Origin of the sequence: Flavobacterium sinopsychrotolerans (genome assembly GCF_900110375.1) — a bacterium.
Classification (GTDB): Bacteria; Bacteroidota; Bacteroidia; order Flavobacteriales; family Flavobacteriaceae; genus Flavobacterium; species Flavobacterium sinopsychrotolerans.
The window spans coordinates 403,700-461,370 of the sequence record NZ_FODN01000001.1; the positions used below are offsets into that span (position 1 = coordinate 403,700).

Annotated in this window: 50 protein-coding genes and 3 tRNA genes (1 of these 53 cut by a window edge); 31 read left to right on the forward strand and 22 right to left on the reverse strand. The window is 34.8% G+C overall.

What is annotated here, in order from left to right; genetic code table 11:
• The first annotated feature begins 66 nt into the window (after positions 1–66).
• From BMX64_RS01790 to pruA, 3 genes are all read left to right on the forward strand, one after another.
• Complete coding sequence (locus BMX64_RS01790; RefSeq protein ID WP_091165430.1) at positions 67–1,323, forward strand: type IX secretion system plug protein; 1,257 nt, start codon at positions 67–69, stop codon at positions 1,321–1,323.
• A gap of 80 nt (positions 1,324–1,403) precedes the next feature.
• A complete protein-coding gene (gene apaG, locus BMX64_RS01795) occupies positions 1,404–1,790 on the forward strand; it encodes a Co2+/Mg2+ efflux protein ApaG (RefSeq protein WP_091165433.1) in 387 nt (128 codons plus the stop codon).
• Positions 1,791–1,897: 107 nt separating this feature from the next.
• Positions 1,898–3,523 (forward strand): L-glutamate gamma-semialdehyde dehydrogenase, encoded by a 1,626-nt coding sequence (pruA, locus tag BMX64_RS01800; protein ID WP_091165438.1) that lies wholly within the window; start codon positions 1,898–1,900, stop codon positions 3,521–3,523.
• A 128-nt stretch (positions 3,524–3,651) separates the two neighbouring features.
• On the opposite strand, the gene rsmG is transcribed toward pruA, so the two are convergent.
• On the reverse strand, positions 3,652–4,281 hold the full coding sequence (rsmG, locus tag BMX64_RS01805) for a 16S rRNA (guanine(527)-N(7))-methyltransferase RsmG (protein WP_091165442.1): 630 nt from the start codon (positions 4,279–4,281) through the stop codon (positions 3,652–3,654).
• Between the two features lie 105 nt (positions 4,282–4,386).
• On the opposite strand from rsmG, the gene BMX64_RS01810 reads away from it, so the two are divergent.
• The 6 genes from BMX64_RS01810 to purT all read left to right on the forward strand — a co-directional run bounded on the left by BMX64_RS01810 (position 4,387) and on the right by purT (position 10,086).
• Positions 4,387–5,481 (forward strand): fatty acid desaturase family protein, encoded by a 1,095-nt coding sequence (locus BMX64_RS01810; protein WP_091165445.1) that lies wholly within the window; start codon positions 4,387–4,389, stop codon positions 5,479–5,481.
• An 88-nt stretch (positions 5,482–5,569) separates the two neighbouring features.
• Entirely contained in the window at positions 5,570–6,757 is a 1,188-nt protein-coding gene (locus tag BMX64_RS01815; protein WP_091165449.1) for a pyridoxal phosphate-dependent aminotransferase, read from the forward strand.
• A gap of 343 nt (positions 6,758–7,100) precedes the next feature.
• Positions 7,101–7,601 (forward strand): DUF6978 family protein, encoded by a 501-nt coding sequence (locus BMX64_RS01820; protein ID WP_091165453.1) that lies wholly within the window; start codon positions 7,101–7,103, stop codon positions 7,599–7,601.
• Positions 7,598–8,380, forward strand: a complete 783-nt coding sequence (locus tag BMX64_RS01825; RefSeq protein WP_091165456.1) for a DUF1828 domain-containing protein — start codon at positions 7,598–7,600, stop codon at positions 8,378–8,380. The genes BMX64_RS01820 and BMX64_RS01825 overlap by 4 nt, the downstream gene beginning before the upstream one ends.
• 126 nt (positions 8,381–8,506) lie before the next feature.
• A complete protein-coding gene (locus tag BMX64_RS01830) occupies positions 8,507–8,863 on the forward strand; it encodes a bleomycin resistance protein (RefSeq protein ID WP_091165459.1) in 357 nt (118 codons plus the stop codon).
• A gap of 62 nt (positions 8,864–8,925) precedes the next feature.
• Positions 8,926–10,086: a formate-dependent phosphoribosylglycinamide formyltransferase gene (purT, locus tag BMX64_RS01835; RefSeq protein ID WP_091165463.1), complete on the forward strand. Its 1,161-nt coding sequence runs from the start codon at positions 8,926–8,928 to the stop codon at positions 10,084–10,086.
• A 105-nt stretch (positions 10,087–10,191) separates the two neighbouring features.
• Here the strand turns inward: purT and BMX64_RS01840 are convergent, their stop codons facing one another.
• Positions 10,192–11,055, reverse strand: coding sequence for an AraC family transcriptional regulator (locus BMX64_RS01840; RefSeq protein ID WP_091165467.1), 864 nt, complete (start codon positions 11,053–11,055; stop codon positions 10,192–10,194).
• A 92-nt stretch (positions 11,056–11,147) separates the two neighbouring features.
• Here BMX64_RS01840 and BMX64_RS01845 point away from each other — a divergent pair, with 92 nt between their 5' ends.
• Together BMX64_RS01845 and BMX64_RS01850 are read left to right on the forward strand one after the other, a co-directional pair.
• Positions 11,148–11,510, forward strand: coding sequence for a DUF983 domain-containing protein (locus BMX64_RS01845; RefSeq protein ID WP_091165471.1), 363 nt, complete (start codon positions 11,148–11,150; stop codon positions 11,508–11,510).
• Positions 11,511–11,549: 39 nt separating this feature from the next.
• Positions 11,550–11,867, forward strand: a complete 318-nt coding sequence (locus BMX64_RS01850; RefSeq protein ID WP_091165475.1) for a DUF6370 family protein — start codon at positions 11,550–11,552, stop codon at positions 11,865–11,867.
• Positions 11,868–11,905: 38 nt separating this feature from the next.
• Here the strand turns inward: BMX64_RS01850 and BMX64_RS01855 are convergent, their stop codons facing one another.
• Positions 11,906–13,549 (reverse strand): hypothetical protein, encoded by a 1,644-nt coding sequence (locus BMX64_RS01855; RefSeq protein ID WP_091166521.1) that lies wholly within the window; start codon positions 13,547–13,549, stop codon positions 11,906–11,908.
• Positions 13,550–13,778: 229 nt separating this feature from the next.
• On the opposite strand from BMX64_RS01855, the gene BMX64_RS01860 reads away from it, so the two are divergent.
• The 6 genes from BMX64_RS01860 (at position 13,779) to BMX64_RS01885 (ending at position 19,075) form a co-directional block, all read left to right on the forward strand.
• Positions 13,779–14,453 (forward strand): response regulator transcription factor, encoded by a 675-nt coding sequence (locus BMX64_RS01860; RefSeq protein ID WP_091165491.1) that lies wholly within the window; start codon positions 13,779–13,781, stop codon positions 14,451–14,453.
• A gap of 3 nt (positions 14,454–14,456) precedes the next feature.
• A complete protein-coding gene (locus BMX64_RS01865) occupies positions 14,457–15,845 on the forward strand; it encodes a HAMP domain-containing sensor histidine kinase (protein ID WP_091165496.1) in 1,389 nt (462 codons plus the stop codon).
• Between the two features lie 76 nt (positions 15,846–15,921).
• Positions 15,922–16,629 carry a hypothetical protein gene (locus BMX64_RS01870; protein WP_091165500.1) on the forward strand — a complete coding sequence of 236 codons (708 nt, stop codon included), beginning with the start codon at positions 15,922–15,924 and terminating at the stop codon, positions 16,627–16,629.
• Between the two features lie 63 nt (positions 16,630–16,692).
• Entirely contained in the window at positions 16,693–17,619 is a 927-nt protein-coding gene (locus BMX64_RS01875) for a bestrophin family protein (RefSeq protein WP_244273202.1), read from the forward strand.
• A gap of 202 nt (positions 17,620–17,821) precedes the next feature.
• Positions 17,822–18,697: an ACP S-malonyltransferase gene (gene fabD / locus BMX64_RS01880; protein ID WP_091165508.1), complete on the forward strand. Its 876-nt coding sequence runs from the start codon at positions 17,822–17,824 to the stop codon at positions 18,695–18,697.
• A 126-nt stretch (positions 18,698–18,823) separates the two neighbouring features.
• On the forward strand, positions 18,824–19,075 hold the full coding sequence (locus BMX64_RS01885) for a hypothetical protein (protein WP_091165510.1): 252 nt from the start codon (positions 18,824–18,826) through the stop codon (positions 19,073–19,075).
• Positions 19,076–19,111: 36 nt separating this feature from the next.
• Here BMX64_RS01885 and galE read toward each other — a convergent pair whose 3' ends face one another.
• Both galE and BMX64_RS01895 read right to left on the reverse strand, forming a co-directional pair.
• On the reverse strand, positions 19,112–20,125 hold the full coding sequence (gene galE, locus BMX64_RS01890; protein WP_091165514.1) for a UDP-glucose 4-epimerase GalE: 1,014 nt from the start codon (positions 20,123–20,125) through the stop codon (positions 19,112–19,114).
• A gap of 84 nt (positions 20,126–20,209) precedes the next feature.
• Positions 20,210–21,340: a DegT/DnrJ/EryC1/StrS family aminotransferase gene (locus BMX64_RS01895; RefSeq protein WP_091165519.1), complete on the reverse strand. Its 1,131-nt coding sequence runs from the start codon at positions 21,338–21,340 to the stop codon at positions 20,210–20,212.
• 227 nt (positions 21,341–21,567) lie between these two features.
• Here BMX64_RS01895 and BMX64_RS01900 point away from each other — a divergent pair, with 227 nt between their 5' ends.
• The 4 genes from BMX64_RS01900 to BMX64_RS01915 all read left to right on the forward strand — a co-directional run bounded on the left by BMX64_RS01900 (position 21,568) and on the right by BMX64_RS01915 (position 25,858).
• Positions 21,568–22,803, forward strand: coding sequence for a 3-deoxy-D-manno-octulosonic acid transferase (locus tag BMX64_RS01900; protein WP_091166522.1), 1,236 nt, complete (start codon positions 21,568–21,570; stop codon positions 22,801–22,803).
• Positions 22,796–23,242 (forward strand): GNAT family N-acetyltransferase, encoded by a 447-nt coding sequence (locus tag BMX64_RS01905; protein WP_091165523.1) that lies wholly within the window; start codon positions 22,796–22,798, stop codon positions 23,240–23,242. The genes BMX64_RS01900 and BMX64_RS01905 overlap by 8 nt, the downstream gene beginning before the upstream one ends.
• Positions 23,243–23,265: 23 nt before the next feature.
• On the forward strand, positions 23,266–25,440 hold the full coding sequence (locus BMX64_RS01910) for a S46 family peptidase (protein WP_091165526.1): 2,175 nt from the start codon (positions 23,266–23,268) through the stop codon (positions 25,438–25,440).
• A 193-nt stretch (positions 25,441–25,633) separates the two neighbouring features.
• Positions 25,634–25,858 (forward strand): PG1828 family lipoprotein, encoded by a 225-nt coding sequence (locus tag BMX64_RS01915; RefSeq protein WP_091165530.1) that lies wholly within the window; start codon positions 25,634–25,636, stop codon positions 25,856–25,858.
• A 165-nt stretch (positions 25,859–26,023) separates the two neighbouring features.
• Here BMX64_RS01915 and BMX64_RS01920 read toward each other — a convergent pair whose 3' ends face one another.
• From BMX64_RS01920 to mutS, 5 genes are all read right to left on the reverse strand, one after another.
• A complete protein-coding gene (locus tag BMX64_RS01920; RefSeq protein ID WP_091165533.1) occupies positions 26,024–26,371 on the reverse strand; it encodes a DUF1508 domain-containing protein in 348 nt (115 codons plus the stop codon).
• Between the two features lie 211 nt (positions 26,372–26,582).
• Positions 26,583–26,810, reverse strand: a complete 228-nt coding sequence (locus tag BMX64_RS15980; RefSeq protein WP_091165536.1) for a GIY-YIG nuclease family protein — start codon at positions 26,808–26,810, stop codon at positions 26,583–26,585.
• Positions 26,811–26,893: 83 nt separating this feature from the next.
• Positions 26,894–26,979 (reverse strand) — tRNA-Leu (locus BMX64_RS01930).
• Positions 26,980–26,994: 15 nt separating this feature from the next.
• Positions 26,995–27,067 (reverse strand) — tRNA-Gly (locus BMX64_RS01935).
• Between the two features lie 148 nt (positions 27,068–27,215).
• Positions 27,216–29,822, reverse strand: a complete 2,607-nt coding sequence (gene mutS / locus BMX64_RS01940) for a DNA mismatch repair protein MutS (RefSeq protein ID WP_167543012.1) — start codon at positions 29,820–29,822, stop codon at positions 27,216–27,218.
• A gap of 156 nt (positions 29,823–29,978) precedes the next feature.
• Between mutS and BMX64_RS01945 the strand changes: the two genes are divergently transcribed.
• The 3 genes from BMX64_RS01945 (at position 29,979) to BMX64_RS01955 (ending at position 34,176) form a co-directional block, all read left to right on the forward strand.
• Positions 29,979–30,422, forward strand: coding sequence for a DUF1573 domain-containing protein (locus tag BMX64_RS01945; RefSeq protein WP_091165539.1), 444 nt, complete (start codon positions 29,979–29,981; stop codon positions 30,420–30,422).
• A gap of 70 nt (positions 30,423–30,492) precedes the next feature.
• A complete protein-coding gene (locus BMX64_RS01950) occupies positions 30,493–31,029 on the forward strand; it encodes an RNA methyltransferase (protein WP_091165542.1) in 537 nt (178 codons plus the stop codon).
• 45 nt (positions 31,030–31,074) lie between these two features.
• Positions 31,075–34,176 (forward strand): Ig-like domain-containing protein, encoded by a 3,102-nt coding sequence (locus BMX64_RS01955; RefSeq protein WP_091165546.1) that lies wholly within the window; start codon positions 31,075–31,077, stop codon positions 34,174–34,176.
• Positions 34,177–34,193: 17 nt separating this feature from the next.
• On the opposite strand, the gene folK is transcribed toward BMX64_RS01955, so the two are convergent.
• On the reverse strand, positions 34,194–35,330 hold the full coding sequence (folK, locus tag BMX64_RS01960; RefSeq protein WP_091165550.1) for a 2-amino-4-hydroxy-6-hydroxymethyldihydropteridine diphosphokinase: 1,137 nt from the start codon (positions 35,328–35,330) through the stop codon (positions 34,194–34,196).
• Between the two features lie 138 nt (positions 35,331–35,468).
• On the opposite strand from folK, the gene sppA reads away from it, so the two are divergent.
• Both sppA and BMX64_RS01970 read left to right on the forward strand, forming a co-directional pair.
• Positions 35,469–37,229 (forward strand): signal peptide peptidase SppA, encoded by a 1,761-nt coding sequence (gene sppA / locus BMX64_RS01965; protein WP_091165553.1) that lies wholly within the window; start codon positions 35,469–35,471, stop codon positions 37,227–37,229.
• Between the two features lie 187 nt (positions 37,230–37,416).
• On the forward strand, positions 37,417–40,053 hold the full coding sequence (locus tag BMX64_RS01970) for an AsmA-like C-terminal region-containing protein (RefSeq protein ID WP_091165557.1): 2,637 nt from the start codon (positions 37,417–37,419) through the stop codon (positions 40,051–40,053).
• 129 nt (positions 40,054–40,182) lie between these two features.
• On the opposite strand, the gene BMX64_RS01975 is transcribed toward BMX64_RS01970, so the two are convergent.
• Positions 40,183–40,977: a DUF2797 domain-containing protein gene (locus tag BMX64_RS01975; RefSeq protein WP_091165560.1), complete on the reverse strand. Its 795-nt coding sequence runs from the start codon at positions 40,975–40,977 to the stop codon at positions 40,183–40,185.
• 94 nt (positions 40,978–41,071) lie between these two features.
• Here BMX64_RS01975 and BMX64_RS01980 point away from each other — a divergent pair, with 94 nt between their 5' ends.
• Both BMX64_RS01980 and BMX64_RS15640 read left to right on the forward strand, forming a co-directional pair.
• Entirely contained in the window at positions 41,072–42,595 is a 1,524-nt protein-coding gene (locus BMX64_RS01980; RefSeq protein WP_091165565.1) for a GH3 auxin-responsive promoter family protein, read from the forward strand.
• Between the two features lie 11 nt (positions 42,596–42,606).
• A complete protein-coding gene (locus tag BMX64_RS15640) occupies positions 42,607–42,756 on the forward strand; it encodes a hypothetical protein (RefSeq protein WP_167543013.1) in 150 nt (49 codons plus the stop codon).
• 206 nt (positions 42,757–42,962) lie between these two features.
• On the opposite strand, the gene serB is transcribed toward BMX64_RS15640, so the two are convergent.
• The 4 genes from serB to BMX64_RS02000 form a co-directional block, all read right to left on the reverse strand.
• Positions 42,963–44,201: a phosphoserine phosphatase SerB gene (gene serB / locus BMX64_RS01985; protein WP_091165569.1), complete on the reverse strand. Its 1,239-nt coding sequence runs from the start codon at positions 44,199–44,201 to the stop codon at positions 42,963–42,965.
• A gap of 162 nt (positions 44,202–44,363) precedes the next feature.
• Complete coding sequence (clpX, locus tag BMX64_RS01990) at positions 44,364–45,596, reverse strand: ATP-dependent Clp protease ATP-binding subunit ClpX (RefSeq protein WP_091165572.1); 1,233 nt, start codon at positions 45,594–45,596, stop codon at positions 44,364–44,366.
• An 86-nt stretch (positions 45,597–45,682) separates the two neighbouring features.
• Positions 45,683–46,357: an ATP-dependent Clp endopeptidase proteolytic subunit ClpP gene (gene clpP / locus BMX64_RS01995; protein WP_073351820.1), complete on the reverse strand. Its 675-nt coding sequence runs from the start codon at positions 46,355–46,357 to the stop codon at positions 45,683–45,685.
• Between the two features lie 397 nt (positions 46,358–46,754).
• Complete coding sequence (locus BMX64_RS02000; RefSeq protein WP_091165575.1) at positions 46,755–48,080, reverse strand: trigger factor; 1,326 nt, start codon at positions 48,078–48,080, stop codon at positions 46,755–46,757.
• A gap of 396 nt (positions 48,081–48,476) precedes the next feature.
• Between BMX64_RS02000 and BMX64_RS02005 the strand changes: the two genes are divergently transcribed.
• Both BMX64_RS02005 and BMX64_RS02010 read left to right on the forward strand, forming a co-directional pair.
• On the forward strand, positions 48,477–49,283 hold the full coding sequence (locus tag BMX64_RS02005; protein WP_091165579.1) for a S1 family peptidase: 807 nt from the start codon (positions 48,477–48,479) through the stop codon (positions 49,281–49,283).
• A 157-nt stretch (positions 49,284–49,440) separates the two neighbouring features.
• The gene (locus tag BMX64_RS02010) at positions 49,441–50,007 is read left to right on the forward strand and encodes a hypothetical protein (RefSeq protein WP_143056044.1); all 567 of its coding nucleotides are present in this window, start codon (positions 49,441–49,443) and stop codon (positions 50,005–50,007) included.
• 215 nt (positions 50,008–50,222) lie between these two features.
• Here the strand turns inward: BMX64_RS02010 and BMX64_RS02015 are convergent.
• Both BMX64_RS02015 and BMX64_RS02020 read right to left on the reverse strand, forming a co-directional pair.
• Positions 50,223–50,294, reverse strand: a tRNA-Glu gene (locus tag BMX64_RS02015).
• Between the two features lie 230 nt (positions 50,295–50,524).
• Positions 50,525–50,881 carry a hypothetical protein gene (locus tag BMX64_RS02020; RefSeq protein ID WP_091165587.1) on the reverse strand — a complete coding sequence of 119 codons (357 nt, stop codon included), beginning with the start codon at positions 50,879–50,881 and terminating at the stop codon, positions 50,525–50,527.
• Between the two features lie 144 nt (positions 50,882–51,025).
• Here BMX64_RS02020 and BMX64_RS02025 point away from each other — a divergent pair, with 144 nt between their 5' ends.
• Positions 51,026–51,205 carry a hypothetical protein gene (locus BMX64_RS02025; RefSeq protein ID WP_091165592.1) on the forward strand — a complete coding sequence of 60 codons (180 nt, stop codon included), beginning with the start codon at positions 51,026–51,028 and terminating at the stop codon, positions 51,203–51,205.
• 120 nt (positions 51,206–51,325) lie between these two features.
• Here BMX64_RS02025 and BMX64_RS02030 read toward each other — a convergent pair whose 3' ends face one another.
• The 4 genes from BMX64_RS02030 to BMX64_RS02045 form a co-directional block, all read right to left on the reverse strand.
• Positions 51,326–51,703, reverse strand: coding sequence for a GreA/GreB family elongation factor (locus tag BMX64_RS02030; RefSeq protein ID WP_091166524.1), 378 nt, complete (start codon positions 51,701–51,703; stop codon positions 51,326–51,328).
• Positions 51,704–52,116: 413 nt separating this feature from the next.
• Positions 52,117–54,747: a multicopper oxidase domain-containing protein gene (locus BMX64_RS02035; RefSeq protein WP_091165596.1), complete on the reverse strand. Its 2,631-nt coding sequence runs from the start codon at positions 54,745–54,747 to the stop codon at positions 52,117–52,119.
• A gap of 8 nt (positions 54,748–54,755) precedes the next feature.
• Positions 54,756–57,290 (reverse strand): heavy metal translocating P-type ATPase, encoded by a 2,535-nt coding sequence (locus BMX64_RS02040; protein ID WP_091165600.1) that lies wholly within the window; start codon positions 57,288–57,290, stop codon positions 54,756–54,758.
• 80 nt (positions 57,291–57,370) lie between these two features.
• Positions 57,371–57,671: the 3' portion of a helix-turn-helix domain-containing protein gene (locus BMX64_RS02045; protein ID WP_091165604.1), read on the reverse strand. It continues 260 nt past the right edge of the window; the window shows 301 of its 561 coding nt (coding positions 261–561); its start codon lies off the right edge, out of view; the stop codon is at positions 57,371–57,373.

Below are 57,671 nucleotides of genomic sequence, written 5' to 3' on the forward strand. Positions count from 1 at the left end.
CTTTTTCAGGAAATAATATTTCATGGCATAATTCGTTATATTTACATCTAAGCAACAATTAACATTATGCCTATTTCCTTTTACCGAAAAATAATACTATTTTTTATTATTACTTCTTCCTCTGCACAAGTAGAAAAAGAAGTAGCTCCGCCGTACCACATTAAGACCATATCATTTGTTCAAAATGACCAAAATATAGTTCCAATTTTAAAATTAGGAGAAGGATTTCAATTGCAATTTGATGATCTTTTTGGTAATGAAGCCAATTATTACTACGAAATTATTCATTGCGATTACAATTGGAATCCTTCGGCAATACCTAAAAATGAATATTTAGAAGGTTTTGACAACCAAAGAATTCAGGATTACACCAATTCATTCAACACTTTACAAATCTACTCACATTACAAATTAGCGATTCCAAATCAGTTTACGCAACAATTAAAGATCAGCGGAAACTACATGATTAAAGTTTTAGATGAAAGTAAAGAAGTGTTATTTTCGAGGAAATTTATTTTATATGAAGATTTGGTTACGGTTCCCATACAAGTCAAACGAGCACGAACAGTAGACAACATTGAAATGAAACACAATTTAGATTTTACCATTAAATCAAATACAATTACTTTTCAAAATCCGTTAAAAAATATTAAAGTGCTTTTACTTCAAAACGGACAATTGAATAGCGGCATAAAAAATATAAGTCCACAATATACCATTGGGAATGATTTGATTTACAAATACGATTCGGAAACCCAGTTTTGGGCGGGAAATGAATTTTTATTTTTCGAAAATAAAGATATCAGATCTGCAAGCAACAATGTTGCACGGATTGACTCAAACACTGCCATTTACGGCTCTTTTTTATACACAAATTCAGCCAGAGCTAACTTCCCCTATTCGTTTACTCAAGATGTAAATGGTGATTTTGTTGTGAAAAATATAAATGCAGCTAACGGAGAAATAGAAGCAGATTATGCCTGGGTTTATTTTAGTCTTTCGGCACCCACTTTTAGAATAAACAAAAATATTTATGTGACGGGAATGTTTAATAATTACAATCTGACTCCTGAGTACAAAATGGATTATAACACAAAAAAGGGCATTTACGAAAAAGCAATTTTGATTAAACAGGGATTTACAAATTTCAAATACATCGTAGCTGACAACAAAGGAGTTATTGATTCAGAAAATACAATAGACGGCAATTTCTATCAAACAGAAAATGATTACACAATAGTGGTTTATTACAGAGAAAACATTGACCGATACGACAGAGTTGTGGGCAAAGGAATAGCAAATTCGATAAATATCATCAACTAAAAAACTTTTGATAAATTTGGTAAAACGACACCATTTTTTTGTAAATTTGTCAATAATAATCACATATTCATCCATTTAACATGGTTTCTCAAATAACAAGAGGCATAAAGATTTCGGTATTAACTAGTTTTGAGGGTACTTACTTCAAAAACTATAAGATTCACTTTGCCTTTAGTTACGTAATCACAATTGAAAATCACAGTAAGGATTCCGTTCAGTTGATTTCTCGTCATTGGGAAATTTTTGATTCCTTAAATGAAATCGAAATTGTTGACGGAGAAGGTGTAATTGGGAAAAAACCAGTTTTAAAACCTGGAGAATTTCACACTTATAGTTCTGGCTGTTTACTTTCTTCCCCTTATGGGGCTATGAAAGGATATTTCAACATGATTAACTTCACCTCTACAAAGAATTTCAAAGTGATTGTACCTACTTTTAGATTGTGTGCTCCGTTTGCTTTGAATTAAATTGCCACTCTTTTATTAGAATTTTAACTTCCAATCAGATTCTCTGATTGATGAATTATTGTTACCTTTACAACTCAATTTTTGATTATAATTAAAATCTATTTAATATGCCAAAAGGAATTTACAACGTCCCAAAAGCGTTTAACGAAACCGTTAAGTCCTACGCTCCAGGAAGCCCGGAAAGAGAAGAAGTTCTAGCCACTTTCAAGAAAATGTATAGTGAAACCGTTGATGTTCCTTTATACATTGGAGGAGAAGAAATCCGCACTGGAAAAACGAAAACTATAAATCCTCCTTTCGACCACAAACATACTGTGGGTCAATACCACGAGGCTGACAAAGAACATATAGAAAAAGCCATTTCAACTGCGCTTGAAGCAAAAAAGAAATGGGCAAATTTAGCTTGGGAACACAGAGCATCAATATTTTTAAAAGCTGCTGAATTGCTTGCAGGACCTTACCGTGCCAAAATAAATGCAGCCACTATGATTGCTCAGGCAAAAACAGTACACCAAGCTGAAATTGACGCAGCTTGTGAATTTATAGACTTTTTGCGTTTCAACGTGCAATTCATGTCTCAAATTTATGCCGAACAACCTACTTCATCAGAAGGTGTTTGGAACAGATTAGAACACAGACCATTGGAAGGATTTGTTTATGCCATCACTCCGTTTAACTTTACAGCAATTGCCGGTAATTTACCAGCTGCTCCAGCATTAATGGGGAATGTTGTGGTTTGGAAACCAAGTGCTACACAAATTTATTCTGCAAATGTAATTGTAGAAGTATTCAAACTAGCAGGTTTACCGGACGGTGTAATCAATGTGGTTTATGGAGACTCAGCGATGATTTCTGAAACATTATTAGGAAGTCGTGATTTCGCAGGAATTCACTTCACCGGTTCAACCCGTGTTTTCAATGACATTTGGGGAAAAATTGGACAAAACATCAGCAACTACAAAACATATCCAAGAATCGTTGGAGAAACTGGAGGTAAAGATTTTGTTGTAGCGCATTCATCCGCTATTCCGGCACAAGTTGCTACAGCACTTTCAAGAGGAGCTTTCGAATACCAAGGACAAAAATGCTCCGCTGCTTCAAGAGCATACGTGCCACAATCAATATGGCCAGAAGTAAAAAAATTACTAGTAGCCGATTTAGCTTCTATGAAAATGGGATCTCCAGGTGATACCAATAATTTTATTTCATCCGTAATTTCAGAAAGTTCATTTGACAAATTAGCCGGTTTTATTGAGCAAGCTAAAAAAGATACAGATGCCGAAATTATTGCAGGAGGAAATTACGACAAGTCTGTTGGTTATTTTATAGAGCCTACCGTTATTGTAACTACAAATCCAAAATACACTACAATGGAAACCGAATTATTCGGACCAGTATTGACAATTTACGTTTACGAAGATGCTAAATGGGAAGAAACACTTGTTCTTGTAGATTCAACTTCTGAATACGCATTGACAGGAGCTGTCTTGAGCCAAGACCGCTATGCCATTGAATATGCGATGAAAGTATTAGAAAATGCAGCAGGTAATTTCTACATCAACGACAAACCAACAGGAGCAGTAGTAGGGCAACAGCCGTTTGGTGGAGCAAGAGGATCAGGAACTAATGACAAAGCAGGTTCAGTATTGAACTTATTGCGTTGGGTTTCTCCAAGAACAATCAAAGAAACTTTTGTTACTCCAGAGAACTACAGATACCCGTTTTTAGGATAATAAATTAGTCGTAAAGTTTGAAAGTCGAAAGTCTTAAAGAACATGCAAATAGTAAAAAGCCGAATCTAAAATTTAGATTCGGCTTTTTTTATATTTTTTCTACTCAGTTCTATCTTTCGACCTTATGACTAAACCGTAAACTTCAACGGCAAATGCACTACTTTCTTAGTTTCAAAGAATTCATCTTCAAAGAAATCAGCTAAATTGTATTCAGTAGCTTTCGGGAAATCCTTCAATTCTTCAGTTAAGTCTCCTCCCTTTAAATAGAGAATTCCGTTTTTCAATTCGTGTTTGTTTTGTTTTTTAATTTTGGTTTTCACCCAAGAAACAAAATCAGGCATATTGGTCACGGCACGACTCACGATAAAGTCGAAATCTCCTTTTACATTTTCGGCACGCATTTGTTCCGCTTTAACATTTTTCAATTCCAATCCTTCGGCAACAGCCTGCACTACTTTTATTTTTTTGGCAATAATATCAATCAAATAAAAACGCGTTTCCGGAAAAAGAATCGCCAATGGAATACCAGGAAAACCTCCACCGGTTCCAACATCCAGCACATAAGTACCCGGTTCAAAATTTATAATTTTGGCAATTCCCAATGAATGCAGAATATGTTTGGTGTACAAAGCATCAATATCTTTTCTCGAAATAACATTGATTTTTTCATTCCAATCATGGTATAAAAAATCCAGTTTTTCGAACTGTTCTTTCTGAATATCAGTTAAATTAGGAAAATACTTAAGAATCTCATCCATCTATTAATTTTTTAACAAAAGTAATACTTTAGAGTTAAAATATTTATCTCAATTTTGTATATCGAAAAATTTATAATAATTACCTTTGAACTTTATTAAAAATATATGAATAATAATGCTCCAACATTTGCTAAGCAAGATAGCCTAAAGTTTTTTAGAACACTTAACTCACGGGTTAACAATTACTTCAAAGAAAACAACATCCAAAAGACCGGCAATTGGAAACTATATTTGAAAACCATAATTCTGTTTTCTGTTTTTCTTGCGCCTTATTTTTTAATTCTGACACTTGGTATGCCTTTTTGGGCGCATCTTCTGTTAACCATCGTCATGGGAATTGGAATGGCCGGAGTAGGAATGAATGTAATGCACGATGGAAACCACGGTTCGTATTCAAATAGAACTTGGGTCAACAAATTCATGGGTGGAACTATTTATGTTTTGGCAGGAAATGTATACAACTGGCAAGTGCAACACAATGTTTTGCATCATACGTATACAAACATTCCGGGTCACGATGAGGATTTAGATGCCGGACGTGTAATTCGTTTCACAAAAGATGCCAAATGGTATAACTTTCACCGTTTTCAACAATATTATTCTGTATTCTTATACGGATTATTAACATTCAACTGGGCTATTACAACTGATTTTAAACAGATGAGAAGCTACTTGAAAAGAAAATTATCTTACGGTGAAGCGAAAAGCCCAAAAATACTTTGGACAACATTAATTATCACAAAAGTAATTTATGTTTCTATCTGGATCGTATTGCCAATCGTTATTGGAATCACATGGTGGAAAGTATTAATTGGTTTCTTCGTGATGCATTACACAGCAGGTTTGATTCTGAGTGTTGTGTTCCAATTGGCACACGTTGTGGAAGAAACAACCAATCCATCTCCAAATGAATTAGGAGAAATGGACAATACTTGGGCGATACACCAATTGTTTACTACAACTAATTTTGCTCCAAAAAACAAAATCGTAAACTGGTACACTGGCGGATTAAATCACCAAATTGAGCACCATATTTTCCCAAATATCAGTCACGTACATTATGGTAAAATTGCCAGTATCGTAAAAGAAACGGCTCAAGAATGCAACTTGCCGTATTACGAATACAAAACAATGCGAAGTGCTGTTATTGCTCATTTCAAACATTTGAAAGAGCTGGGAATGAAACCGGAACTTACATAATTAAACAAAACATGTTGTAGAGATGCACTGCAGTGCATCTCTACATACATCTTTACAATAATAAATATACTAACTACAACCTATTACAATGAATCCATTATCCGATAGAATTAACAATCTAGCAACATCACAAACACTAGCAATGGCTGCTTTGGCCAGAGAATTAAAATCACAAGGAAAAGACATTATCAGTTTAAGTTTAGGCGAACCTGACTTTAATACACCTGACTTCATCAAAGAAGCAGCGAAAAAAGCGATTGATGAAAATTACAGTACTTATTCTCCAGTAGAAGGATATGCTGAATTAAAAGAAGCCATCTGCAGAAAATTTAAAAGAGACAATGATTTAGACTACAAACCGTCTCAAATTGTAGTTTCAACAGGAGCAAAACAATCGTTATACAACATTGCACAAGTAATGCTAAACGATGGTGACGAAGTAATTTTACCAGCTCCTTACTGGGTTTCGTATTTCGAAATTGTAAAATTATCCGGTGGAGTTCCTGTAGAAGTTCCAACTTCTGTAGATACGGATTTCAAAATTACACCAGAACAATTAGAAGCGGCAATCACACCTAAAACAAAAATGATGTGGTTCAGTTCTCCTTGTAATCCAAGCGGATCGGTGTACAACAGAGAAGAATTAACGGCATTAGCCAAAGTCTTGGAGAAATATCCGCATGTATACGTTGTAGCTGATGAAATCTATGAGCACATCAATTTCTCAGGAACTTTTTACAGCATCGCATCTATCCCAGGAATGTTAGAAAGAACAATTACCGTAAATGGAGTTGCTAAAGCTTTCGCCATGACAGGATGGAGAATTGGTTATATTGGCGCACCAGAATTCATCGCTAAAGCATGTACAAAAATTCAAGGTCAAGTAACCTCAGGAGCAAATTCTATCGCACAACGCGCTACCATTACTGCTGTAGATGCTGATCCATCTGTATTAAAACACATGGTTGACGCTTTCCATAGCCGTAGAGATTTAGTGGTAGGATTATTAAAAGAGATTCCAGGAGTAAAAATCAACGTTCCAGAAGGAGCATTTTACGTATTCCCGGACATTTCTTCTTTCTTTGGAAAAACATTGAAAGGAACCGAAATCAAAAATGCAATGGATTTATCAATGTACCTTTTGGCTGAAGCTAACGTAGCAACGGTAACAGGTGACGCTTTTGGAAATCCTGACTGTATCCGTTTCTCTTACGCAACCAGCGACGAGATCTTGAAAGAAGCATTAAAAAGAATCAAAGATGCTTTAGCACTATAGTCAAAACTCATAAAATAAAAAGTTAGAAAGTCAAAAATCCAACTTACAATACCATCAAAGCCTCAAGATTTTCTTGGGGTTTTGTTGTTTTTGGGCGTGACCGCAAGGGTCGGGCTTTCCGCTTCAATCTTTATATTTTTAAAGAAAAAATATAAAGGATTTCCACTGCACTCCCTCACGCAAACCCTGCCAAAATCCTAACTATTCTAATGTAGTACGGAATGTTCATTATTTGCTAAAATATTTATAATCAATCGATAAAATAACAACAATTTACAAATTTGTAATATTAATTTTATATATTAGCTCAAGAAATGAATCATTCTAAATAATGTTTTGAAAAATGTTTACAAACCAAGAAGCTGAATATTTATTAAATCTAGAAAAAGTTTTAGTAAACCCTTATCAAACTATTGATTTAAAAAACAAAAAGAATAGAATTGAATTAATTTCTAATCAAGATTCTGATTACGCCTTTTGGATTGAAATAACTACAAATCAAAAAATAATCCTTAAAACCTCAATTCATCATTTAGAGAGCAATTCACATATTGGTCTTCTTAGAATTGATTTTAAAGGAGGACATCATAATCCTGAAAATATTAAAGATACATTACCAGAATTTTTAAAACCATATGCTGATAAATGGTTTCTACCGAGCGAACCACATATGCATATTTACGTCGAAGGTTATAAACCTCTAGCTTGGGCTATTCCATTGACAGAAATTGATTTTCCAATTAAAGAAATTAATCAATCATCAGATTTGTCGGATTTAATATTTAACTTTGCTAGAAGGATAAATTTAAAATCCATAATAAATATTCAACACGCACTACTTTGAATTGGGTAAACACATCTGTCGACAATTATTATAATTGGTTAAGAGAAAAAACTTTTATCCAAAAAGACCTTAATACGGATTGGTTTTTAATAAATACACCTTTTATTGGTGCGTTTAATGATACAATTGAAATTTATGCTCAAAAAAATGGTTCTCAATTAAAATTGAGTGACAATGGAGAAACACTATCCAATTTAGAAATTCAAGGATTACAAATCCAAGGGTCAAAAAGAAGAAAATCATTATTAGATTCAATATTAATTAATTACGGTGTAAAAATTGATAATGACGAATTGGTAATTGAGACTAATATTGATAAATTTTCACAATCAAAACATAATTTTCTTTCAGCAATAATTGAGATAAACGACTTATACGTTTTATCAAATCATAATGTTGCATCAATATTTAAAGAAGATGTTCGAAATTATTTAGATTCCCAAGATATTATATTTACACCTGATTTTATTTCGAAAGGTTCAACTGGGTTAGAATTTAATTTTGATTTTCAAATTGCACAAAGAGATAAAGAAATAGTTATTAAATCTTTCAACACTATTAACAAATCCAACTTGCCTACATTTTTATTTTCATGGGATGATATTAAACCTGTTCGAGAAAAAATTACAAAAAAAAATGTAACTGCTATTGCTATAATCAATGATATTGACAAAGAAGTTAAAACAGAATTTTTAGAAGCTCTTAAATCTAAAAATGCTAGCTACATACTTTGGTCCGAAAAAGATTCTGTTGAAAATAAAAAATTACTTGTTGCATAATAAGGTTTCGCATTCTAAATCCCTACAGGCAAGAAATCCTTCTCATGCCTTCAAACAACGGCAATCAAACAAGTATTAAAACTATATTCAAACTATATTCATAATATTAATCAAACCCAAACCCTCATGCTCACCGCCATCAACCCAAAGTTACCCATGCGTAACAAAGCAATTACACGGAATTTCTATATCAACCAATTGGGTTTTCAGGAATGGGGTAGCGCGGATTTTGATGGGTATTTGATGGTACAAAAAGACAGCATTGAAATTCATTTTTTTGAGTTTGCTACCCTTGATTCTGTTGAGAATTACTCAGGAGTTTACATTCGGGTGCAGGATATCGAAACCGTATATAAAAACTTCTTGAACAACGGCGTTGCCATACATCCCAATGGTCCTCTGGAAATTAAACCTTGGGGACAAAAAGAATTTTCGATATTGGACCCAGATTACAATCTGCTGACTTTCGGGCAAAGTTTGTAGTGAATGGGCAGTCATAAAAAAGCAATTTAGTATTTTTACATTCTAATTAAGACTTCAAAAAAATGAAAATACTATTGCTAGGCTCAGGCGAATTAGGAAAAGAATTTACAATCGCTGCACAACGCATCGGGCAAATCGTAATCGCTGTGGACAGTTACGAAAATGCTCCAGCAATGCAAGTTGCCCATGATTTTGAAGTCGTCAACATGCTAGACGGAGATGCGTTAGACAAAATCGTTGCCAAACACCAACCAGATTTCATCGTTCCTGAAATAGAAGCCATTAGAACCGAGCGTTTTTATGATTACGAGAAACAAGGAATCACCGTAGTTCCTTCTGCGAAAGCGGCAAACTTCACGATGAATAGGAAAGCAATTCGGGATTTAGCATCCAAAGAATTAGGTTTAAAAACCGCCAAGTATCGCTACGCCACCACTGCCGAGGAATTGCAAAAAGGAGTTGAAGCCGTTGGAATGCCCTGCGTGGTAAAACCCTTGATGTCTTCGTCCGGAAAAGGACAATCCACCATTAAAACCGAAGCGGATATCGAAAAAGCATGGAATTATGCCGTAGAAGGTTCCCGTGGCGATGTGGTAGAAGTAATTGTAGAAGCATTTGTCAAATTCAATTCGGAGATTACTTTATTAACCGTTGTCCAAAATAATAATCCAACACTTTTTTGTGCCCCAATTGGTCACCGCCAAGAACGTGGCGATTATCAGGAAAGCTGGCAACCGGCAAGGATTTCCGACAAGGATTTATACGAAGCGCAAGACATGGCCGAAAAAGTAACCGAAGCTTTGGGCGGCGCAGGACTTTTTGGAGTGGAATTTTTCTTGACTGATGATGGTGTTTATTTCTCGGAATTATCGCCTCGACCTCATGATACCGGAATGGTGACATTAGCTGGAACGCAAAACTTCAACGAATTCGAATTGCATTTACGGGCAATTTTAAGTCTGCCTATTTTCGAAATTACATTAGAAAAAGCGGGAGCAAGTGCCGTAATTTTAGCTTCGGAAAACTCAGAAAATCCAACTTACTCCGGAATAGAAAATATTGCTTCCTTACCAAAAACGGATTTCAGAATCTTTGGCAAACCAACTTCAAGACCGTATAGAAGAATGGCTGTAGCTTTAGTCAATGATACTTTAGAAACTCCAATTGAAGAAGTGGTAGAAAAAGCGAAGGAAGCAGCCAGTTTGGTTACCGTGCATTCGTAATTTACTATCGATAGTATTGTCAAGTCGAGCGCAGTCGAGACTAAGCGTTGAGTCTCGACTGCGCTCGACTTGACACACGTATTAAGGAAACGACATCGATCCCCATTACTTTTTAGAAATACGAAAATCTGTTGGAGTCATTCCAGCATATTTCTTAAACAATCGGGTGAAATACGAATAATCATCAAAGCCTAATTCCGTTGCAACTTCATTGACGGTAAACTTTTTATCCATCAGCATGCGTTTCGCTTCAAGGATAATTCTAGCTGTAATTACTTCGGTTGTGGTTTTTTGCAACATTTCATTGCAAATCCTGTTCAAGTGTTTCAAAGTAATATTGAGCTGTGAAGCATAGAAAAAAGGTGACTTTTCTGTTTTAAAGTTTTGCTCCAAAAGCACTTCAAAATTTTTAATCTTGACATTATACGAATGTGCTTCGTGCAAATGTGTTTCACTATATTTTCTGGCAATTTCAATGTGAATAATATCCAACAAATTCATTATTTTATCTTGCTTCAAAAGCTGATTCGATTGTGTTTCTATAATCAGACTTTCAAAATAAGGCAGAATCGCTTTCAATTCAGATACTTCAAAAACCATTTCGGGCTTATTGTCCACCGAAGAATAAAATGGATAGTCGGCGATTGTTTTTTGTCCAAAATAAAGATTATACATTTCCTGCGAATAGAAAATTACAAATCCTTCCACGTCATCGGATAAATTCCAATGGTGCATTTGACCTGGTTGCAGAAAAAACATACTTCCTGGCTGAATCGCAAACACATCAAAATCGATTTCATGTGTCCCCGAACCTTTGGTAAAAAAGACCAAAACATACGAATTATGCCTATGCGGTTCCTCAACAAAACTATGGTCGATTAGGTGATTTTTAAAGGTATTAATATACAAATCACTATTCACTGAATTACAGTTAAACCGCTGAATGTTATAAATAGGATATTTTTTCATTTTACTCTAAATGTCTTTATTGTGCTATAATTAGCGAATATAGAAAACATCCATGACATGGATAAGAAATACCTTTGATAAAAATAATTACGATGTCAAATTCTATTGTACACATCTTGAATAATGATTGCCCTCATTGTCTTAAAGGCAAAGTTTTCAATGAAAAAAGTATCTTTTTCAATTTCGGATTTCCTAAAATGAACCAATATTGTTCTCATTGCAATTATAAATTCGAAAAAGAACCTGGTTACTTTTTTGGAGCCATGTATGTAAATTATGGTTTAACAGTTGCGCAAGGAATTGCAACCTATGTTATTGCCCAATTCTTCTTTACCGAAACTTTCGATTTACGAATCATTCCAATCATTGCCGTGGTGATTATCGCAATGGCTTCCATCAATATTCGTCTTTCGAGATTATTGTGGATTTACATGTTTAAAAATTATTCGATGTAAAAAAACCTGTATCTTAGCTAAAGTAAAATTTAATCATTTATGAAAAAGATACTGTACTTAGCTATTTTGTTCTCTGCAACACTTGCTAGCGCTCAGGATAAAAAAGAAGAACCAAAACCTCAAATTGTTGAAGCTTCGTGCGGACAATGTCAGTTTGGGATGGAAGGACATGGTTGTGAATTAGCCGTTCGCATTGACGGAAAGTCTTATTTTGTTGACGGAAGTTCCATCGACTCCCATGGAGATGCACATGCCAGTGATGGTTTTTGTGCTGCTATAAGAAAAGCGGAAGTGGTTGGTAAAGTGGTTGACAATAAATTCAAAGTCACCTCATTCAAATTACTGCCAAAAAAATAAAAAAAGGGCTTAAAGAAAAATCTTTAAGCCCTTTGTCATTAATTCGATTTCATACTCAATTTGAGATTACTATTCTCAAAACTCGAGATATCAATTACTTCTTCTAAGTCCACATCAAAAGAAATTGTGACACTATCACCCACCATTGTAACAGGTAATTGATTGGATATTTGGGATGAACCCACAAAAATATTAGGATAATCTTTGACTTTAAAATAATAGAAACTATTCCCGTTTTTTACATCATTTTGAATTCGGGTCACCACTGATTGCAACGATTTTTTATTAGAAACACTATTCGGGTTTATTTTATTATCCGCCATATTATAAACGTTTTTAAACGAAGTCAACGTTTCTCGCATGGTATTGCCCACGCCCACAATCGTGTAATCTGAAATGGCAACCATCGCAAACATTTTAACCAATCCGCCATCATCTTTCAGCGTCATCACATAGGTCGGAATGTTATTAATATTATACGGAATAGGCAATGAAGCCTTATACCCTTTTTCCTGAACTTTCCCTTGTGCAGAGCTTTGAGCAGCAAATTCTGTTGCGCCTCCTTGTTTATAAAAAGTAGTTTCTTTAGTTCTGGTATCTACTAGTACAAAACCTACCGCAGATTCTTCTTTCCCCACCGAAGTCAATCCGGTGTACCAATACGATTTATTATCTTTCCCGTAAACCAATGTCAATCCTTCTGTAGTTTGAAGTTTATCCTGATTAGAAAAATTCCAATACCCGTGAACATATTCACCCCAATCGTTCAATTGATCTTCTATGAAATCCAAAGGCTGAATTCGATCCACCCATTTTGGAGTTTTAGCAATTGAATATTCATTTATAATTCCAGATTGCGCATCAACAACAATAACTCCTGTCGCTTCTTTTCCTGAGAAACCAATTTTTTTTCCATATTTCGTAACAATCCAAAACGGATTTCCAGCATCATCAATCTCAAAACTAAAATCAGCCAGACCAACCGTAGCATTTCCGTTAAAATATACGTGTCGGTGAATATCGCTTTGAAAATAGGCGCCTTGTTGGTATTTAATTTTAATGTCCTTCCCTCCTATATTCTGAACTAATTTTACATCGCGTTCATTGGTTGCAGAAACCATAACATATCCCGCAGTTCCTTCTTGGTTGTTAAACCATTTTAAAAAACCCGAATGCAATAAAGGTGCAACCCAATATAAATTGTTATTTACTTTTTGGATACAAAAATCACCTAATTCTACCTGACTTCCCAAGGCTGGCTGTGAACCTAAAATTTTCTCTCCTAAAAGATGCGCTAGTTCCTCATCGACCACACGGATTTTATCAATTGAAATTGGAGCAATATGATTGGTGATTTTTTGACCATTTTTAACCTCGCCTATTAATTTTTGATACGAATCGCTTCGGAACATTTTTAAGCTTGTTACAAAAGGAAGGGCAATACAATACACTAAAAGTATTCCTGCCAAAGCATACAAAATCTTGTTAGGCTTAGAAACAATCTTGACTTGCTTGGTTTGCTGTGAGACTGTGAGCCCAAGAGAAAATAATGTCCCAAGAATAACTAACAATAATAAAATTATAGCAAAACCCGTAAATCCATAACTAATAACCGGTAGGTTGATATAAAAAAGTAAAAACCCAAAAAGGAGTAAGAAAACAATGGAGAATATTTTTTTCATAAAGCTGTTCATTTTTATACTCAATTAGTAACCAAGAAACAAAAAACGTTACAAAACAAAACCGTAATAAATTAATAATGAAGCCTAAAAACAATTCTACGATTTAGATATAAAAACACTAAATGAAACTTTCAACAAATTATAAGGTTTTGTTAATATTAGTTTAGCACGGGTATTTTGGAAAAAAAATAAAAGTTTAAACATTAGATTTGTAGAAATAGTAATGTTAATGAAGTTATTAATCGTTGAAGATGAGCCTAATCTTTCATCAATCATCCGCAAAGGGTTTTCAGAAAAAAATCATGAAGTAAGTGTTGCACTTGATGGTACCACTGCGTTAGATTTACTCTCTAATCATAATTTTGATGTGGTAATTCTAGACGTAATGCTACCTGACATCAATGGTATTGAAATTTGCAGACGCTTGAGAGCTGCTAAAAACTTTGTTCCCATTTTGTTATTAACCGCTTTAGGAAGTACCGAAAACATAATAAACGGATTAAATTCCGGAGCTGATGATTATTTATTAAAACCCTTTAAATTCCTGGAACTTGATGCAAGAGTTAACGCACTTTCCAGAAGAGCTGGTCAAGTACAAAAACCGAATGAGATCATCACTATAGCAGATCTTCAAATTAATTCGAAAACAAAATCGGTAACCAGAAATGGAGATACCATTGTATTAACAGCCAAAGAATTTAAACTTTTATATTATCTGGCCATAAACTCTGGGAATATTTTATCCCGTGAACAACTTCTAGACAATGTTTGGGATATTAATTTCGACATGAATACCAATGTAATTGATGTCTACATTAACTATTTGAGAAAAAAAATTGACAAACCATACGACACTAAACTAATTCATACCATGAAAGGTTTAGGCTATGTACTGAAACTATAAAAAATGCAGATTAAGAAAAAAATTACCTTTACCTATATTGCGCTTTCAACCCTCAGCACACTTTTATTGAGTTTGGTGGTTTTCTTTTTGTTCAAACAAAATAACCAATATCATTTTTTGAAAAGGCTACAGGATCGGGCCAAAATAGTAGCATCGATTCATTATCAAAATGATCCTGTAAAAACCCGTTATTTTAAAGAATTCAAAGCCAACGGACTGGAAGAACTGATTGATGAACAAGACTTTGTTCTTAAAGTCAACGGAAAAAATACATTTGAATACAACACCAATCTTAATTTACCGGCTGATTTCTATACAAAAGTGATGGCCGTTGGTTCTAATTGGCTGGAGGATGACAACCGTTATTTTTATGCTCAGACTTTTACTGAATCCAATCAAAAATATATTGTAATCATTACTGCAATAGACCGCAGGGGAAATGTGAGTAGTACTTATATCATCCAAATTCTCTTTTTTGGAGGATTGGCTTTTATACTATTGGCTTATTTTCTTGGTAGATTTCTAGCGAGAAGAGTGATAAATCCAGTGGCTAGAATTACGGACCAGGTAAAAATAATAAGCGCATCAAACTTACACAACAGACTACCCGAGACCAACAGCACTGATGAAATTGGCGATTTGACAAAGACCTTTAACAACATGCTGGACCGACTGGAAACCTCATTTGAAATCCAGGCAAATTTCATCAACAACGCCTCTCATGAGCTAAAAACACCCGTAACAACCATAATTGCCGAAGCAGAAATCATGCTTTTGAAAGAAAGAAATGTTGCGGATTACATCTCCTCTTTAGAAAACATTCACAGCCAGGCATCTCGTCTGGGTGATCTTACTGAAAGTCTTTTGAAACTAACTCAAACCGGTTATGACGGAAAAAAACAATTATTAGACATTGTCCGGATTGATGAACTCCTAATGGAAGTAAAATCAGATATTGATAAAATTTATCCCAATAACAGAGTCACGATAAAGTTCATGAAATTTCCAAGTGACCCGGCTTTATTGGAAATTCCTTGTAACAAATCCTTATTAGAACTTTCGTTGAATAATATCATTGCCAATGGTGTAAAATATTCGGATAACCAAACCGTCTTTGTTACTTTATCCGTCAACAATTCAATCATCAAAATTTCTATTACTGACATTGGAATTGGTATTCCTGCAGAAGACATTCCGCATCTTTACGAACCTTTCTTTCGAGGCAAGAAAGCATCAAAATACAATGGATATGGATTAGGGCTTCCTCTTGCCATGAAAATAATCAGGATGCACAATGGAGAACTTCAAATACAATCTGAACCCGACAAAGGCACTATTGTAAATATTACTTTTAATACCCCCAACATTAGAAATTCTAATGTGAATTCTTAGAATATTCTAATTTTAATTTAAGGTTGCTATAAACTGGGTACTGTTATTTTGTATGTATAAATAAAATTTAATACATATGAAAAATATCCTAATACCTACGACATTACAAAGCGACACATTCAATGCGGTAAAAACTGCTATAAAATCATCAAATGGCACTCCGTCTCAGCTCATATTGATGCTGCTTGCAGATATTCCTGATACTTTTTCTTCTGCCAGTTTACTAAGAAACATTAATCAAGGTTTAAGCGCTACGCAAGAAAATGTTTTGGAGATGTGTCGAAAAATCACTTTAGAATCTGAAAATTGCAGCTTAAAAATTCACCATCAATATGGTATTTCTTCTCCCGTTTTTAAAAATCTAATGGAGCATTTTGCAATCGGACTAACAATTATTACTCCTTCTTTTAAATCTTCAAAAAAGAAAATCAACACGTATTGTGTTCAAATTATTTCTAACAGTAAATGTCCAATTCTACATACAAACACAAACTTCGACCAAGACATATTCAGGCAAGCATTGTATATTAAAAATTCAGATTCAAGCCTTCATGCAGAAGATTTACAAGCTTATGTTAATACACTTTTTTCTTTGAAAATTGTAAGTGAAAGCAAAACGAACGAAAGTGAACCTTTTTTGAGCGATACGATTTCTAAAAACAACATCAACATCTTAATTGAAACCAGAAAACCAAAGAAATTAAAACTGTTAAAGAAAGAAAAAGCAGCACTCAACGAGTTGTTAGGCTTACCAGTTCTTTCGTTATACGAAGAGATTTCCTAAGAAAACCAACTGATTGTTTCAAATTTTAATCCAAAGTATATGTTACTAAATAAAAAAATTCCCATGAAATATGTACTGGGTAAAATAAGAACCGAATTGACATTAGTCATTCTGTTTTGTATTTCCTTTCAAATATTTCATTACTTCTTCGAGACTATATCAATCAATATTCCTATTGCGATTCCTACAATAATTGGAACCATTATTTCATTATTACTGGCATTCAAATCGAACCAAGCTTACGACCGCTGGTGGGAAGCAAGAATAATTTGGGGTTCTATTGTCAACGATTCCAGAACACTATTACGCCAAATTATTGTTTTTTATAATGACCCCGATTTTTCAGTTCAGGCAAACGATTTTAAAGAACAATTTGCAAAGAGACAAGCTGCATGGTGCTACAGTCTTGGACAATCACTCCGAGAAAAAGATCCTTTAAAACCAATAAAAGATTTACTGGATGAAGATGAATTTCGGTTTGTAAAAAAACACAAACATGTTCCCAACGCTATTTTATTGTTACATGCCAAAGATTTAAAAAAAGCGCTCAATACGAATAAAATTAACGTTTACCAACAGGTAGAAATCGACAATACATTATCCCGATTGTGTGATTCGATGGGTAAATGTGAGCGTATAAAAAATACCATTTTCCCAACAACTTACAGCATGTATATTAGATTTGCTCTGTGTTTGTTTATAATTCTATTGCCTTTTGGCTTGATAAATAATATTGGTTGGCTTCAAATTCCATTGGTGACAACCATTGCCGTTGCTTTTTTCCTGATCGAAAAAATGGCCATTCATTTGCAGGATCCATTTGAAAACAGACCTACAGATACTCCTGTAAGTGCTATTTCGAATACAATTGAAAAAAACCTTATGCAAATGGTTAACGAATATCGAGATGAATTTGATGAAAAAGTGCCTGTTTATGAATCAAAAGCACATCATATACAACCTTTAAACAATGCTTATTTCGTTCTTTAGTTTTTGATTTTGGTGAAAATCCACTCATTAATTTGAGTGGATTTTTTTTGGATTGAATGTAGTATTTTATAAATGAATCATCCTTTCAATAGCAAAAGGAAGCCAAACAGATAGTTTCAAATACCGCAAAAAATAGTATTTTTGCAGTCCGATTGAAATTCATTTTTCAATCTTTACATTTTTCACTCTTTAAAATAAACACATGAAAGCATACGTATTTCCAGGTCAAGGCGCACAATTCACAGGAATGGGTAAAGACTTATATGAAAATTCTGTTCTTGCAAAAGAATTATTCGAAAAATCCAATGAAATTTTAGGTTTCCGCATTACAGACATCATGTTTGAAGGAACAGCCGAGGAATTGAAAGAAACCAAAGTGACGCAACCAGCCGTTTTCTTGCATTCGGTGATTTTGGCAAAAACATTAGGTGAGGATTTCAAACCAGAAATGGTAGCGGGACATTCATTGGGTGAATTTTCAGCTTTAGTAGCTAATGGTGCTTTGTCTTTTGAAGATGGATTAAAATTAGTTTCACAAAGAGCTTTGGCAATGCAAAAAGCTTGCGAAATAAAACCATCTACAATGGCAGCCGTTTTAGGATTGGCTGACAATATTGTGGAGGAAGTTTGTGCTTCGATTGACGGAATTGTAGTGGCTGCAAATTATAACTGCCCGGGACAATTAGTAATTTCAGGGGAAACATCAGCAGTAGAAAAAGCGTGTGAAGCGATGAAAGCCGCTGGTGCAAAACGTGCATTATTATTACCTGTTGGTGGTGCTTTTCACTCACCAATGATGGAGCCGGCTCGTGAAGAACTGGCGGCAGCTATTGAAGCAACTACTTTCTCTACTCCTATTTGTCCGGTGTACCAAAATGTAACAGCAAGTGCAGTTTCAGATCCAAGCGAAATCAAGAAAAATTTAATTATCCAATTGACAGCACCTGTAAAATGGACGCAATCGGTTCAACAAATGATTGCTGACGGTGCTACTTTATTTACTGAAGTTGGTCCGGGAAAAGTTTTAGCCGGATTGATTGGAAAAATTGATAAAGAAGCAGCGACAGCAAATGCTTAATTAACGCTATTTTACAATTTACAAAATCAATAAATATACAGTCCTCATAAACTTTCATTTATGAGGATTTTTTTTATCTTTATACTAACAAGTACAAGTCGATAATAATTATTTAAAATAAACAAAATGAAAAAAACACTTTTAGGATTAGTATGTATTGCAGCTTTGATGACTTCTTGCAAAAAAGAAACAAAAGATGAAGTAAAAGAGGCTACTGAAGCAGTTGGTAATGAAATGGAAGAAGCTATAGATACAGCAGCTGTAAAAGTTGATGCTGCAGCTGATTCAACAAAGGTTAAAGCTGGAGAAGTTCTTGAGAAAGGAGCTCAGAAAATGGATGAAGCTGCTGAAAAATTGAAAGAAGCAGAAAAAAAATAATTCATAAAAAAGGGCTATCGTTTGACAGCCCTTTTTTTATTTTCTAATCTTCTGTTCCCATTTCCAGGCACTGGCCATCGCTTCTTCAAGCGTTGATTGTGCTTTCCATCCTAAAACATCGTTAGCTTTATCGGTATTGGCGTAAGCCGAAGTGATATCACCTTCTCTTCTTCCTACAATTTTGTAAGGCAATTTTTTACCGCTCACTTTTTCGAAAGTATGTATCACTTCTAAAACAGAGCTTCCTGTTCCGGTTCCCAGATTAAAAATTTCTACTTTGGAAGTGTTTTTTTTATTCAATAAGCGTTGCAAAGCGATTACATGGGCTTTCGCCAAATCGACTACGTGAATATAATCGCGTATTGCTGTACCATCTGGAGTAGGGTAATCATCTCCATAAACCGAAAGCTCTTTTCGCAATCCAAAACCAGTTTGCGTAATAAACGGCACTAAATTTTGAGGAACTCCAATAGGCAATTCTCCTATTTCAGTGGATGGATGCGCCCCTATTGGATTAAAATAACGCAACAAAATAGCATTAATATTGGTTACCTTGACAGTATCAGTAATGATTTCCTCCCCTATTTGTTTAGTGTTCCCATAAGGTGACATCGCCGTTTGAATCGAAGCATTTTCTGTAATTGGCATGGTTTCAGCCTGACCATAAACCGTACAAGACGAACTGAAAATAAAATTCGCTTCCGGTTTTTGCTGCAATTCCTGCAAAATATAAACTAACGCATTAATATTATTTTCATAATACAACAACGGATTTTCTACGCTTTCACCCACTGCTTTCGAAGCAGCAAAATGAATAACACCTGAAATATCGTGATGTCTTTTGAAAAAATCCTGAACTTTATCCTTTTCGCGCAAATCTAACTTTTCGAAAGCCGGAACTTTTCCCGTAATATTCTGAATTCCGTCTAAGACATCTAATGTAGTGTTTGATAAATTATCTACAACAATAACTTCATATCCTTCATTTTGCAATTCAACTACGGTATGAGATCCTATAAAACCCAAACCTCCTGTAACTAGTATTTTCATAGTTCCCTTTTTTAGATTCAGACGCAAAATAGCATCTTATTAATATTCTTTATAAAAAAAGACGCGATGAATCGCGTCTTTCCATTATTTCAAAAATTCTAAAACGCTATCTGTGATAAATTTAATTTGTTCGTCATCTAATTCGGTATGCATCGGCAATGAAAGTACTTCCGTCACTAATTGATTGGTTACCGGAAAATCTTCTTCTTTGTAACGGGAATCAGCGTATGCTTTTTGCGAATGCAACGGAATTGGGTAATATATGGCACAGGGAATTCCTTTGTCCAGTAAGTGTTGCATTAAACCGTTTCTGTCAGCATCAATGATTCGCAATGTATATTGATGAAAAACATGGCAATCACAAATATCACAAATACTTGGTGCTATTATATTTTTATGCCCTTCAAAAGCAGTTGAATATTTTCTGGCTGCATCTTGTCTGGCTTTACTATACTCATCTAATAAAGGTAATTTAGCGTTCAAAACGGCTGCCTGAACACTATCTAAACGAGAATTTACACCTACAACATCATGGTGGTATCGCTCGTACATTCCGTGATTTACAATTCCGCGAAGTTTGTGCGCCAAAGCATCATCATTCGTAAAAATTGCTCCTCCATCTCCATAACAGCCAAGATTTTTGGAAGGAAAAAATGAAGTTGCCCCTACGTGACCAATAGTTCCCGCTTTCTTTTTAGTCCCATCCGAAAATTTACAGTTGGCACCAATCGCTTGCGCATTATCTTCAATTACATATAAGTTATATTCTTTGGCGATAGCCATAATAGCTTCCATATTGGCGGCACGGCCAAACAAATGTACTGGAACAATTGCTTTTGTTTTTGGCGTAATCGCTTTTTTGATTCCTTCAATAGAAATATTCATGTTGAACAAATCCACATCTACTAAAACGGGTGTCAATTGTAATAAAGCAATCACTTCCACCGTTGCAGCAAAAGTAAAATCGGCTGTGATTACTTCATCTCCGGGTTTCAAATCCAGTCCCATCATCGCAATTTGCAACGCATCGGTTCCATTTGCACAAGGAATTACGTGTTTTACGTCAAGATATTCTTCTAATGATTTTTGAAATTGATGAACTTGCGGTCCATTAATATAGGTATTAGTGTCTAAAACTTCCTGAATAGAAATGTTAACCGTATCTTTTATTTTTTCATATTGACTTTTTAAGTCAACCATTTGGATTTTTTTCATTGCAATTTTTGTTTAATGTTCGAAAGATTACCGTTTTTTAATACAGTAAATACTTTCTTAAAACGAAGAACAAAAATAGTTATTTATGAATTGAAACCAATACAACCGACAGGAAAAAAGATAATATTCCAATGAAATAAAAAGAGAGTTCCCTATACCAAAATTTAAATAATGTTGCAGAAGAAATTAAAATAAAGAAAACGTATTTTAGCCCAAAAATTTAAATGATGCTTTCATTATATAACTTAATCGTTCATTTTGCTGGTTTTTTATTAAAAATCATGGCGCTTTTCAGTCCAAAAATGAAACTTTTTGTGGATGGCAGGAAAGTAGTTTTTCCTGTTTTAGAACAAAAAATAAAAGCTATTGACAAAACCATTTGGTTTCATGCCGCTTCCTTGGGCGAATACGAACAAGGTTTACCTGTGATTGAAAAGATAAAAGAGCAATTTCCTTTGCACAAAATCGTGGTTACTTTTTTCTCTCCTTCGGGTTATGAAGTTCGTAAAAACAATACTGTTGCTGATGTAACGGTTTATTTGCCTTTAGATACTAAGAAAAATGCACAACAATTTCTACAACTTGTTCATCCGGATTTAGTGTTTTTTATCAAATATGAATATTGGCCCAATTATTTATTTGAACTCAAAAAATCAAATACTAAAACCTATTTAATTTCTGGGATTCTTAGACCAAATCAACTCTTTTTCAAATGGTACGGCGGTTTTTATAGAGACGCGCTAGATGCGTTCACTTACTTTTTTGTTCAAAATGAGACTTCTAAAAAACTACTGCAGCAGTTAGGCAAAACAAATGTTGCAGTTTCTGGTGACACCCGTTTCGACCGAGTGGCCACAATTTTAAAAAAAGACAATTCACTGAATTTTATTTCTGATTTTAAAGACAACACACTCACTATTGTCGTGGGAAGTTCGTGGCCAAAAGATGAAGATTTAGTAGTGAATTTTATTAATTCGAATACTTTCGATGTCAAGTTTATTATTGCGCCACATAATATTAAGGAAGACCAAATTCAACAGTTAAAAAATAGCATTACCAAAAAAACTGTTTTATTTTCTGAAAAAGAAGGAAAGCAATTGGCTGATTTCGATGTTTTCATTATTGACACCATTGGAATTTTGACAAAGATCTACAGTTATGCAGATATTGCTTATGTGGGTGGCGGTTTCGGGAATCCTGGAGTTCACAATGTATTAGAACCGGCAACTTTTGGCGTTCCAATCGTTATTGGCCCCAACTATTCGCATTTTGCAGAAGCAATTGCACTCGTCAACATGGATGCCTGTGTTTCTGTTAACAATCAAAAAGAATTGAACGAAGCTCTAGAAAACCTGATACACAATGACGACATCCGAAATGAAAAAGGACACATGTGTAGCACTTTTGTACAAATGAACAAAGGTGCTACTGCCATCATTTTAAAAAATATTCTGAATGATTGAATTTAAACCTCTTACCGCTCCTGATATCGAAACCATCGTCTCCATGATGCAGGAATTTTATGCCATCGATAGTTATCCCATTTCCGTTGATGTTTCTAAAGCTTTATTTCAAGAATTTATTTCCAATGAAAATCTAGGAAAAGCTTGGCTCATTTTTTCTGACAATGAAATTGTAGGCTATATTATTTTGACCATTATTTTTAGTTTTGAATACCAAGGAAAAATTGCTTTTTTAGACGAATTATATATCACTGAAAAAGCTCGGGGAAAAGGAATTGGTAACGAAGTCATTACATTTATTAAAACCGAAAGTCATAAGCTATCTTTAAAACTGATTTATCTGGAAGTAGAACCGCACAATAAAAAAGCACAAAAATTGTATCTTGCCAACGGTTTTGAATCGCACAAAAGGCAATTGATGCAGTACAAAATCAAATAAAATTACACTCTAAATTTAATACCATGAAATTTTTAAAATTATTCTTATTACTATTTGTCATTCAGACGCAAGCCCAGCAAGGCGGCATGTGGATTCCTTCGCTACTGAAAGGAATGAATGAAACCGAAATGAAAAATCTGGGCATGAAAATGTCTGTAAAAGACATTTATGATGTGAATCAGTCGAGCATGAAAGATGCGGTTCCACATTTTAACGGAGGTTGTACCTCAGAAGTTATTTCGCCAAAAGGGCTAATTCTGACCAATCATCATTGTGGATTTTCACAAATTCAATCCCATTCAACCGTTGACCATGATTACCTGACGGATGGTTTTTGGGCGTACAAAATGGAAGACGAATTACCGAACGAAGGTTTGACAGTTACTTTTATGGTGAAAATTGAAGATGTAACAACAGCTGTTCTCGAAGGTACTGCAAACCTTACCAGCGAAGCCGCAAAACAAAAGAAAATCCAAGAGAACATTACGGCATTGTCGAAATCGTTGCCAAAGGAAAATTGGCAGGAAAATAAAATTCGTACCTTTTTCGAAGGCAATCAATACATCCTTTTTGTAACAGAAACCTTTACGGATGTTCGTTTAGTTGGCGCTCCACCTTCCTCTATCGGGAAATTTGGTTCTGATACTGACAACTGGGTTTGGCCACGTCATACCGGAGATTTCTCATTGTTTAGAATCTATGCTGACAAAAATAATCGCCCGGCAGCCTATTCAAAAGACAACGTACCTTATACACCTAAACACTTCTTGCCTATTTCATTGGATGGCGTAGCCGAAGATGATTTCACATTGGTTTTTGGTTACCCAGGAAAAACAAACGAATATTTACCTTCAGTTGCGATTGAGCAAATTGTAAACGAATTGAATCCTGCAAAAATCGAAATCAGAGACAAAGCTTTGAAAGTTGCTGATGGTTTTATGCGAAAAGACAATGCCATCAAAATTCAATACGCTTCAAAATATGCAAGTATTGCCAATTATTGGAAAAAATGGATTGGCGAAACGCAAGGATTAAAAAAATCAAATGCGGTTGCCGTAAAAAAAGAATCTGAAAAAGAGTTCCAGCAAAAAATAGTAAAAGCAGGCAAAGAAAAAGAATACGGAACGCTGTTGGCTGATTTTGACAAAAACTACACTGAAATTGCGCCTTACGCGGTAGCAAGAGATTATTTCACAGAAATTGTTCTGCGCAATACTGAATTACTGAGTACGGGATATAAATTGTACCAATTAGAAGAGGTTTACAAAACTAAAGGGGAACAGTCTTTCAATGACCGAAAAAATAATTTAATAGCAGGACTGGCTGATTTTTACAAGAATTTCAATGCAACTGTTGACGAAAAAGTTTTTGAGCAATTGATTGAATTGTACGCGACGAAATCTCCAAAACAATTTTTACCAAAAGGCTTGGTGAATGTGAATGCTAAAAATCTGGCTTCGGAAGTTTATTCTAAATCTCAACTGAAAAATTATGCCGGTTTGAAACAATTGTTATCCGGTGATGCCCGTACTGTTTTGTCAAATTTAAATAATGATCCGGGCTTCTTGCTTGTAAAAGAATTAGCTGACAAATATTCTAAAGAAGTTGCGCCAAAATACGACAAATTGAACTTAACGATTACTGCGTTGCAACGCACGTACATGAAAGCGCAATTAGAATTGAATACAGAAAGTCGCATTTTTCCGGATGCTAACAGCACCTTACGTGTAACATACGGAAAAGTAAAAGGATATGAGCCTAAAGATGCTACTGTGTACTCACCAGTTACGTATTTAGACGGCGTGATGGAAAAATATATTCCTGGAGACTATGAATTTGATGTTCCTGCCAAATTGATCGATTTGTACAAAACAAAGGATTACGGTCCTTACGGCGAAAATGGAAAAATGCCGGTATGTTTTATTGGTACAAATCACACCACAGGAGGTAATTCAGGAAGTCCGGCAATTGACGCTAACGGGAACTTAATAGGACTGAATTTTGATAGAGTTTGGGAAGGAACTATGAGTGATATTTATTACGATCCAAGTATTTGCAGAAATATCATGGTAGATATCCGTTACGTTTTGTTCATTATGGATAAATATGCGGGTGCAAAAAACTTAATCAGTGAATTAAAATTAGTTCACCCAAAGAAAATTAAACCGCTGAAAAAGAAAAGCTTAAAACAAAAATAGCCTAAAAACAAGGCCAAAGCAACGTTATTAAACATTTATTAATCAATTGCCCTAACTGGCATAATAATTGTTAATTACTCCGACGTTGACAAAAAATATTATTTTTTAAAAAAAAAATAAAAAAATATTTTACATATTAAAAAATTTATATCTTTGCCACGAATTAATAATTAACCTTTTATATTAAATTAAGATGAAAAAAGTATTTTTAAGTTTAGCTGCTGTTGCTGTATTGACTGTTGTATCATGTAAAAAAGCTGACGCTCCTGCTGAGGATGCTGCAACTACTGTTGATTCTGCTGCTGCTGTAGTTGATTCTGCTGCTGCTGTAGTTGATTCTGCTGCTGTTGTTGTTGATTCTGCTGCTGCTGTTGCTACTGAAGCTGCTGAAGTTGCTACTGAAGCTGCAAAAAAATAATTAGAACTCAAATTCTAAAAATTTTAAAGCCATCCGCTATGCGAGATGGCTTTTTTAATTTGTAAAATCTCATCTTTCGAGAAACAGATTTTCATAAATAAAAAAAGAGAGTTTCGGTAAATTAACCGAAACTCTCTTTTTTCATGCATTAATTCGCTACAAAGCTCAATCAATAAAGACCAAATCACCCGCTGAGAAATCTAATGTCTCCGAAAGTGATCCATAGCGCACAATTTCATCAATTCCTTTCTGCAAACGCAATGAAGTGGTGTATTTTCTACTTGTTGCAAAATGATTCCCTCCCATCATTAATTTAAAAAAAAACTTCCCGCCGGAAGACTTAAACTTTAAAAAATCTGCCGATTCAATATTTGCTTTAAACTTCTCAATATCTTCCTCACACTCAAACTTAAGTTCATAACTTAAACTCGTAAAAACAACTTTCCCCTTCCTGGAAGTGAAAACAAATTTATACTCATCATTGTATCTTTTACTAATTACAAAAGCACCCATGAAATTTTAGATTTTAGATTGCGTATTTTAGATTTCAGATTCTAAATATGGAGCTTAAAATTCACTTCTTTAAAACCTCTTTACTATCAGTTACAAATTCCTATAAATAAAAAAAGCTCAAACATAGTTTGAAGCTTTTTTAGTACTCAGAGCAGCTCCGAAGCTTCGGAGTTGAACCCGCTAGATCATTCTAATCTATTTTGAATATCAATTAAGATATTCGAATCAACTTATTACTTTTTCTAAAAAAAACTCTAGATTTCATTCTTTTCAAAAACTTCTCTAATCCATATGCTTTCTGACTGGATTCACATTCAAAACTTAAACTCAACTCCCAAGGAATTACCTTGACAGTAAATGATTCATTATAAAATCCAGAATTATGCTCACACAATCTTTTTAAGACATCATCCGTAGTTCCTACGTAATATCTGTCTATTTTTTAGAATAAATTATATAAATGAAATACATTTAAAATTTTTTAATAAAAAAAGCTCCAAACATAGTTTGAAGCTTTTTTAGTACTCAGAGCGGGACTTGAACCCGCACGAACATTGCTGTTCACTGGATTTTAAGTCCAGCGTGTCTACCAATTTCACCATCCGAGCATTATGTGGTGTTAGAGCGAAAAACGGGGCTCGAACCCGCGACCTCGACCTTGGCAAGGTCGCGCTCTACCAACTGAGCTATTTTCGCATTTTCAATTCTTAGAAAGAACCGCCATACTTGTTCTGTATTGCGGATGCAAATTTAGGACATTTATTGAATTATACAAGCCTTTTTTATAAAAAAATCACAGATTAAAGTTAATGTTCTGATAACCTAAACTTTAAAATAAAATAAATTATTTTCTGGTCAACATTCTTTTAATCTCATTCAATTTCATCAGCGCTTCCATAGGTGTAATGGTATTTATATCCAGATTCAAAATCTCTTCCTTGATTTCTTCCAATAAAGGATCGTCCAGATTAAAGAAACTCATTTGCATTTCATCTTTTGCAGCTTTAATTCCGTTCAGTGCGTCGCTGGAATGATTCTTTTCTAGTTTCTTTAAAAGTTTCTGAGCTTTCAAAATTACAATCTGAGGCATTCCCGCCATTTTTGCTACGTGTATTCCAAAACTGTGTGCGCTTCCTCCTTTTACCAATTTTCGAATAAAAAGTACCGTATCTTTCAATTCTTTGACAGCCACATTGTAATTCTGAATTCTAGGCAACGATTCACTCATTTCATTCAACTCGTGGTAATGCGTTGCAAACAAGGTCTTCGGTTGCGAAGGATGTTCGTGCAAGAATTCTGCAATTGCCCAAGCTATGGAAATTCCGTCATACGTACTGGTTCCTCTTCCAATTTCATCTAAAAGCACTAAACTCCTATCAGAAATATTATTCAAGATAGAGGCCGTTTCATTCATTTCGACCATAAAAGTAGATTCGCCCATCGAAATATTATCGCTCGCTCCTACTCTGGTGAATATTTTATCCACAATTCCCATTCTCACGCTTTCTGCCGGAACAAAACTCCCCATTTGAGACAAGAGTACAATCAGCGCCGTTTGACGCAAAATAGCTGACTTTCCAGACATATTAGGACCCGTTATCATAATCAATTGCTGCGTTTCTCTATCCAAGAAAACATCATTAGCAATATAAGGCATCCCAACCGGCAATTGTTTTTCAATAACAGGATGTCTTCCGTTTTTGATTTCCAGTTCGAATGTTTCGTCTAGTTCAGGACAAACATATTTATTCTCGATAGCTAATTGCGTGAAAGAACACAAACAATCCAGTTGCGCCACCAAATTAGCGTTCATTTGAACCGGTTTGATATATGTAGCAATCCAACTGACCAATTGTTCGAATAATTCTACTTCTATTTTATGAATTTTCTCTTCGGCGCCAAGAATTTTAGTTTCATATTCTTTTAATTCCTCAGTGATATAACGCTCTGCATTGACCAAAGTTTGTTTTCGAATCCATTCCGCAGGAACTTTGTCCTTATGCATATTCCTAACTTCAATGTAATATCCAAAAACGTTATTGAAAGAAATTTTCAACGAAGAGATTCCTGTCAGTTGTGATTCTCGTTTTTCGATTCCTTCCAAGAATTCTTTTCCAGAAGTTGATATTGCACGCAACTCATCTAATTCAGCATTGATTCCTTTGGCAATCGCGTTTCCTTTGGCAATAGCCACAGGCGCATCTTGATTTAAAACAGTTTTGATTTTTTCACGCAACAATTCGCAACTGTGCAAACTATCACCAATTACTTTTACGGCTTCTTGCGGACTTTCTAACGCCAAGGTTTTTATTGGAATAATAGCATCCAAGGATTCTTTCAGATAAACTACTTCGCGAGGCGATACTTTTCCGGCTGCAATCTTGGAAATCAAACGTTCCAAATCAGAAATTTGCTTGATTTGATTCTGAATATTTTTCAGCACCTCCTGATTTTCTTTCAAATAAGAAACTACCTGATGACGGCTTTTTATTTTAACACTGTCTTTCAACGGCAATGCCAACCATCTTTTTAACAAACGACCACCCATTGGCGAAAGCGTTTTATCAATAACATCAAGAAGTGTTACCGCATTTGGATTATAACTGTGATACAATTCCAGATTGCGAATTGTAAATCGGTCCATCCAGACATAAGCGTCTTCGGCAATACGCTGAATTGCTGTTATATGCTGCACTTTATTATGCTGCGTTTCGGATAAATAATACAAAATGGCTCCCGAAGCAATAATTCCCTCTTTCAATTCTTCGATTCCAAATCCTTTCAAAGAAACTGTTTGAAAATGCTTGGTTAAGGTTTCGAATGCGTAGTCTTCTTTGTAAATCCAATCTTCCAAATAAAAGCTATGATAGTCATCTCCGAAAATTTCCCGGAAATCATTTTTATTGTTTTTTGGAATCAGAACCTCACTTGGATTAAAATTCTGCAACAGTTTATCAATATATTCTGCATTGCCTTGCGCCGTTAAAAACTCTCCTGTAGAAACATCCAAAAATGAAATTCCTATAGATTTATTGGCAAAATAAACCGAAGCCAAAAAGTTATTCGTTTTAGACTGTAAAACCTCATCATTCATAGAAACACCAGGAGTCACCAGTTCAGTAACACCACGCTTTACGATGGTTTTGGTCATTTTTGGATCTTCAAGTTGATCACAAATTGCTACTCGAAGTCCCGCTTTGACTAATTTTGGTAAATAGGTATTCAAGGAATGATGCGGAAAACCAGCCAGAGCCGTCTCGGTCTCAGAACCCGCTCCGCGTTTAGTCAAGACAATTCCTAATATTTTTGAAGCACGAACCGCGTCTTCTCCAAATGTCTCATAAAAATCCCCGACACGAAACAAAAGACAAGCATCAGGATACTTTCTTTTTATTTCATTGTACTGCTTCATTAACGGAGTTTCTTTAACTACTTTATCTTTAGATGCCAATTGTATTTGTATTAAAAAATGAAAAAATATCAGCGAATTTATAGATTTTAAAACAAATAAATAAGGAGTTCAAAAAATTAAACTATTTTAAGAAAGATTTAAGTCATAATTTCTATTTTTTATTTAGATTTGTGAATATTTTAAATTAAAACACACATGAAAAAAATAATTGCTTTAGCTATGCTAGTTGTTTTAGGAGTTACTACTTCTAATGCACAAGAAACATCAAAAAAAGTAAAAGCTACTAGTGCGAAACTTGCAAAAGTGAATGGCGCAGGAATGGTTTTTGTAACTGAAACTATTGACTACGGAACCGTTGCACACAATTCTGATGGGAAACGTGAATTTATTTTCACTAATAACGGAAACAAACCTTTAATCATTACTAACGCTCAAGGTTCTTGTGGCTGTACTGTACCAACGTATCCAAAAGAGCCAATTGCTCCAGGTGCAAAAGGAGTTATTGGAGTAAAATACGACACTTCAAGAGGAGGTCAACCATTTACTAAAACAGTAACATTAACAACTAATGCTACTGTTCCTAACAAAACACTTACAATAAAAGGAAATGTTTTAGCTGCTGAATCTTCAAAAAGCTAAATTTTAAACGAATACGCAAAGAAAGCTTCCATTAACTTCGGAAGCTTTTTTTTTGAATAATTGACAAAATATGAGAAAGCTAGAAAACAGCGAACTAGACAGAAAATCCATTGAAACCTTTAAAAAATCCGAAAAAACACCTCTTATTTTGGTGCTGGATGACATCCGCAGTTTACACAATATTGGCTCTGTCTTTCGAACTGCCGATGCCTTTTTGATCGAAAAAATATATTTATGTGGCATTACGGCTACTCCTCCAAATAAAGAAATCCACAAAACAGCACTTGGTGCAACTGAGACTGTAGCTTGGGAACATCATGGAAATGTTCTTCACGTCATTGAAAATTTAAAAACAGAAGGCATTATTACTCTTGCCATTGAACAAGTAGAAAGTGCAGTTTTTCTTCAAAATTTTAAAGTTGAAAAAAATAAAAAATATGCTTTAGTTTTTGGAAACGAAGTACATGGCGTTTCTCAAGAAGCAGTTGCGTTATGTGATGGCTGTATTGAAATTCCGCAATTAGGAACTAAACATTCTTTGAATATATCAGTAAGTGCAGGAATTGTAGTTTGGGATTTATTTCAAAAAATGAACTGGAATTTGTAGATTTATTAAAAATTGAGATTAGTCCTTTTTTTCCCCGATTGAAATATGAAAAAATTACTCTTTCTTCTTTTAATATTATCTAATTTTTTTGGATATTCCCAACATACTTTAATTCCAGATGTAAATTTTGAACAAGCTTTGATTGATTTAGGAATTGACAGCGGAGTTATTGACGGCAAGGTGCCAACTGCTAATGTGAGTGGAATCATTAGTTTGGATCTTTCTAATAAGAGTATAACTAACTTAACTGGAATTCAAGATTTTCTGGCACTATCTTATTTTAATTGTTTTAATAATCAATTATCTAGTTTAGATGTCACTAAAAACATTTCCTTGACTTATTTATCTTGTTTTAAAAATCAACTAACCAGTTTAGATGTTTCTAAAAACACCACTTTGACTCATTTAGATTGCAATTACAATAAATTAACCAGCCTTAATGTTACGCAAAACACCACTCTAAATTCCTTACATTGTACAGATAATCAATTAACTAATCTGGATGTCACTAAAAACATTGCTCTGAATTATTTATATTTTGGTGGCAATCAATTAACTAATATAGATATTACTAATAATACTTCTTTGAACTATTTATCTTGTTATAATAATAAAATAACCAGTTTAGACCTTATTAAAAACACCTCTTTGACTTATTTAGCTTGTTATAATAATAAATTAACTGGTTTAAATGTTTCTGAAAACACAAAGTTAACGGATTTATATTGTGGTGGCAATCAATTAACTGTTTTAGACGTTACCAAAAACATTTCTTTAAAATCTTTAACTTGTTGGTCCAGTCAATTAACTAGTTTAGATGTTTCTAAAAACAATTTTTTAATTCTTTTATTTTGCGAGGACAATCAACTAACCAGCTTAGATGTCTCCAAAAATACTTCTTTGATTGATTTCGCTTGTTCAAATAATCAATTAACCAGCCTGAATTTAAAAAACGGTAATAATACAAATCTCGATACTTATAGCTTAAGCTTAACATCCAACCCTAATTTAAAATGCATACAAGTTGATAATACAAATTATTCCGACACCAACTGGTCATCTAAAAAAGACACCTCAGCTAGTTATTCTAATAACTGTGGAACTATAGTATCACCAACCAATAACCCCGCCCCCACAATTACAGCAACAGGAACTCAAATTTACTGTACGGGAACTCCATTAAAAATAGTGACCGATATAACCATAACTGGCTCTGATGCCAGTGAAATTGGGACTGACGCAATTTATATCCAAATTTCTACAGGATATGTAAACGGACAGGATGTAATCCAATTATCCAATCCCACACTACACCCAAATATTGTGACTGAATGGAGTCCTCTTGAGGGAAAACTAAAATTATCCAGTGCTACTCCACCAGCAAAAGTACTTTATGCAGACTTTGTAGATGCGATCAAAGATGTTGTTTTTAGCAATTCCTCTATAACTCCTTCTGGTAGTAGGACTTTTTCTATTACCCTTGGAGCAGCCAATTATTTACCTAGAAACGGTCATTATTATGAATATTTCCCCAACATAGGCATTAGCTGGACAGCCGCAAAAGCAGCTGCGGAACAGAAATATTATTTTGGAATTCAAGGATATTTAGCGACAATCACCGCCGCTGACGAAGCAAAAATAGCCGGAGAGCAAGCTTTAGGAAATGGTTGGATTGGCGGTAGTGATGTGGAAACTGAAGGAATTTGGAAATGGATGACAGGTCCAGAAAACGGAACTGTTTTTTGGAATGGCGGAATCAATGGCTCAGCGCCACCAAACCAATTTGCTTTTTGGAATAATGGCGAACCAAATAATAGTAATGGAAATGAGCATTATGTACACGTTAAAGCGCTTGATGTTCTAGGAACTCCTGGATCGTGGAACGATTTACAATTAAATGGTGATGCAAGCGGAGATTACCAATCAAAGGGATATATTATAGAATACGGTGGCATGCCTGGTGATCCAATTCTTGAAATTTCAGCCAGTACCACGATAATAATTCCTCAAATTACAGCTACTACACCAACTTCAAATTGCGGATCAGGAACCGTGACATTGCAAGCAACAGCATCCGGCGGAACGATTAATTGGTATGATGCGGCAAGCTTTGGGAATTTATTACACACGGGTAATACATACACTACCCCATTTTTAAATACAACAACAACCTATTATGTAGAAGCAGGATGTTCCAATAACAGAACAGCCATCATGGCAACAATAAACACTATTCCTACCATAACATCAATCAACAATCCAGTTTCAAGATGTGGAGCAGGCGCTGTTACAGTTCAAGCAACTACCACCAATGGAACAGTTAATTGGTATTCGAGCTTAACTAGCAATACGATTACAGGAACCGGGACAAGTCTGACTGTTCCCAACAGTACACAAAATACGACTTATTATGCCGAAGCCGTGAATAACGGGTGTATTAACGGAAATCGGATTGCTGTTGACATCATAATTCATGATCCTCCGATAGTTATGGACGAAGAATTAATACTTTGTGAATCCGGGAGTTTAATCCTTGATGCAGCAATCCCTGACATGACATATTCATGGTCAACCGGCGAAACCACGAAGACAATTCAGGTTACTGCGCCAGGCATTTATAACGTAACGGTAACAAATAGAGCCAACTGCAGCAGTACCAAAAAGATCACTGTAATTGAACATGATACTCCAGAAATCGACCGGATCGATGTTAATGAAACCACGGTTGTAATTTATTTAAAAAACCCTAAAGATTATTTTGAATATTCTGTTGACGGGATTAATTATCAAAGTTGGAATGTATTTTTTAATTTGGCAAGTGGCTTACAAACAGCTTATGCAAGAGATATAAATTCGTGTGGAATTGACAGTGAAGTTTTTATAGTATTGATTGCTCCGAAATTTTTCACCCCAAACAACGACTCCTTTAATGACGCATGGGAAATAAAAGGATTAGTCAATTATCCTAAAGCTGAAGTAAGCATCTTTGATCGTTATGGTAAATTCATCACGAGATTAAATGCAGCTAAACCATCGTGGGACGGAACGTTCAATAAAAATTTACTTCCCGCAACCGATTATTGGTATGTATTAAAAATTGACACAAACAGTCCTGAAAAAAGAGGACACTTTTCATTAAAAAGATAAGAATTTGAATTACTGACTTATCTTGATGTTTTTTGTTGAATTTCACCTAGAATATACAGATAATCTTCTTGATTTTTTACAAAATCCCGATCCGAAACATCTATAATCAACACATTCAAGTCAGTTTGAGATTTGATATAATCAAGATAACCACTATTGATTTTATCCAAATATTCAGCTGGAATTTTTTGTTCATAGCTTCTGCCTCGCTTTTTTATATTTTGCAAAAGCCTTTCTGAATTTTGATACAAATAAATGTACAAATCCGGTTTTGGCATTTCTCTGTAAATAATATCGAAAAGATTTCGGTACAAACGATATTCGTCTTCGGCCAAAGTTATTTTTGCAAAAATCAAGGATTTAAAAATATGATAATCGGCAACCAGAAAATCTTTAAACAAATCAAATTGTGCTAAATCATCCGATAATTGTTGGTATCTGTCTGCTAAAAAAGACATTTCAAGCGGAAACGCGTAGCGATTTTGATCTTTATAAAATTTGGGTAAAAAAGGATTATCGGCAAAACGTTCTAAAACTGTTTTCGCATTGAAATCCTCCGAAATTTTTGTAGCCAACGTTGTTTTTCCTGCCCCAATATTCCCTTCAAAAGCAACGTAATTAAATTGCTCCAATGGAATACTTTGCAAAGGATTAACCAAATTCTGAACAATAGTGCAAACACTTTCATCTGGTGACAAAGCCAATAATTCCGAAATGTTTTTTTGAAGAATGGGATGTTTCCAATCTAAATTTAAATCTTGAATGGGTAACAAAACAAAATTCCTGTTTTGCATTAGAGGATGTGGAATTTGGAGTTTTTCCGTCGCAATAATTTCTGAATCGAATGCAATCAAATCAATATCAATGGTACGCGATTGGTATTCCTGAGTTTTATTGCGCAAGCGACCCAAACGCTTTTCGATTTTTAAAACCTGAGACAAAATTTTATGAGCAGAGGAAAAAGTATGCAAAACCAAAGCACAATTATAAAAAGCATCACTTTCAAAACCCCAAGCTGGAGTTTCGTATAATTTGGAAACTTTGAGAACCGTACCAATTTCCTGGTGTATCAATTCCAAGCAACGCTCAATATTTTCTAAACGATTGCCTTGATTGCTTCCTATCGATAAAATGACCTGATGTTGTGATTTCATAATTAGGTGCAAATTAACTAAAAGAATTTTAGAATAAGCAATATATTTGTATCCTGTGTTGATATTTAAACATAGAAATTCTGAACGATTGTTTGTAACATTTCTATGTTTTATGCGACTTATTAAAAAAATATAATTATGAAATTTTTAGGAAATGTATTGGCTACCATTATAGGTATCTTTGTTTTTTTCATGTTGTTCTTTTTTGGAATCATCCTTATTGGAGCAATTTTTGGTGGTGAATCTGAAGGTGTCGTGGTGAAAAATAATTCGGTTATCGAATTGAATTTGGAAGACATCAGAAATGATTATGCCGGAAAATATAAAGATCCTTGGATGACTATTTTTTCAGAAAACAAAAAAGTAGGTTTATCAGACATTATTAATGCTATCGAGGAGGCTAAATCAGATAATGACATCAAAGGAATTTCTATTTTAAATAACGTTTCTTCACTGGGAATGGCGCAAAGTAAAGCCTTGAGAGATGCTCTGGAAAGCTTTAAAAAATCAGGTAAATTCGTTATGGCTTATGCCAATTCATATTCTCAGAAAGAATATTATTTAAATTCTGTTGCCAGCCCAATTTATATCAATCCGGTTGGAGATATGGATTTCAAAGGATTGTCTTCTGAAATTATGTTCTTTAAAGATTTTCAGGAGAAATCAGGATTAAAAATGGAGGTCATCCGTCATGGAAAATACAAAAGTGCTGTTGAGCCATTTTTAGAAAATAAAATGAGTGATGCCAACAGAGAGCAAACTACCGCATTATTAAATTCTGTTTGGAATTCAATTACTGCTGACATTGCAAAAAGCCGAAATATATCAGTGGCAAAATTGAATGAAATTGCTAACGGACTTCTTGCTCGAACTCCTGAAATGGCAAAATCCCAAAAATTAGTTGACATTATTGCCTATGAAGATGTGTATCATAACGCGATAAAAAAAGCACTTAAAGTGGCTAATGACGAAGATTACAATAAAGTATCTGTTGTAGATTATGCTCAAAAAGTAGCTACAACATCACAAACTTTTGACAGTAAAGACGAAATCGCTATTATTTATGCTCAAGGAGAAATTCTAGGTGGTGAAGGCGATGTGAACGTTATTGGTGAAGGCTCTATGCGTCGCTCGTTACAAGAGGCTCGAAAAAACAAAAATGTAAAAGCAATTGTACTTCGCATCGACAGCCCAGGTGGAAGCGCTTTGACCTCAGATTTGATTTGGAGAGAAATTGAATTGACAAAGAAAGTTAAACCGATCGTGGTTTCGATGGGGAATTATGCGGCTTCAGGCGGCTATTATATTGCTTGTAACGCCAATACCATTTTTGCTGAAGAAAACACAATCACAGGTTCTATAGGCGTTTTTGGAATATTACCAAACTTTACACCGCTTGCAACTAAAATAGGAATTTACACAGAACAAGTGAAAACTCATGAAAATTCGGCTAATTATAGCCCTTTTGTTCCAATAGATGAAAAATTCAAAGCGGTTACATTAGAAGGTGTAGAACACATCTATAAAACTTTTGTTGCTCATGTAGCACAAGGTCGAAAAATGACATTTGCACAAGTGGACGCTATTGCTCAAGGAAGAGTTTGGACAGGTTCAGAAGCTCTGAAAATTGGACTTGTAGATAAAATTGGAGGCTTAGATGATGCAATTGCAAAAGCAGCTTCATTGGCAAAAACAAAAAGTTACCGCACTCAAAATTATCCGGAATACGAGAAAAATTTCGATGATCTTTTAGCTAATCTTCCTTTTGCAAAATCAAAAGCTGACTTTATAAAAGAAGAAATAGGAGAAGAAAACTATAGAATCATGCAAGAAATAAAAAAATTGCAAGCTCAAAAAGGAGTTCAGGCCTTAATGCCTTTTGAAATTAATATTCATTAAGAACTTTATAACGCACCAAAAAATCCGTTTAATCAATTGTTTAAACGGATTTTTTACATCCTATAAAGTTAAATTATTGTTTATATAAAACACCAAAAAAATCACTCTGTCATAAAAATACTATTTTTGTAAAAGAATAGAAGGTATTATTTTTGTTACACTTCATAGAATCTAAAGAAATTAAATTATGGTAAAGAAAATTTTAAAAATCATTGGAGTTCTGATTATCCTGCTCGTCGTAACTTTATTTGCTGCTCCTTATCTATTTAAAGACCAAATAAAAGCTAAAATTTCCGAAGCTATCAATGCCAAAGTAGATGCCAGAGTCTCTTTTGCAGAAGCGGATTTAAGCTTATTCAAAAATTTTCCAAATGCGAATGTGACCTTGGAAAAATTAGTAATTATAAACAAAGCGCCTTTTGAAGGAGACACTTTAATTTCACTAGGCGAATTGAATTTAAAAATGTCTATCAAAGAACTTTTTAAAGGCAAAAACGAAGCAATCGCTATTGATGGAATCACTTCTAAAAACGGATTAATCAATATCATATTCAATAAAGACGGAATCGGGAATTATGACATTGCTTTGAAAGAGGAAAAAACTGCAGCCGATGGAAAAAGTAGTCCGTTATCGTTAAAAATTCAAGAGTATAAAATTGAGAATTTCAAGTTTCGTTATTTTGACGAAAGTTCAAAAATAAAAATGGTAATCGACAGTTTAAACCACGAAGGAACTGGAGATTTTGCATCTCAAAAATTAGATTTGGTTACCAAATCAACGGCAAAAGTATCGCTGGATATGGACAAAGTAAATTATATGAATAATATTGCTTTGACTTTGGACGCAGTTTTAGGAATTGATTTAGAAAAAAGCAAATACACCTTCAAAGAAAATAAAGCATTAATCAATCAATTGCCGTTGGAATTTGATGGATTCATTCAAATGGTGGAAGCGGGTCAACAGTACGATTTGAAATTTAAAACCCCAACTTCATCGTTCAAAAATTTCCTTGGAGTTATTCCCGCAGCCTATGCTTCAAGTTTAAATAACGTAAAAACAACTGGCGACTTTACTGTTGCAGGTTTTGCAAAAGGACTTTATTCTGATACGAGCGTTCCAAAATTTAATATTGAAATCGCTTCCAATAACGCTTCGTTTAAATATCCTAACTTACCAAAAATAGTTCAAAATATCATTATAGACACTAAAATTGTAAATGAAACCGGGATCTTAAATGACACCTATGTCAATATTGATCAGCTTTCTTTCAAAATAGATCAGGATGTTTTTAATGCCAAAGCCAACATTAGAAACATTACTCAAAATGCAATCGTTGATGCCGCTTTAAAAGGAACAATCAACTTGGCTAATCTTTCTAAAGCGTATCCTATAAAGCTGGACAAACCATTATCCGGGATTTTAAACGCTGATGTTACTACCAAATTTGATATGCAATCGGTGGAAAAAAGTCAATATCAAAATATAAATAATGCCGGAACCATGAGTTTATCTGGTTTCAACTATGTGGATGAAAACGGCAAAACAATGAATATCAGCACTGCCTTAGTTCAGTTTAATCCTAGTCAAGTCAATTTGAAACAACTGAACGCAACGACAGGAAAAAGCGATATTAGTGTAACGGGAGTTTTAGAGAATTTTTACGGATTTATATTTAGAAACCAAGAATTGAAAGGAAATTTCGACATGAATTCTAAACAATTGGACGTTGATGATTTTATGACAACCGGCGAAACTACAAAAACAGACCCGAACGATAGCGAACAGGCGAAGCAAACTAAAAAAGCAGACGCAATGAAGATTCCTGCTTTCTTAAATTGCACTCTTACCGCAAAAGCGACTACGGTTTTATATGACAATTTGACTCTGAAAGATGTTTCGGGAAAACTGATTGTGAAAGACGAAAAAGTGACTTTAGAAAATGTAAAAACATCTATTTTCGGCGGAACAATTGGCGTGAATGGAGCTGTTTCCACAAAAGGAAAAACACCTGTTTTTAATATGGATTTAAAATTAAATCAAGTCGATATTGCACAGTCGTTCACCCAGCTGGATATGTTGAAAAAAATTGCACCAATCGCTGGAATCATCAACGGAAAATTAAATTCAAGTATCAAATTGAACGGAAATCTTGATGCTACCGAACTTACTCCTGACTTGAAAACGCTTACTGGTGATTTATTGGGACAATTGCTTTCTACGACTGTAAACTCCAGTAATTCGACTTTACTGACCGCTTTAGGTGCTAACTTGAAATTTATTGATGTGAGTAAAATCAATTTGAATGATTTGAAAGCAGCAATTACGTTCAAAGATGGAAAAGTAAATGTAAAACCATTTGATATCAAGTACAAAGATATCAAAGCAACTATTGGAGGAACGCATGGTTTTGACCAAAGCATGAATTACAATCTGAAATTTGATGTTCCTGCTAAATATCTGGGTTCAGAGGCAAATGCATTAATAGCAAAATTATCTGCTGCCGATGCTGCAAAATTAGAAAGCTTTCCTATAAATGCCGTATTAGTGGGTAATTTTACAAATCCAAAAATCACAACTGACATCAATAGTGCGGTGACTAAATTGACTACTCAATTAGTAAATCAACAAAAAGACAGACTGGTAAAACAAGGAACTTCGGCTTTGACGGATTATATCAATAAAAATAAGAAACCAAGTGATACTACAAAAACGGCTACTCCCGCAACGCCTGCAACAAAAGAAGAGGTAAAAGCTAAGGCCGCAGCATTACTAAATGGATTGTTTAATAAAAAGAAAAAAACAGAAGAGCCTAAAGTGGAGTAACAACAGGCGAATCTCTAAGCAAGATATTAAACACTGCATTAAAAAATTAAACCATTAAGAAATTAAGAAAAATTAAGCTCTAAATCTTAATTAAACTTAATTTCTTAATGGTTAAAAAACCTATGTTTCTTATACATTAATCGTCACTACATATCCTTCGGAACCACGAATATTAAAAACTGTTTCATTCTCAAAAAGTAAATATTGACCTTTTATTCCGGTCAATTTTCCTTGAAAGTGAGGTGTTTTATCCAAGCTCAAACTGTTTACTTTGGTTGGATACTGTAAAACGGGATAATGCATCTCGTACAAATCATTTTTTTGCGAATAAAAGTATTCCTGAACTTCCGTTGGAATCAAATTCTCAACCTTTAATCGTTCTGCGATTAAGTCAATTTGTTCAACATTATTCGTCAGCATTTTTCTCCAATTGGTTTTATCGGCATAATGATTTTTCAGCGCAACTTCGGTAATTCCAGCTAAATAGCGGTTCGGAACTTCCACAATCGAAATCGCTTGGGTTGCGCCCTGATCAATCCATCGGGTAGGCATTTGTGTTTTCCTGGTCACACCTACTTTTACTTCGCTCGACAAAGCCAAATAAACAATATGTGGCTGCAATTGTACTTTTTCTTCATACGCTAAATCCCTGTCCTGAATTCCAAGATGAGCGGTACTCAACTCCGGTTTCATAATCCAATCGCCAACAGCCGCACTGGAATAGAAGCAATCATAACAAAATCCCTGACGGAATATTTTTTTCTTCTTGCCACAATTCAAACATTGGTATCCCACAAAATTGATCTCAATCTCTTTATTCAGCAACTGATTCACATTTAAAAATCCATTCTCAAAAACCAAATAATATTGAATTGGGTTTCCAAATTCGGTTTGCATTTTTGTAAGTACGCCTTCGTATGTCATTGTGATTAAAGTTTCGGGTTTAACGCAACAGTTAAACAAATTTTGTTATTTTTGGTAAAGTTATAACTCACAATTCATAATTCATAATTTAAAAATGCCGCTAACCATAATCAATTCGTTTGCCTCTTGGGTTCTCAAACAAAGAATCCATCAGATTGAACTTTTCCTAAAATATCCAAATGAGGTTCAGGAAGAATTGCTTATGAATTTAATTCAGTCCTCAAAAAACACTGTTTTGGGCAAAGAATATGATTATGCTTCAATCCGTTCCTACGCCACTTTTGCCGAAAGAATTCCTATTTCTACTTACGAAGAATTACAGCCGCTTATTGAAAGAACCCGCAAAGGAGAACAAAATGTTTTTTGGGAAACACCTATAAAATGGTTCGCCAAATCAAGCGGGACAACCAATGCCAAAAGTAAATTTATTCCGGTGAGCAATGAAGCCTTGGAAGATTGTCATTATAAAGGAAGTAAGGATTTGTTGTGTTTGTATTTGAATAATAACGAAGATTCCGAACTGTTTCTTGGAAAAAGTCTGCGTCTTGGCGGAAGTTCCCAAATCTATGAAGACAACAATACGTTCTTTGGGGATTTATCAGCAATCCTAATCGAAAACATGCCTATTTGGGCAGAGTTCAGCAGCACGCCAAGCAACAAAATTTCCTTGATGAGTGAATGGGAAACTAAAATTGCAGCTATTATAAACGAAACGAAAAACGAAAATGTAACCAGTTTCGCCGGAGTTCCTTCTTGGATGTTAGTTTTAATGAATAAAATGTTGGAAGAAACCGGAAAAGGAAATCTATTCGAACTTTGGCCAAATTTGGAAGTGTACTTTCATGGTGGCGTAAATTTTGAACCGTACAGGGAACAGTATAAAAAAATACTACCTAAAAAAGATTTTAAATATTACGAAATATACAATGCTTCTGAAGGTTTTTTTGCCATTCAGGATTTAAATAATTCCAGCGATTTACTATTGATGTTGGATTACGGAATTTTCTATGAATTTATTCCAATGGATACTTTTGGGACACCGGATCAAAAAATTATTCGATTAGCAGATGTAGAATTGTTCAAAAATTATGCTTTGGTAATCACAACGAATTCTGGTTTATGGCGCTATTTGATTGGCGACACCGTTCGGTTCACATCATTGAATCCATACCGAATTCGGGTTACAGGAAGAACCAAGCATCACATTAATGTTTTTGGCGAAGAATTGATGGTCGAAAATACCGATCAGGCTATAGCCAAAGCGTGTAAACTAACCCAAACCGAAGTTGTTGATTACACCGTTGCGCCTATATTTATGGAAGGCAAAGAAAAAGGCGCACATGAATGGATGATTGAATTTAAAAACCCTCCTGCTGATGTATCTCAATTCCAGAAAGCATTAGATGAATCCATACAATCCTTAAACTCAGATTACGAAGCGAAACGCTACAACAACATGACATTAAATCCGTTAGTAATCAATGTAGCGCGAAAAAATTTGTTTTACGATTGGTTAAAAGACCGAGATAAATTAGGTGGTCAACATAAAATTCCAAGATTATCCAACCAAAGAGATTATTTGGAACAACTGAAAAGCATGCAGTTTCAAACCGTATAAAAAACGATAAGATGAAAAATACCTTCTATATCTTAATCACACTTTTTTTCTTGAGTTCCTGCGGACCGCACAGAATGAGTTGTGGCGCAAGAGGAATTTGTAAATCTCCCGAAAAACAAACACAACAAAAACCTGAAAAAGCGTTTACTGTTAAAGTATAAAAAAGGCTGTCCGAAAAGTAATTTTGGGACAGCCTCTTTTTAAATATATTATATGACTTTATTTTTTACCACAGATTTAAAAGATTCTCACGGATTTCCCTCTATAAATCCAATTCGTTTTTCTCTAATCTGTGGAAATCTTTTAAATCTGTGGCAAAATTATTGTTGGTATTAGTTACGGATAATCATGATATATTATGCACTATTTACTCTTCCTCCATCATATCAATATGCCTGTCGTGGTAGCCTAACAGGTATAAAACACCGTCCAGACCTAAGCTGGAAATAGAACTTTCTGCTTTTTCTTTTACCGTAGGTTTGGCATGAAAAGCAATTCCTAAACCTGCCAAATTTAACATCGGTAAATCATTGGCGCCATCACCCACTGCAATAGTTTGATTAATGTGAATGCCTTCTTTATCGGCAATGGCTTGAAGATATTCCGCTTTCTTTTTACCATCAACAATTTCGCCAAGATAGTTACCCGTCAGTTTTCCGTCTTTGATTTCCAATTCATTAGCGTGAACATAATCAATCCCTAATTCCTTTTGCAGGTATTTTCCAAAAAAGGTAAAACCTCCGGACAAAATCGCGGTTTTATATCCGTAATATTTCAAGGCCTTCATCAATCGATGCGCTCCTTTGGTTATTGGCAGATTTTCAGCAACGTTTTGCAGTACGTCCTCGCTCAAACCTTCTAGCAAAGCCATGCGTTGCTTGAAGCTTTCGCTAAAATCAATTTCGCCGTTCATCGCTGCTTCTGTAATGGCTTTTACTTGCTCACCCACACCCGCTAATTCTGCCAGTTCATCAATTACTTCCGTTTGAATCAAGGTCGAATCCATATCAAAACATACTAAGCGTCTGTTTCTTCGGTACATATTATCCTCTTGAAAAGAAATATCTACATCCAATGTTCTGGAAATTTCCATAAAACTCGCCGTCATGAACGTTTTATCTACAATCGTTCCTGTAACCGATAATTGTATGCAAGAACGCGGAAACTCCTCTTTCTCCAAAATAGAAACCCTGCCGGTTAATCTTTTGATCGCGTCAATATTTAAATTTTGGTTCGACAATATTTTAGTGACAGCCGCCAATTGAACTGCTGTCAGGGTTTCGCCTAGAACATTGATGGTGTAGCGTTGTTTGCGTTGCCCTTTTACCCATATTTCGTAATCGGGAATAGAAATTGGTATAAACTTTACTTTCACGCCCAATTCATAGGCTTTGAACAATAAATCTTTTAGAACAGGCCCTGAAGAGGAACCCGCTTTTATTTCAAATAAAATACCTAGAGAAAGCGTATCATGGATGTCTGCTTGACCAATATCCAGAATAATGGCATCGTAAGTCGCCAAAATGGATGTTAAACCAGCAGTAACTCCGGGTTTGTCCTGACCTGAAACTTTTAGTAAAATTACTTCTATTTCGTCTGTATGCATGCTATGTTTATATGATTTAGAATAGACAAAAATCGACAATCTGACGTTGATAAAAAAAAATATCGCTCCTTTTTTCAAACAATAACAAATAGTGTAATTTCCCCATAAAAAAACCTGCCCAAATGAATGAACAGGTTCGTATTTTTAAGAAAAATGCATTTTTTACGATGCAATCTCCAAACGTTTCAATAAGTTTTTATTCAACGTCTCTTTAGCGTAATCTACATCTATTTCTAAAATTTTGTCATCAGAACTTGGTAATTCATACATCGCATCAGTTAAGATGGCTTCACATAAAGAACGCAATCCACGAGCTCCTAATTTGTATTCTAACGCTTTGTCCACAATAAAATCCAACGCTTCATCTGTGATGGTAAATGTTACTTCATCCATCAAAAACAACTTCTCGTATTGTTTGATTAATGCATTTTTAGGTTGTGTCAAAATTGCACGCAAGGTTTCTCTGTCTAAAGGATCCATGTGTGTCAATACTGGTAAACGACCAATAATCTCCGGAATCAATCCAAAATCTTTGATATCCTTTGGGATAATGTATTGCAACAAATTGTCTTTGTCAATGTTATCCACATTTTTTGAAGTAGAATAACCAACGGCCTGACGATTCAATCGTTTCGAAATAATTCTTTCGATTCCATCAAAAGCACCACCGGCGATAAACAAAATATTTTGTGTATTAACCTCAACAAATTTTTGGTCCGGGTGTTTACGTCCTCCTTTTGGTGGTACATTCACAACGGTTCCTTCCAATAATTTCAATAATGCTTGTTGTACCCCTTCACCCGAAACGTCACGCGTAATAGACGGATTGTCACTCTTACGTGCAATTTTATCTATTTCGTCAATGAATACAATTCCGCGTTCTGCTTTGGCTACATCATAATCAGCAGCTTGCAACAGACGCGTCAAAATACTTTCAACATCTTCCCCAACATAACCAGCTTCTGTAAGAACGGTAGCATCAACAATAGCTAAAGGCACATCCAACATTTTTGCAATGGTTTTAGCCACCAATGTTTTTCCTGTTCCTGTTTGTCCCACCATGATGATGTTACTTTTTTCAATCTCAACTTCATCGTCTAATTGCTGTTGCATCAAACGTTTGTAGTGATTGTAAACCGCAACCGACATTACTTTTTTAGTTTGGTCCTGTCCAATTACATATTGATCCAAGAACGCTCTGATTTCTTTTGGTTTCTTCAAAATCAAATCTCCAACCAGTTTAGAACTTCCGCTAGATTTTAATTCTTCTAAAACAATTCCGTGAGCTTGTTCGATACATTTATCACAAATATGTGCATTGATACCAGCAATCAACAATTGAGTTTCTGGCTTCTTTCTTCCACAAAACGAACACTCTAATACTACTTTTGCCATTCTTTTTTTGTTTAAAGTTTAAAAAGTTTAAAGTTCAAAGTTCCCGCAACAACCTTAAACTTTAAACCTTAAACTTGTAACTATTTTTATCCTCTTATTAAAACCTCATCAATCATTCCGTATGCTTTTGCTTCTTCAGCAATCATCCAATAATCACGTTCACTATCTGTATGAACCTTATCGAAAGTTTGTCCGGAGTGGTGAGAGATAATTTTATATAATTCATCTTTCAGTTTCAACATTTCACGTAAGTTGATTTCCATATCAGTAGCAACTCCTTGTGCTCCTCCTGATGGTTGGTGAATCATTACACGAGAATGTGGCAAAGCCGAACGTTTTCCTGCAGCTCCTGCACATAACAGCACCGCTCCCATAGAAGCTGCCATTCCTGTACAAATTGTTGCTACATCTGGTTTGATGTATTGCATCGTGTCATAAATCCCCAATCCTGCGTAAACGCTTCCTCCTGGAGAATTCAAATAAATTTGAATATCCTTAGAAGCATCGGCGCTTTCAAGGAACAACAACTGTGCTTGAACGATGTTTGCAATTTGGTCATCAATTCCTGTTCCAAGGAATATAATTCTGTCCATCATCAATCTGGAGAAAACGTCTAATTGTGAAATATTCAGCTGACGTTCTTCGATGATATATGGAGTCATGTTTTTAGGAGTCATTGCGCCTACGATTTTATCGTAATACATGGAGTTTACACCGTGATCCTTTGTAGCAAATTTTTTAAATTCTTTACCGTAGTTCATATTTTTTTGTTCTAAGTTTTACGTTATATCTTGTGATTCCATTTAATGCAAAGGTCATACCTCTTTATAAATGATGTCAATATGTCTTATTTTTTAGCCCAGATGGAAGAAAAAAGCTTTTTGAATTCCGTTTTTTAGTTTTTTTATTCTTGCAAAGCGACTGAAAGAAGCTCTTGCAGGAATTTAAAAAACAGAAACGGGAGAAAAAACTTGAAACGTACAGCTGGATTAGCTCCTGAAATTAATTCAAACAAAAGAGCGCCAAAAAATATTTTTTCTGACGCTCAAATATAACTATTTTTTATTGTTTCGTATCTGTAATCAAATCATAAAATTTTAATAATCTCTCGCTCTTAGGGCTTTTGACTTTCAACTTTACGACAGTACAAACACTAATTTATTCTCCGTAAGAAGCAGCAATAAATTCTTCGTAAGTCACTTCTTTAGTTGTAGGATTTGCTTTTTCTTTGAACAATTCCAATAATTTCTCAGCAACAACTTGGTCAGAAAGTCTTTTCACTTCGTCTTGGTTAGACAAAACTCTCGCTACAATTCCTTGAACTTCTTCGTCAGTAGGATTTGTTTGCCCGAATTGCGCCATTTGTTGACAGATATTTTTTGTAGTGAATGTTTTCAAATCTTCAAAAGTGATTTTGATATCAGATTGAGCCATTGCTCTACCTTCGATCAATTGAAAACGCAATCCTTTTTCAGAACGTGCATATTCTACTTCAGCTTCCTCAGGAGATAATTTTTTCTCACCAACAGTTTGCAACCATTTTTTAAGGAATTCAGCTGGTAAATCAAATTTTGTGCTTTCAATTAAGAACTCAGTAACATCACCTAATAATTTTTGGTCAGCTTGCTGTGCAAATTGAGTTTCAGCATCTTCTTTGATTTTTGCTTTCAATTCTTCAAGTGAAGAAATAGTTCCAGCTCCAAACAATTTATCAAACAATTCTTGATTTAATTCTGCTAATTCAGCAGTGTTGATCGCTTCGATTGTGAAGTTTACATCAACATCTAAACCGTGAACGTCATCATGACTTACTTTCATCACGTCCATCAATTGGTGGTCGTCTTCAAATAAACCTTTAGTATTTACAGTCACTACATCACCTACTTTTTTACCTATGAACAAGTCAAAAGTCGCTTTGTCTTTGAAAAGATCAGCAGCAATAGTGGTAGCGTTATTAATTCCTTTTTCTTCGTTAGTGAATGTTCCAGTTACATCTGAATCTGCAGCAACAACCTCTTGAGGAATTGCAGTTCCAAATTGTTTTTGGATTCTTTCCACTTGACCGTCGATTAATTTATCGTCAGCAGTAACCACATATTTCACGATGTCGTTTTTAGCATCTAAGTCTAAAGTGAAGTTTGGAACCAATCCAATTTCATATTCAAAAACCAATTCTTCAGCATCCCAAGAAAAATCTTCGTTTACTTTAGGAAGTGGCGTTCCAAGAAGGTTTAATCTTTCTGATTGTACGAAACGCTCTAGAGCCAAATCAACAACTTTCTGAACTTCTTCCTGTTTAATAGCTTTACCGTATTGTTTTTCAACAAGATCTTTAGGCACCGCTCCTTTTCTAAATCCTTTAACAGTTGCCAAAGGCATTTTTTCGTTTATTCTTTTTGCAACTTGTCCTTTGTAATCCATCTGAACTACAGTCATTACAATTGTCTCAGTTACTGCGTCTGTTGCTACTCTTTTGATATCCATCTTCTTCTTTATTTATATTATAAATTCGGACTGCAAAATTATAAAATTTTTGCAACCCAAACAAGCTTTTTACCATTTTGAATTTTAGGCAGTTATTTGACAAAATCAGAGGCAGGATAGGGATAATAATTTGGGCGTGTCCCTGCGTAAAAACTACGGGTCAGGCTGTCCGTTCCCGCTTTTTATCGCCTGCCAATAAAAGGCAGTCCATAAAAGAGCTCCACTGCAATCCTTCACGCGAGCTTAGTTGAAAGTCATTAAGTAAAATCATTAATATTCGAAAGAAAAAATTTACATTACATACATAGAAAGCGAGGGATAATTATATACATTTGATAAAAGCAAAACATTGAAGACCTAACAAAGACTTCCGACACAAGAATAAAAAATTAAATCATGAAATATTTCCTAACCTTACTTGCATTAATCATGTTTAAAACAACTTTTAGTCAAAATATAATTAACTCACAAGTAGTTAACGACTCTCGTGATAGTTGTGTCAAAATCATTAGTGAGAAAGGTCAAAGTTCAGGAACAGGATTCTTTATTGCAGATAATTTAATTGCCACATGTTTTCACGTTATAGCAAGTACACAAAATATTAATAACAATATTAATTTCAATATTTTTGATGATATACAGATTATAACTATAAACGGAGAAATTGTCAGTGCTACATGCATAAGTATACCTTCTAATGATTCTCCAGAGCCTTATTATCAAGATTTTGCAATATTAAAAATTAACACTTCAATTAAAAGCAAATCTATACTATCTCTTTCTACTAGGATTACCTACAACATTACTGAGCAAATAATTTTTTCAGGATATCCTTTGGGAACTCCTACAATGGTAAGCCACCTAGGAAGTATTTCAGGAGTAACTAATGACAATTCGATTATTTGTATCCAAGCTTCAACAAATAAAGGCAATTCCGGAGGAGCATTAGTCGACGACAAAGGTCAAGTTTTAGGTATAATTAGTTTACGCGAAGGTGGAATTAGTCTTGGTTTACAAAATTATCTATCAAAAATAAATGAATCTGAAAAAGAAGGGTCAATTATACTTATGGGGATAGACCCTTTACAAGCAAGCAAAGAAACTATAACAGTATTAGACAAATACATAAGCACTGGAATAGGTTATGCTCGGAATATTTCACACTTATCAGATTATATTAAAAAACATAAAATCAAGCTATAATTTTAAATACCTAACAACTTACCCAGCTCCGTAAAGTGTTCTTTCAAAGAATAAATTTATCGTATACGCTGCGCAAACGTCCCCGCTGTAGTACCAAAACGTTGTGGGCAATTTTACCACAAAATATAAAAACAATAAATATAACTAACAAAAAAAAATGAAAAAAATTCTCATTCCTATATTTTTCATATCAATTTTCTTGATCATAACTTCATGCGGTAACATCAAGGGCACTAAAACAGAACCAAACGTAAATACTAAGTTCAATACTGAATACAAAAAAAGCAGAAAAAATTTTTATGGTGAACTAGCACTTAAAGAAAATAATGAAATACGAAAAATCATAGAAAATGAGCTACATAGCGAAGTTCCAGAGGGAAAATCTATATTAATTAATTTTAGCCAAAAAGGATCTAATTGTATTTCAATGGGCTTAAATAATAAAGATGCTGCAACAGTAATTAATAATGGAATTCGAATATCATCTAGAATTAGTATGAACAATAATACAATTGATTTTTTTGTTTATACCGCAGATGTATTTCATAAGGATGTACATCAAAACAACGCTAATTTCAAGTTAGATTCAGGTTTTTTTTACAATAATATTTTTACTTTTCATGAAAATTGTGAAGCTTTTTTCATTTTAAAACCGAATGGTCAGTTTATGAAATTTTATGGTGAAGATTATTTTAGTGAGGTTGAAAATTTTTTACAGAAGTAATATAGGCAATTATAAAAAGCACGAGTATTACAATTAAAATATGAATAACCAGCTTCACAAAGTGTTCTTTCAAAGAATAAATTTGTGTATAAGCTGCGCAAACGTTTATGACTTTGCGCCCACAATAATGAGTAAATACTACAACAACCAAAACCAATAAAAAAAGCCTCGAAAAAAAATTTTCGAGGCTTTTTAAGATAATTATTTATAAGTTGTAGCCCGTAGCGGAATCGAACCGCTCTTACATGGATGAAAACCATGCGTCCTAACCGATAGACGAACGGGCCTTGTTTTTCTATTTCGGGTGCAAAAATAGCACTATTTTTGAGATGCTCAAAGCCAAACCCAAAAACCTTCATATAAAAACAGCCTATATTGAACTTGTAAATTGTAATCAATTCAAAACTAAGAGCTACCACAAATAAGTTTTTTCTAAAACAAGCAGATTTTTCAAAGAACAAATCTAAAATCTAATGAAAGACAACGCTTGTAAACACAAATAATAAAAAAACAGTCCTTAATTCAACGTTACTTTTGTACTTTTGAAATTATAATTAAAACTAAATAGTATTGACAAAGTATCTAAAATATCTCCTTTCACTCTTTCTGGCTTTTGGCCTGATGGTGAATGATGGTACTTTAAATTCTCCATCAAATTCAGCAGATTATTACCAATTCTCGAACGTAATTCTAAGACGAGAATTAAACCATAAGGGTTCGAAATTATATGTGTTCCATCAGATAAATTCGGCTGAAAAAACGGCATTCCTATTTCAGTTAGTTTATTTCCAATTTCAAGATAGTTACACTCTTCAAATTCCGGTTCTTCTAAAATTACAAACGCTGCTTCATCAAAAAGTACGTTCATTTGCATCTCAATACATTTTTATAAATGAGATGATTACTTCCCGAAATTCCTATAAAAGTTTATACACAGCCTAAAAATTTCTTTCTACGCATTTATGCAATTCCATGCATAAAGATGATACCAAATGTCTAATCATTTATCATTTACAAAATGTATAAACACAAAACTAAAACACGTTTAGAGGAATCTAAACGCCCTATTCATTGGGCAAAAAGAAAAATTATGTTGATTATTACCGCCTTTATGATCGGGATGTCAAACGGAATGAATGTGGGAGATCATACGATTCACGGAAATCAAAATCACACGGAACAACATAAAAAAGATTGATTTGATTGCTCATAAATACGTTATAACACAAAAGCTATAAACGAGAATGAATAATAATCAAAAAAATCCCGAGTATGCCTCGGGATTTTTTGATTATTAAAAACAGTAGGAATGCATAGTCTAAGTTAATCGCTGTACTTTTAAAATTTCTATTTGTTTGACTTCATCTTTAAAAGGCCAGTTAATTAAATCCCCTTCTCTGTAACCTACTAATGCTAACCCCATTTGAGTTAGTATAGATTTTGTGTTGTTTTTTTGCTTTGCTTTATCCGGAGCAACAAAAAGATATACTTCTTCTTGATCTGTATCTAGGTCTTTAATGGTAACACGTGAGTCTATGGAGACAACATCTTCCGGCAAATTTACCCGGGTTACCTGTATAGCATTTTTTAGTTCTAATTTTAAAATTTCTTCTTCCTTTCGAGTGACTTTGTTTCTTCGGATATGATCTTTTATTAAATCATAAATTCCCGTTGTTAAAATGATATTTTGTGACATTTTTTTTGATTTGAAATCAATCTTTTTGATGCATTTTGCTAAAGACCCAAACATTAAATTATGCATAACAACCTGATTGCGATTTAATGAAAAACCAGCATCAAATAGCGATTGACGATTTGTAAATTATTTATAAAGGAAACGGAGGTTCCCTGCCTTGGGTTGTGGCAGGGATTATTGAATAAACTCTTTTGAACTTTTTAAAAAAGCATCATCATGCAGGTAAGACAATGACAACAATTGCCCTGAAAGACAGAATTTTTCGAAAAAAATATATTGTGAGGTCATTGCTTTTATTGTTTTAAACTAATTGTACCAAATTAACCTATTTATTGACCCTAAAAAAATATTTTAGTAAAGATTAACAAATCAGGAAAGTAGAAACTATAGCAACAAATTTATTTTTAAATCCTTTAATAATTCAAACTCAATCCAAAACCCATTCCCATATCGCTGTCATAATGCGTGGTAATTCCAAAATTTCTCTTGACAATATAACGCAAACCCGCCATGTATTCTTTGTCTGTATTCCACATTAAATTCATGCGCAATCTTTTGGAAACCGGAATATCCATGCGTTCAAATTGCAATCTGAAATTCCCGTCGGTATAGACTTCAGCTTGTACTTTGATGAGCATTGGCAACGTATACTCGACTCCGGCACTGAAAACAGCGCGATTGTCTTTGATATTGGATTGACCAAAAAGATTCTCTTCCATTTCTCCCATTTCCATTTTTCGGTACCTCCAATCAAAACCAATGAACGGCATCAGCCATTGCATTTTCCCGATGTATCTTCCAATATGCGTTTCGGTTTCATAACCGTGATGTTTGCTGTACCCGAAACGCCATTCGGTACCAATACTCCAACGCGTGTTTTGAATCATCAGCATTCCATCGTTTCCATTAGTCGCAAAATCATTTTCGGCCATCACGTGAAAGGCTCTGTCATCAGCAAATAATTTGCGTTGCGCTAATTTTGGATTTGGAATCAAAGGATTTGGCTCTTGATTTTCATAACTAAAAACCCTTCCCATTCCCGCCATCATATGATAGAGAATGTGACAATGAAAAAACCAATCACCTTTTACATTCGCATTAAACTCAATAGTATCGGTTTCCATCGGCATAATATCGATGATGTTTTTCAGTGGCGCGTATTCTTCTTTGCCATTCAATACTCTAAAATCGTGTCCGTGTAAATGCATCGGGTGACGCATCATGGAACCGTTGAAGAGTACAATTCGGACGTTTTCCCCTTTTTTAATTAGAATTTTATCAGCTTCCGAAACTACTTTATTGTCCAGACTCCAAACATAACGATTCATGTTTCCTGATAATTCAAAACGCAATTCTTTTACAGGCGCGTCTTTGGGTAATGTTGTTTTAGTTGGTGATTTCAGCATCGCATAATTCAAGGTCGTGATTTCTGAAAGTTCATTACTGTTATAATCAGCTTCGGTCATTTTCATACCTTCTTTTTTTGACGAAGAGTCATCCATTTTCATTTTTCCCATGTCATGCGAAGAATGATCCATTTCACCTTCTTTTTGAACTCCTCCTTTAATTGTCGCAGGACCAGTAATCTCTGGATACATCACCACGTTCATGTCCATTTGATTCAGTGACATTTGCATGCCCATATCATCTAAATCGCCATTCATTTTCATCATGCCGTTCATCATTTTCATCCCTTCAAAATACTTTAATTTAGGCATCGGTGAAATCAATTGCTTGATCCCATCCCCTAAATACAAGGAAGCAGATTTTGTGCGATCCTCAGAAGTGACTAAAAATTCAAAGGCTGTTTTTTCCGCAGGAATCGTCACAACAACATCATAGGTTTCAGAAACTGCAACAATCAATCGATCTACTTCAACTGGTTCCACGTCATTTCCGTCACTAGCAACTACGGTGATTTTTCCTCCGGCATAATTCAACCAAAAATAAGTAGAAGCACCACCATTGGAAATTCTCAAACGTACTTTATCTCCCGCTTTAAATTGTGAAAGCTGGCTTTCATTTTTTCCGTTGATCAGGAATTTATTGTAATATACATCACTGACGTCCATGGCGTTCATTCGTTTCCATTCGTTCGCGACCTTGGTTTTAAAATGTCCTGCTTTTATAGCTTCAGAGTAACTTTGCGTAGTTCCTTTTTGAATCGCAAACCAATCCGTCGCATTGTGCAACATTCGATGTACATTTTCCGGTTTCAAATTCGTCCATTCACTCAGAATAATTGGAACGGTTGGCAAATCATCAATTCCTGCTCTAAAAGTTGGGTCTTCATTTCTTTTATTCATCACAAAAGAACCGTACATTCCAATTTGCTCCTGTAAACCCGTATGACTGTGGTACCAATGCGTTCCATGCTGAATAATCGGGAACGTATATTTATGCGTCGTTTTCGGCTTGATTGGCATTTGAGTCAAATTCGGCACGCCGTCTTCTTTATTTGGCAAAAATAATCCATGCCAATGCAGTGAAGTATCTTCATTTAATTCATTGTGCACGTAAATTTCAGCAATATCTCCTTCAGTAAACGTGAGTGTTGGCATCGGAATTTGTCCGTTTACGGCAATCGCTCTTTTGGGCGTATCACCAAAAGTGACAATCGTATCCCGAACATATAAATCATACCGAACGGTTCTCGAAGGGACATTTTTAACAATCTTTTTTACTGGTTCTTCTATAACTTTAGCATTTTCAGTGGGAGAGCTTGTATGATTTTTATGCAAATCATCACTTGCTGCTTTAGTCTCGATAATCTTAGCTTTTTTCACAACTGCCTTTGGCACTTGCTTTTTTGACACAGATTTTTTTACCGATTTTGCTTTTTCCTTGATCAAATCCATGCCACATTTGGGACATTTTCCCGGTTTGTTAGCATGAATTTCAGGATGCATTGGGCATGTGTATGTCGTAGGCCGTACCTGAAAAATTTCTATTTTTTTTGAAATACTCTTTTCACTTCCATTTTCCGCTTTTGCAAAAGGAGAAATCAGAATTAGAAATACTGTTAATAATATGGTACTTTTCATGTTTATATTTAAAATTTTAAATTTCGCAGTCTTAATGCATTTGCAATAACTGAAACCGAACTAAAACTCATAGCCAAAGCTGCAATCATTGGCGAAAGCAACACTCCAAAAAACGGATACAAAACACCCGCGGCAATTGGAATTCCCAACACATTATAGAAGAAGGCAAAGAATAAATTTTGCTTGATATTTCGCATCACCGCATGACTTAAGTTTTTCGCTTTGACAATGCCTTGTAAATCGCCTTTTACCAAAGTGATTTTAGCACTTTCAATAGCCACATCCGTTCCGGTTCCCATCGCAATCCCAATGTCTGCTTGCGCCAAAGCCGGAGCATCGTTTATTCCGTCACCTGCCATCGCCACAATTTTCCCTTCGGATTGTAGTCGTTTAATTTCTTTCAGCTTGTCTTCCGGCAAACAACTCGCTTTAAAAGAACTTAAATTCAATTGTGTCGCCACTGCTTTTGCGGTATTTTCATTATCTCCGGTAAGCATGATTACCTCTACTCCCTGACGCATCAGTTCTTTTATCGCATCGACACTTGTTGCTTTTATGGCGTCAGTGATTGATACAAATCCAATAGCAATTCCGTTAACTGAAATATAAGAAACTATTTTCCCTAATTTCTGTTCGACTGTAATTTGATTTTCTAATTCCGCCGAAACTGTTGCATTAACTTGCTCCATCAATTTTTTATTTCCGAGCGCCACTTTTTTATTCGTTACCGTACCAATAACTCCTTTTCCAGAAACCGCTTCAAAATCCTTGACTTCGATTAATTCAACTTTTTTCGCTTTCGCAAAATTGACTACGGCTTGCGCCAAAGGATGTTCGCTGTATTGATTCAAGGAAGCGATGTTTTGCAACAAAGAATCTTCGTCATTATTCGAGGAATAAATTTTCTCCACAGAAGGTTTTCCCTCGGTAATTGTTCCTGTTTTATCTGTAATCAGAACATTTACTTTGTTCATGTTTTCTAGCGCTTCCGCGTTTTTTATCAAAACTCCTGATTGCGCTCCTTTTCCAACACCAACCATTACTGACATGGGTGTGGCTAATCCCAAAGCACACGGACATGCAATGATTAAGACCGCAATCGCATTAATAAATCCATAAACCAGTGCGGGTTCCGGTCCAAATTGTGCCCAAACCAAAAAGGTAACTACAGAAACAATTACCACTATTGGTACAAAATATTTAGCGATTCTATCCGCTAATTTTTGGATTGGTGCTCTGGAACGACTGGCGTCATTTACCATTTGCACAATTTGTGAAAGCAAAGTTTCCGAACCTACTTTCTCGGCAACCATGACAAAAGATTTATTTCCGTTTATGGTTCCCGCTATAACGGAATCTTCTATTTTTTTATCAACGGGGATAGGTTCCCCTGAAATCATTGATTCATCAATCGTACTTTCTCCATCGGTAATCTTCCCATCTACAGGAATTTTATCTCCCGGTTTTACACGCAAGAAATCTCCTTTTTTGATGTCGTGAATTGATATTACTTTATCAGCTCCATCAATAATCAAAGTGGCTTCGGTTGGTGCTAATTTTAATAATTCTTTAATCGCGCCACTAGTTCTGCTGTGTGCTCTGGCTTCTAATAACTGCCCCAGTAAAACCAACGTTAATATTACAGTTGTCGCTTCAAAATAAAGATGAACGGCGCCATTATGTGTTTTAAATTCGTCCGGGAAAATAGTTGGAAAAAATAATCCAACCAAACTAAACAGAAAAGCGACTCCAGAACCAATCCCGATAAGGGTAAACATATTGAGATTCCAAGTAATAATGGATTTCCATGCACGCTCAAAAAACATCCAACACGCATAAAAAACGACTGGAAGCAATAAAATTAGTTGCACCCAATTCCATTTTGAAGCATCCATAATTTTCATTAATGGATTATTCGGAATCATATCCGACATAGCAATAATAAAAATGGGAACCGTAAAAACTACCGCTATTTTCATTTTGCGTACCAAGTCATCATAAACCTTATTTTCTTCGCTGTCAGTTGGTTCCATTGGTACTAAATCCATTCCGCAAATGGGACATGAACCAGGGCCTTCTTGGATAACCTCAGGATGCATCGGGCAAGTGTACATTGCTTTACTATTTGCTATCGCCGCTTCTTTAACCAAATCCATTCCGCAAACGGGACAATCGCCTGGTTTATCATACACCTTTTCACCTTCACAATGCATCGGGCAATAGTATTTACCTTGTGCATTTTTGGGTAAAATCACGGTAGCTTTTTCTTGTGGTTTATTCGAGCCACAGCATGATTTTGTAATTGGTTCCTCAGTCTTTTCATGAGAATCGCCACCAGTACTCATTGCAATTGTATAGTTTCCTGCGGCAGTTAAAGTCTCCTGCAATTGCTTAGTAGGAATGTGTTTATCCATTGTTATCGTCGCTATTGGTGGAACTAAAGTAACAACAGCTTGAATTCCATCAATAGCGTTTAATGTTTTTTCCACTTTCGAGCGACAACCGTCGCAAGACATTCCGGTAATAGTATAGGTATGTTTCATAATACTCAAATTTTGATACCACGAATCTCCGATTATTCCGTCATTCCCTTGTTACACAATTTTGGAAAAGGTTTGCGTGATTACAAATCATCGATTTGCTTTCTCGTTTTTACTTTCAATTGTTTAAAATAAGTTGGCGTAAATCCAGTTGTTTTTTTGAACTGATTGCTCAAATGTGCCACATTGCTATACTGAAGCTGAATGGCGATTTCGCTCAAAGTCAACTCATCATACGTCAATAACTCCTTGACTCTTTCTATCTTTTGAGCAATAAAATAATGCTCAATTGTAATTCCTTCTATCTCCGAAAATAAATTGCTCAAAGCACTATAATCCTGTACCAAATCATTTGCTAAATAATCCGATAAATTGCTGTTTAAC

Bases quoted from the DNA above. Each gene is read 5' to 3' on its own strand.
- BMX64_RS01815 (WP_091165449.1), top strand. From the start codon at position 5,570: ATGAATCCATTATCCGATAGAATTAACAATCTAGCAACATCACAAACA.
- BMX64_RS01855 (WP_091166521.1), bottom strand. From the start codon at position 13,549: ATGAAAAAAATATTCTCCATTGTTTTCTTACTCCTTTTTGGGTTTTTA.
- BMX64_RS01885 (WP_091165510.1), top strand. From the start codon at position 18,824: ATGAAAAAAACACTTTTAGGATTAGTATGTATTGCAGCTTTGATGACT.
- BMX64_RS02040 (WP_091165600.1), bottom strand. From the start codon at position 57,290: ATGAAACATACCTATACTATTACCGGAATGTCTTGCGACGGTTGTCGC.
- BMX64_RS01840 (WP_091165467.1), bottom strand. From the start codon at position 11,055: ATGAAAAAATATCCTATTTATAACATTCAGCGGTTTAACTGTAATTCA.
- clpX (WP_091165572.1), bottom strand. From the start codon at position 45,596: ATGGCAAAAGTAGTATTAGAGTGTTCGTTTTGTGGAAGAAAGAAGCCA.
- BMX64_RS01830 (WP_091165459.1), top strand. From the start codon at position 8,507: ATGCTCACCGCCATCAACCCAAAGTTACCCATGCGTAACAAAGCAATT.
- BMX64_RS02020 (WP_091165587.1), bottom strand. From the start codon at position 50,881: ATGCAAATGAACGTACTTTTTGATGAAGCAGCGTTTGTAATTTTAGAA.
- apaG (WP_091165433.1), top strand. From the start codon at position 1,404: ATGGTTTCTCAAATAACAAGAGGCATAAAGATTTCGGTATTAACTAGT.
- fabD (WP_091165508.1), top strand. From the start codon at position 17,822: ATGAAAGCATACGTATTTCCAGGTCAAGGCGCACAATTCACAGGAATG.
- BMX64_RS01845 (WP_091165471.1), top strand. From the start codon at position 11,148: ATGTCAAATTCTATTGTACACATCTTGAATAATGATTGCCCTCATTGT.
- clpP (WP_073351820.1), bottom strand. From the start codon at position 46,357: ATGAACTACGGTAAAGAATTTAAAAAATTTGCTACAAAGGATCACGGT.
- BMX64_RS01790 (WP_091165430.1), top strand. From the start codon at position 67: ATGCCTATTTCCTTTTACCGAAAAATAATACTATTTTTTATTATTACT.
- BMX64_RS01895 (WP_091165519.1), bottom strand. From the start codon at position 21,340: ATGAAAAAAATCCAAATGGTTGACTTAAAAAGTCAATATGAAAAAATA.
- BMX64_RS01975 (WP_091165560.1), bottom strand. From the start codon at position 40,977: ATGACATACGAAGGCGTACTTACAAAAATGCAAACCGAATTTGGAAAC.
- BMX64_RS01860 (WP_091165491.1), top strand. From the start codon at position 13,779: ATGAAGTTATTAATCGTTGAAGATGAGCCTAATCTTTCATCAATCATC.
- BMX64_RS15640 (WP_167543013.1), top strand. From the start codon at position 42,607: ATGAAAAATACCTTCTATATCTTAATCACACTTTTTTTCTTGAGTTCC.
- BMX64_RS01900 (WP_091166522.1), top strand. From the start codon at position 21,568: ATGCTTTCATTATATAACTTAATCGTTCATTTTGCTGGTTTTTTATTA.
- purT (WP_091165463.1), top strand. From the start codon at position 8,926: ATGAAAATACTATTGCTAGGCTCAGGCGAATTAGGAAAAGAATTTACA.
- rsmG (WP_091165442.1), bottom strand. From the start codon at position 4,281: ATGGATGAGATTCTTAAGTATTTTCCTAATTTAACTGATATTCAGAAA.
- serB (WP_091165569.1), bottom strand. From the start codon at position 44,201: ATGCATACAGACGAAATAGAAGTAATTTTACTAAAAGTTTCAGGTCAG.
- BMX64_RS01820 (WP_091165453.1), top strand. From the start codon at position 7,101: ATGTTTACAAACCAAGAAGCTGAATATTTATTAAATCTAGAAAAAGTT.
- BMX64_RS02035 (WP_091165596.1), bottom strand. From the start codon at position 54,747: ATGAAAAGTACCATATTATTAACAGTATTTCTAATTCTGATTTCTCCT.
- BMX64_RS01910 (WP_091165526.1), top strand. From the start codon at position 23,266: ATGAAATTTTTAAAATTATTCTTATTACTATTTGTCATTCAGACGCAA.
- BMX64_RS01905 (WP_091165523.1), top strand. From the start codon at position 22,796: ATGATTGAATTTAAACCTCTTACCGCTCCTGATATCGAAACCATCGTC.
- BMX64_RS02030 (WP_091166524.1), bottom strand. From the start codon at position 51,703: ATGTCACAAAATATCATTTTAACAACGGGAATTTATGATTTAATAAAA.
- folK (WP_091165550.1), bottom strand. From the start codon at position 35,330: ATGAAATCACAACATCAGGTCATTTTATCGATAGGAAGCAATCAAGGC.
- BMX64_RS01810 (WP_091165445.1), top strand. From the start codon at position 4,387: ATGAATAATAATGCTCCAACATTTGCTAAGCAAGATAGCCTAAAGTTT.
- BMX64_RS01970 (WP_091165557.1), top strand. From the start codon at position 37,417: ATGGTAAAGAAAATTTTAAAAATCATTGGAGTTCTGATTATCCTGCTC.
- BMX64_RS01980 (WP_091165565.1), top strand. From the start codon at position 41,072: ATGCCGCTAACCATAATCAATTCGTTTGCCTCTTGGGTTCTCAAACAA.
- sppA (WP_091165553.1), top strand. From the start codon at position 35,469: ATGAAATTTTTAGGAAATGTATTGGCTACCATTATAGGTATCTTTGTT.
- BMX64_RS02000 (WP_091165575.1), bottom strand. From the start codon at position 48,080: ATGGATATCAAAAGAGTAGCAACAGACGCAGTAACTGAGACAATTGTA.
- BMX64_RS01955 (WP_091165546.1), top strand. From the start codon at position 31,075: ATGAAAAAATTACTCTTTCTTCTTTTAATATTATCTAATTTTTTTGGA.
- BMX64_RS01950 (WP_091165542.1), top strand. From the start codon at position 30,493: ATGAGAAAGCTAGAAAACAGCGAACTAGACAGAAAATCCATTGAAACC.
- BMX64_RS02025 (WP_091165592.1), top strand. From the start codon at position 51,026: ATGTATAAACACAAAACTAAAACACGTTTAGAGGAATCTAAACGCCCT.
- BMX64_RS01920 (WP_091165533.1), bottom strand. From the start codon at position 26,371: ATGGGTGCTTTTGTAATTAGTAAAAGATACAATGATGAGTATAAATTT.
- BMX64_RS01870 (WP_091165500.1), top strand. From the start codon at position 15,922: ATGAAAAATATCCTAATACCTACGACATTACAAAGCGACACATTCAAT.
- pruA (WP_091165438.1), top strand. From the start codon at position 1,898: ATGCCAAAAGGAATTTACAACGTCCCAAAAGCGTTTAACGAAACCGTT.
- BMX64_RS01865 (WP_091165496.1), top strand. From the start codon at position 14,457: ATGCAGATTAAGAAAAAAATTACCTTTACCTATATTGCGCTTTCAACC.
- BMX64_RS01945 (WP_091165539.1), top strand. From the start codon at position 29,979: ATGAAAAAAATAATTGCTTTAGCTATGCTAGTTGTTTTAGGAGTTACT.
- BMX64_RS01915 (WP_091165530.1), top strand. From the start codon at position 25,634: ATGAAAAAAGTATTTTTAAGTTTAGCTGCTGTTGCTGTATTGACTGTT.
- BMX64_RS02010 (WP_143056044.1), top strand. From the start codon at position 49,441: ATGAAAAAAATTCTCATTCCTATATTTTTCATATCAATTTTCTTGATC.
- BMX64_RS01875 (WP_244273202.1), top strand. From the start codon at position 16,693: ATGAAATATGTACTGGGTAAAATAAGAACCGAATTGACATTAGTCATT.
- BMX64_RS01850 (WP_091165475.1), top strand. From the start codon at position 11,550: ATGAAAAAGATACTGTACTTAGCTATTTTGTTCTCTGCAACACTTGCT.
- galE (WP_091165514.1), bottom strand. From the start codon at position 20,125: ATGAAAATACTAGTTACAGGAGGTTTGGGTTTTATAGGATCTCATACC.
- BMX64_RS02005 (WP_091165579.1), top strand. From the start codon at position 48,477: ATGAAATATTTCCTAACCTTACTTGCATTAATCATGTTTAAAACAACT.